The organism is Desulfovibrio sp. 86 (assembly GCF_902702915.1).
In the GTDB taxonomy this organism is placed as follows: Bacteria; Desulfobacterota; Desulfovibrionia; order Desulfovibrionales; family Desulfovibrionaceae; genus Desulfovibrio.
Map to the genome: position 1 here is coordinate 2793015 of NZ_LR738849.1, position 57671 is coordinate 2850685.

The window sequence follows — 57671 nt, forward strand, 5'->3', positions numbered from 1 at the left end:
CGCCACTGCTTCTTCGGCCGGGGCGGGCAGGCGTGTGGCCAGGGCGCGAATACCCGTGACCAGCTCATGGGCGCGTTCTTCCCTGCCCAGGATGTTCCCGGCAAGGAGGATGGACTCAAAAAAAATCTTACTGTCAAAGGCTGGCTGTCCCTGACTCAGGGCAATGACCGGTACGCGCAGCTTGCGCTGGAGCATGTCCGGCTCTGACGGATCAGTGGAGACGATAAAGACCACATCCGGATTGAGGCCCACAATGCGTTCATAATTGGGCACGCGCACGGCCCCGGCCTTGCCGACCACGGGCAGGTCCTTGAAGCGCTCGCGGTTGCAGAGCACATAGGGCTTGGCAATGACGCTCTTGTCGATGTCCTCCACGCCCACGATCCTGTCCTGCTCGCCAAGGTAGGTCACAAAGGCCATGCTGCTGCCAAGGGCGATAACGCGCCGCACGTTTTGCGGTTCCGGCACTTCCACAACGCGGCCCATGGCATCGGTGACGGGGCGCGCCCCGGCAGGAGCCGCGCCCGTCAGCAGCGCCAGAGCCAGCAGGAGCAGACTCAGCGTTTTTGCCATATGATCATCTCGATGACATAGTCTGTGCGCTCCACATACTGGCCTTGTTCATCCTTGAAGGCCTCCACGTGCGCTTCCACAAAGCGCGGGTCGGGTTCCGCGCCGTATTCACGCAGGGTGGTGAGGCAGACGTCCACCAGATCCTCACGGCTTTTTGCCACCACCCACTGGCCCTTGACCGGTATGGCCGTGTAGGGCACGCCATTGTGGTCAAGCCAGGCGCGCATGTCCTGGGCATTGTTGAAAATTTTTGGGGCAATGTTGTAATGCTCGTGCAGGCCCTGCATGACGTTGGAAAGCATGCGGTCTGAAAAGCCCATAAAAACCACCTTGTCGGCGGCATACTGCATGAGCTTTTCTCTGCTTGCGTCGCTTTCAATGGCTGGCGTCATTGAGGCGAAAACAACGTCAAAGCGCTCATGGGCAGAAAAGTCATCCCAGCCGGAGCATACGGTGGTGATGTTGGTGATGTTCATGGCGGCGGCGTCTTCGCGCAGCAGGCGCAGCATCTCGTCGGAAACGTCCACCGCCGTGACGTGCTCGGCCATGCGCGCCAGGCGCAGGGTGTACATGCCGCTGCCGCAGCCCACGTCCAGAATGCGTTTCTTGGTGAAATCCACGCCATTTTCCATGGCGTGGCGTAGCATCTTGGCCTCGTAGGTATGGTCGCCTTCCTCAAAACGCGGGAAGGTGCGCGAGCGGGCATTCCAGAATTCACGCTGCTTTTGCTGTTTTTCGTCTACAGTTCCCATTTGATGCTGACTCCTGCGTTGATTCCCAGTGCCGGGTATCCCCAGGCTTCTTCATACTGGGTGTTGGTGATGTTGTCTGCATAGGCTTCAAGAGTAAGGTATTCGTCCACCCTGTAGCTGAGGCTTGCGCCAAGGGTAGCGTAGTCGTGCAGCGTGCCCTTACGCAACTGCGCCGTATTGACGTAGTAGTTGCGCTGCCCCACATAGGTCAGCACGGCGTCAAGGGTGAACTGCTCGTTGATTTTCCAGGTGGTTCCAAGGGTTCCCTTCCAGTCCGGGATATATTCCAGCCTGTCCATCACGCCGTCGGGGTCGGCAGGATCGTTGGTTTTTTTACTGTCCTGCCTGGTGACGGCGGCGTTGACCGTCACAGTGTCCAGCAAGTCATAGCTGCCGCTCAGCGTGGCCCCGTATATTTCGGCGTCGATATTATAGGCGGCCCAGGCCTGATAGCCCGGCGACCGGTTCACATAGACGGGTTTGTGAACGATGTAGTCCTGAACGGTGTAGTAAAAGCCGGAAAGCTTGAGAAAGCCCTTGCCTCCGAAGCTGTACTTGTAGGCAGCGTCAATGCCGCGCGCGGTTTCGGGCTTGATGTCCTTGCCCACCAGATAGGGCACGTTGACCGTGGCGTCCCGCGATGCTGCCTGCGAGTTCCAGTACAGCTCCGGGATGGTGGGTGTTCTGTAATTCTGGTACAGCGCAAGGGAGGCGGACTGGTGTTCGGTAAAATCATACGTGAGCATGATCTTTGGGGAAAGCTGCGAGTTTAAAAGATGTTTGTCCTGCCCTTCAGGGCTGTAGCTGAAACTGTCGTAGCGCAGGCCCACATCAAGACGCAGGCTGTCGGTGACGGAAAATTTGTCGGCCAGAAAGGCCCCCGTAACCGTGGCGGGCCTGCCCGCCTCCGAGGAGTCCATCTTGCCGGTCCACTTGTTGGCCCCGGCCTTGTTGTAGTTTTCATCCACATATTCAACGGTGATGGGACCGGGAGTCAGCCTTTTGTACTCAACGCCCGTCATGAGCTCATGGCCGAGAACGGTGACGCCCGTTTTGAACTTGAAGCCGTAGGTATTGTCCACGATGACGTTACGGTCCAGCACGAGGTCGCCGTTTCTTGTTTGGGAGGGATTGAAGGTATCGGGTTTTTGCGTCTTTAACTGCATGCGGGCGTCAACGTCCGCATAGTTTTTTTCACGGCGGCTTTCGCTGTTCTTGAAACCGGAAACTTCAAAGTAGGCGGTTTCAAGAAACTCCTGCCGATAGGTGAAGTCCATAAGGTGGCGGTACTTGGTCCAGTGCGCGCCGTCGCCGATAACCGTCATGGAAGGCGTGGGCGATCCGCCGGCAAAGCTTTCGCCGCTGGCCGTGGGGTAGTTGGAGTCAATGGCGGTATTGTAGCCGGGCACATCCGGATTGGCGTCGCTGGCGGGGTTGCCGTCGTTTCTGTTGCTGCGGATGAGCCCGCGCCGGGTCTGGCTGTAGTTGTACCCCAGGGCGAGTTCTGCCCGCCACGGCAGATCCACATAGAGCTTGGGGTTGAAGTGGAAGGAGTCGTAGTCGTTGTTGCGCAGAAAGGGGTCGGCGTGCTGATGGCTCAGGCCCACGCTGAGGCCGACGGCGTTGAACTTCTGGGCATAGCTGCCGCGCACATTGTGAAAATCGTAAAAGTCCTTCCAGCCGCCCATGGTGGCGTAGGTGCTGAAATGGGGCTGCTCCGTGGGCCGACGGGTATAGGCGTTGATGACCCCGCCGAGGGCGCTGTTGCCGTATTCAACCGAGCTGCCGCCCTTGATGACCTCAATCTTTTCGATATTGTCCAGCGGGATGGTGCCAAAGTCAATATAGTTGCCGCCGGACATGCCCGTGGAACTGATGTTGCGGCCATCAAGGTTGAGCATGATTCTTTTGGACTCCATGCCGCGTATGGAAATGATGTCGCTGCTGTCTCCCATGGCGGCCTTGCGTTTGAAGGATATTTCAGGGTCGCGCACAAGATAGTCGGCCACGTTGTTGCTGCGGTTTTTTTCCACAACAATGGCGGTGGTTCTGTCCAGTGTGTCTTCTTCCATACGTCCGGTAACCTTTATGGGGTCCAGAACAAAGACATCCTGCATGAGGTTGTCGGACCCGGCCGCGATCCCCGCCTGGGGAAGGGACACGACTGCCAGCAAGCACAGACTGAGGGGAAGTTTCATGCATACTCCGAGCCGCGCCTGTGCTGAAGGTTGGTGTCAGTCCTGCGCATGTGATGTTTTTTAAAAAAGTGCTACCGACACATGGAAAAAAGGCTGCGCTCGGCAGCCTGTCCACCCCATATTTTTGCTACCAGCGCCGGTGGTACTGATGCTGGCAGTCCAGGCAGACCTTTTTGCCGTCCTCAAGGCGCAGCATGGGCTCGGCCACGCCCTCGCCGCAGACTTCGCAGGCTATGGTTGCAAAAATGCGGGGAGCTTCCGGGATTTCATAGTCCGGGGCGGCCGCGCTGAACATTTTTTCAAGGGGCATGTCCATAAGGGTTTGCTGCCATTCATCCCGGCTGGCCTGCTCGCTTTTGTTGGCTTGCAGGCACAGGCGCAAGGAAGCGCCGTTTTCACGGTCAAAAAAGGAATAGGCGTGTTTGCCGCGTGGGCGCGCCACAAGATTGCCCTTGCCCGCCGAACAGCCGAGCAGGCATTGGATGGCGTCCACGCCGCAGGCGTCGTTTTCCGTAACGCAAATAAGCTTGCCGTATGCGGCCTTGCCAAGCACGGGGTGGGCCATCACAGCCTCCACAGCGCGTAAACCGATGACAAGGCCGGGGCAAAGATGCCCGTGAAAGCTCACGGCCCTGTTGAGCCTGTCCGAAGCTGATTGATCCATGTTGCCTCCTTGTATGCAGCCCCTGCATGACAGTTTCTGCCTGCAGTTTGCCTTTGCATGGCAGTTTTGCCCACGCCTTTCCCTCTTGCTCGCGCACCCGGCCATTCCCGCTGCAGCGGCTTTGTGGCTGTGTGGATACGGCGGTACGGGCCTTGAGCAATTCCTAGTAACACAATTTGAATTATCGTAACACGTAAGACAAAGCTTGGCAAGAAGTCTGAGCTTCTTTGCCATGCATGCTGGCGGCCCACTCGGGCGGCAGGATTTGGCGGTGGCAGCGGCGGAAATGTCGCCAAAGGGGCGTGTGCGGGGGGGGGCTTGGCACGAGGACGAAAAAAAGCCCGGAGGAGGCCTCCGGGCTTGTGCGTTGCGCATGAAGAAGAATCAGCAGCAGGTCTGGGAAACGCAGATTTATTCCGCTTGGCGGCGTTGCTTCACTTTTTTTGAAACAGTCGAGGACGGAAGAGTCCACTCCTGCTTCAAAAAAAGATCGCGCCTTGCCAAACGAAACAACTGCGCGTTTCCAAAAAGGCTCTTTAGTTGGTGTTTTCCTTGAGCTCTTGCATGAAACCTTCGGGCACTTCAAAGCCGAGCTTTTGGGCCGTTTCTGCCGCTTCCTTGGCCTTGGCATGCTCGCCCTGGTCAAAATAGGCCAGCGCAAGGTTGTTCCAGGCAGGGGCAAAGGCGGGTTCTTTTTTGATGATGGCCAGGCACTGTTCTTCGCAGGCCTTGAAGTTGCCCTTCATGAAATAGGCCGTGGCCAGGGCGTTTTGCGCCTGCACAAAGTTGGGGTCCCACTTGAGGGCCTTGTTCAGGGCGGTGATGGCTTTGTCGGGCTCGCCGCGCTGCAGGTGCACAAAGGCGATGTTGCCCCACGGCACGGGGAACTTGGCGCGGCAGTTGGCGGCTTCTTCATTGTAGCGCAGGCAGCCGTCAAGGTCGCCGCGTTCAAGGCAGATGCCGCCAAGCTGCACGTAAGCCTCGGCCAGGTGCGGCGAATTGCGCACGGCCTCCAGAAAGGATTCTTCAGCGGCCACAAAGTCGCGCTTGCTCAAAAGGGCCAGGCCCAGATTATAGTGATGGTTGGCGCATTGCTCGTTTCCGGCAATTTCCGCCTTGAGGTCTGCGATATACTCGTCCAGATCGTCGTAGCGAGCTTTCATTGGATGTGTCCTTCTTTTTTCAAAAGATCATGGTACCAGCGGCAAAAGTCGAAAATGCCCATGTATTTTTCGTCTTTATTGATGACGCCCAAGGCGCATTCCATAGCGCCCTTGCTGTAAGCCTTGCCGTACGGGCCATTTTTGGCCGCATCACGCAGAAATTCGTTGATAAGCTGTTGCGTCGTGCGCTTTGAGATGTCCGTGCGCAGGTCTAGAGGATCATTGGGCTTCTGGAAAGGATCCCAGTTTTCATAGCCCAAACGGTCCACAAATTTGCGGCGGCGCGGATTCATGCGGTCATAAATCTCGCGCTTGAGCTTTTCCTGCTCTTCGTTCAGTTCTTGCGGCGTGCCGTCCCGAAAGACGGTGGCGGGTATGCTGCCGTACATGCCGTACTCCTTGCTGTGCGCCAAAAACGTCAGTGGGCGTGCAGTTCCGGTTTGCGCCGGATTGGCCGCAGCCACGCCCGCGCGCACGGCGGTTGCGGCTGTGCTTGCCAGCGACTGCTTAATCTTCTTTTTTGGCGGGGCCTATGCCAAGATACGCCTCGTCATAGCGGGTCAGCAGCGCCATGGACAGCGGCACATAGACTTCATGCAGTTCCTTGAAGCGCGACTTCGCGGCAGTGGCGATTTCCTTGCTCAGAGCTTCAAGTCTGGCCTGCATCTTGTCCATATGCACCGTGGGGTAGGAACGGCCCTTTTCAAACGCCGAGAACCCGCATACGTGCCCCTGACCGCCAATGGCCGTGGGCACGCCGTAAAGCCGACAGGTTATGGGCCTGGCTTCATACAAAAGGCAGCGGTCTTCATCGTCCAGCAGCGGACAGCGCATCTTGACTTTGGCGGCTACGGACATGATGGCTTCGGGGCTTTCGCCGTCCTTCTCAGCGCGGTACAGGTCGCGCTTGAGGCGGGTGATGTGGCGGTCCAGTTCAGAAGCGCGCTCAAGAATGGCCGAGCGTTCGGGACCGTAATTGAAAGCTTTTTCAAAGGCCCTGTGAATATACATGGCCTCCACCAGCGAAAGGTCGAACATGGCGTGGCAGCAGTCGCTACAGCCTTCCTTGCAGGTCACGCACTGCGGACATGCCTCCCGTACCCGGTCAAAGAGGGTGTCGGCCTCAGCCCGCAGGTTTTCATAACGGGCGAAAATGTCGGTCAGATCAGGGATCATGGTCATCCTGTGGCTGTGCGGAAGGCGCGTACGGGCCGTCCGGCAGGTGTGCGGCAGGGCGCAGGCGGAAGATTTGCCCCTTGTTTTTGCAGGCGTTCTGGCCAGGCCTGAACACAAAGCCCACAAGGCGTATCCGGTGGCGCCCGGCGAAGTGTACGGGATTTCAAGGCTGGCTGTGACCCGCAGGGAAAAATCCCGCGTTTCGCCTTGTATGTAAGTGCCGCCTGGCGCGCGTGCGTCGGGCGGCACAACACTCAGTCTGTGACTGGGTCAGCAATGGAATGCCGAACGGCCTTCCACCAGTACCTTAGTTTTCTTCAATGGTAATGGCGCTGACTTCACAGACTTCGACACAGGATTCACAGCCGAGGCATTCTTCAGCGTTCACCGGTTCGGACTTACCGTCCTTGATTTCATAAACTTCAACGGGGCAAACATCCACGCATTCGCCACAGCCGATGCACTTGTCCACGTCAACATTCACATTGTAACCCATGATGTCCTCCCAATAGGTTGTCTTGCTTGATTTCACAAGCGGGTAAAATTAGCTTGTGCAATTGGATAGCTTTAGCCTACCCCCCTGTCAAGTGCCCTTTGTCCTGCGCCTGAAAAGCCTCGCCATGCGCTGGTTTTCAGGCGTATGGGCTGTAAGGGGCTCAAAATGGTGAAGCATCGCCATACCCCGCAGGAATATGGCCAAAGGGGCGTAATCCGGCCTCTCAGGGCATTATTCTGGCGTAATAGCCCTTGCCGTTGCGCATGACCTGCAAAAGCACCTGCCCGGCCATGCGTTCGCGCCGGAATGCCTGCAACAGGTCGTCCATCTCGCGCACAGGGTTGGCCCCCACAGCGGTGATAGCATCGCCCTTGCGCAAGAAATTTGAAGGCCCCTGCTTGTTGACGCTGTTCACCACAACGCCGCCGGATGTCTGCACCGCACTGAAACCCCAGCGTTTTTCCATGAGGGCGCGGGCGTTTTCGTCCGTAAAGGGCGCGGGAACAACCTCGGCAGTCACGGCCCGGCCGTCCCGGCGCAGGCCCAGGCGCAGCTTTGCGTCTGGGGTCTGGTTGCGCAAAATATCAAGATAGTCGCGCCGGTCACGCACGGGCGTCGCATTGATGGTGTCCAGGATGTCGCCTGGGCGTATCTGGGCCTTGTCGGCAGGAGTGCCGGGAAAAACCATATTGACCAGCACGCCGCGCGCGTTCTTGAGCCCCAACGCCATGGCGGTTTGCACGTCCACATCCTGCACGTCAAGCCCGAGCCACAGGGGAGCGACCTTGCCGCTGTCCACAAGGTCGGCCATAACCCGGCGGGCCTTGTTGACGGGAATGGCAAAGCCTATGCCTTCGGCCCTGGCGTCCACGGCGGTGTTGATGCCGATAAGCACGCCCTCCAGATTGAGCAGGGGGCCGCCGCTGTTGCCGGGATTGATGGCCGCATCGGTCTGTATGAGGTCGGTGAAGGCGCTGTTGCGGTTGCGTATGGTGCGCCCCAGCGCGGAAACCACGCCCGTCGTGACCGTATGGCTGAAGCCGAAGGGGTTGCCGATGGCAATGACGGTCTCGCCCGGCAGCACGTCGTCAGAATCTCCAAGCTTCACGGCCGGAAGATTTTGCGGGGCCCTGATCTCCAGTACGGCTATGTCGAAATCCGGGTCAGCCCCCCGCACGATGGCGGGGAACTCACGCCCGTCAAGCAGGCGTACCATGACTTCGTCGCCGCCCGCGATAACGTGGGCATTGGTGAGCACGAGCCCCTTTTTTCCGTCAACAATGACGCCTGTTCCCAGGCTTTCACGCTTCTGGTTGCGGGGGTAGGGGTTGCCGAAATCCGGGCTCAATCCAAAGCCCGGGCCGAAAAACTGTTCCAGGGGCGAAAGATATTGCCCCTGAACCATATGGGTGCTGGTGATATTGACCACAGCCGGAGCAACGGCCTGCACAGCGCGGACCACAGGGGTCATGCGCGGGCTGTTTTCCTGAGGGGCCGCGCCTGCCTGGGCAGGGGCAAGGGTAAGCAGTCCGCCGGAAAGAAGCGTCAGCAAGGTCCAGTAGAGTGCCCAGGACAAGGTGCGGTGGATGCCGCAAAAATGTCGCTGCCCGCACATGGAGCGGACCTTGGAGGGAACGTGAGCATATAAGGTTGCGAGAGTTTGAGTCATTGGCGAGAGTCCTCGGTTTCGTATGGCCTTACAATAAGCACCCACTGGCGATGGTAAAGGGCGTCCAGGCATATTCTCTCTGTTTGCCGTCTCCCGCCCTTGCGCACGGAAAGGGGAAAGGCTAGATAAAAATCATGAACGACACCACTTCACAGCTTTTTTCATCCCCACCGGCACTTGAGCGTATTTTCCCCGACCTGCATATTGAACCTTTGCGCCAGCAGGACCTGGATGCGGCCCAAGCGCACCTTGACGACCTCACCAAACCCAGAGGCAGCCTCGGCAGGCTTGAAGACCTGGCCCGCAGGCTCTACGCCATGCGCAGGGGGCAGTTGCCGCTGCGGGTACATCCTGCACTCATGCTTACCGTTGCGGGCGACCACGGCGTGGCGGCCCAGGGCGTCTCGCCCTTTCCTCAGGCCGTGACGCGTCAGATGGTGCAGAATTTTTTTGGCGGCGGCGCGGCCATCAACGTGCTGTGCCGCAGCATGGGCATGGAACTGCGCGTTGTGGACGCCGGTTGCGCTGGCGGCCCGTTTGCGCCGAATCCCATGCTGCTGGACTGCCGCCTCGGTGACGGCACGGCGGACATGACGCTTGGCCCGGCCATGAGTGTGGAAACCTGCCTCAAGGGGTTGCGCGCGGGCGTCAAACTGGCTCATGACGCCGCGGACAAAGGGTATCAGTGTCTTGGCGTGGGGGAAATGGGCATTGCCAACTCCACTTCGGGCACGGCCCTTTACTGCGCGCTGCTGCACCTTGAACCGGAGGTCATGGCAGGGCCGGGGGCGGGGGCCGATGCGGCCATGGTGCAACACAAGGCCAAGATAGTGCGCAAGGCCCTGGACGTTAACGGAAAAGCGGTGCGCAGCGGCGATCCTGTGGAAATTCTGGCCGCCCTTGGGGGCCATGAGATTGTGGTAATGAGCGGCATCATGCTGGGCGCGGCCTCGCGGCGCTTGCCCGTGCTGGTGGACGGCTTTATTTGCAGCGCGGCCTATGTGGCGGCTTTGCACATCTGTCCGGTTCTGGCCGAGTACGCTGTGCTGTCTCATGCCTCGGCAGAGCAGGGGCACGGGCGGGCGCTGGCCCGGCTGGAAGAGGCCGCGCCCGAGCACCGGCCCTTGCTGCACCTCGACATGCGGCTGGGCGAGGGCACCGGGGGAGCCGTGGCCTATGGCCTGTTACGCTGCGCCGCCGATATCTATAATGATATGGCTACATTCAGCGCTGCCGGTGTGGCGGAGCAGACATGCTGACCATGACAGACGGCGCCAGGGGGGACTTGGGCTCGCCACGCGAGGACGGCGTGACGACAAATTCCGTTGCGTGCACCACCATAGACCCCCCCGAGGGCCTCGCCGCAGACGCTACTGCGGACTCTACCGCGGGCCTCACCGCAGACGCTGTCACAGCCCCCACCGATGGTTCCGCCGCTGTCCCCGGCGCAGTTCCTCTGCTTGAACTGCGCGAAGTTTCACGGCATTTCGCCGTCAGACGGGGTTTTTTTGCCGAACAGCGCCTTCTTACGGCCGTGGACGCCGTGAGTCTTCGTCTTTATCCTGGTGAAAGTCTGGGGCTTGTGGGCGAATCGGGCTGCGGCAAATCGACTCTGGGGCGGCTTGCCTGCGGTCTGCTTGCACCTTCAAAGGGGCAGGCGCTGCTTGGCGGCAGGGATTTGCCCCCGGCCGGGGCCAACAGTTGGGCTGCCGGGCAGATTCAGATGGTTTTTCAGGATCCCTTTTCTTCGCTTAACCCACGGCTTTCCGCCAGGGCCTCCATTGCCGAACCTCTGGCCGCACGCAATATCCCTAGGGCCGAACGCCTCCGGCTGGCTGACGAAATGCTTGCCACCGTGGGGCTTGAAGGTATGGGGGGAAGGTACCCTCACGAATTTTCGGGCGGCCAGCGTCAGCGCATAGCCGTGGCACGCGCGCTTATCACCCGACCCCAGGTGGTGGTGTGCGATGAGCCCGTGTCCGCTCTGGACGCCTCGGTGCAGGCGCAGATACTCAACTTGCTGCGCGACGTGCAGGAACACTTTGGCCCGGCCTACCTTTTCATTTCGCACGACCTTTCCGTGGTGGGCTTTTTGTGCAGGCGTATCGTGGTCATGTATCTGGGGCAGGTGGTGGAGGAAGCTTCAGCGGAGCAGCTTTTTTCCGGCGCGGCCCACCCCTACACGCAAGCGCTCATGGCCGCCATGCCCACGGGCGAAGGCGGGGGCTATCTTGCCCCGCCGCTGGAAGGCGAACTGCCAAGCCCTCTGGACCCGCCGACTGGCTGCCGCTTTCACCCCCGTTGCCCAAAGGCGCAGGATATTTGCCGCCGTGAGGCTCCGGCCTGGAAGGAGCGCGCCCCGGATTGGCGGGCACGCTGCTGGTTTGCCTGACACGCGCCGGGCAGGGCGCTCGAAGCGCGGGCTGAAAAAACCGTTTTTCCTGTTTTTTCACCGAATGAAAAGTCGGCTTTCAGACATGCCTGAAAGCCGACGTTATTTTTACCGCGCCGGATTGGCCACGGGCTTTAAAGCAGATAAAATTTACGCTGGTATGATGCCCGGCGAATACTGCCTCTGGCCCCTTCAAATCAGAAAACCTTTTGTGTCATACGTAACCACAATAAGAGTTTTAGGGGGTGGGGGTGTGGGGGAGGAGACCCTTTTGCAAAAGGGTCCCTCCCCCACAAAGTATTTCTAACCTAACCGCCTAACCACCCTTGCGTTCCATTTCCGCACCGCGCGCGTCAGCGGCCAGTACGGCGTCAACCAGAAGGCCGGTGAGGCCCGCGCGGTCCAGCACGTTCACTCCGGCAATGGTCAGGCCGCCGGGCGAGCAGACGTTGTCCCGCAGCTGTCCGAGGGGAGAGGCGTCCTGCTCCGCCATGCGGGCCGATCCGGCAAAAAGGGCCGTGACCATCTGCCGTGACTGGGCGTGGGTAAAGCCCAGCGTCACCCCGGCCTGCACGAGCCCCTGCATCATGGCAAACACATAGGCCGGGCCCGCGCCAATGAGCGCGGAAAAGGCCGTGAACTTTTCTTCAGCCAGTTCAACGCACTGCCCCAGAGTGCCGAAAACCTGCAAAAGGCTTTGCTTGCTGCTTTGGGAGAGTTTGGGGTCTTCAAAGCACAGGGCGAATACGCCCATGCCCACCAAGGCGGGAGTATTGGGCATGCAGCGCACCACGGGGCAGGCGTTTTCGGCCCATTGGGCAAGGCTGCCGCTGGTGATGCCAGCAGCCACGGACACAAGAACCTTGTTTGCGTCAAGCGCGGGGCGCAGTTGCCCCACCACTTCGCGCATCTGGTAGGGCTTGACCGCCAGAATGATGATGTCCGCATTTTCGGCCACAGCGAGGGGGCTTGTCATGACCTGCACCCCTGCTTGTTCAAGGGGACGCATGCGCGAGGCTGTGCGGTTGTAGCCACACAAAGCGTAAGCGTCCGTCTGGTCCTGGTTATGGCCCGCGCTGCGGGCCAGCCCGGCCAGAATGGCTCCACCCATATTGCCGCAACCCACACAGCCTATGCGCATTGTCATGATTTACTCCGAAATTTCCAGGCCACTGAAGAAATAGCCAATTTCAAAGGCGGCGGTTTCCTGAGCGTCCGAGCCATGCACGGCGTTGGCCTCAATGCTCTGGCCGTACTTGGCGCGGATGGTTCCGGGTTCGGCCTGGGCGGGGTTGGTAGCGCCCATGAGGGCCCGCCAACGGGGCACAGCGTCTTCACCGCGCAGCACCACGCAAACCAGGGGACCGGAGGACATATAGTCCGTCAGGCTGTCGAAAAAGGGACGTTCGCGGTGGACGGCGTAAAAACCGGCGGCCTGGGTCTTGGAAAGATGCAACCTTTTGAGGGCCACGATCTTGAGCCCGGACGCCTCCATAGCCGCCAGTATTTCACCGGTGAACTGGCTTGAAACGGCATCGGGTTTGATAATGGCAAAGGTGGATTGCATCATGACACACTCCTTAATCTGATAGGTAGAAGGCGGGACGCCGCATACGCCCCGGCGCGCCCCTTGCGGCGCGCTGCCCGTCCGGTGCGGCTCCCCATTGGAGCCAGCGACGGGCAAAGTTGTTTGCATGGCGCTTGGGGGCATCCTCATGATGAGGATGCCCGGCGGCTACACGGGCAAAAGCCCGGAATGCGCTGCGCCTGATACTGAAAAATTGTCCTTGCCTGTGGCGCGGCTACTTTTAGCGCGGCTACTTTTAGCGCGGCCACTGTGGCGCGGCTACCGTGCTGGCGTCTCGGCCGTACCGGCAGCCTTTTCCTGCGCAAGGTGCCAGACCAGCCGCCGCAGGGGCACAAGGGCCACTTGCGCCTTGTCCTGCCAGGTTCGCAGGGCGCGCAGGGTTTCTTCATACGGGTGACCGATGGCCACCGCGTAGCCTCTGGCGCGGGCCTTTGCCGCCGCCTGATCCAGGGCGGACAGGATGGCGGGCGTCTGGCGGCGCGTATCAAGAAAAACGTCCCGCACGGCGCTTACCATGCCCAAGGCCCGCGTCTGCACACCCAACTGTGAATCCGGGGTGGTGAGGCTGTCCAGCACAAAAAAACCTCTGCCCTCAAGCCAGACGCACAGGTGGCGGCAGGAGGCCGCGCTGCTTGTGAAGGCCGATCCCATATGGTTGTTCAGGCCCATGGCCGTGGGCAAGGCTGAAAGATTGTCCTTCAGGGTTGCCCTGATCTGGCCGGGTTCCATATCCGTACGCAAGGCTCCCGGCCCGGGCTGCGGGCGTTTGCCGTCCGCTCTGGCCAGCGGCTCCATAGGCACATGGGCCATGACGTCGAGCCGCCGCTGTGCGGCCACATCCGCCGTTACACGCGCGTGCGGCGCGTGCGGCCAAATGGCCAGGGTTACAGGATAGGGCAGGGCGGCCAGGGCTTCCGCAGCGCTCAGGCTTTGGCCCATATCGTCAATAACCAGTGCAAGGGCGGGCCGGGGCAGAGGTGTTGCCAGGTCAGCCAGTTGCGCCTCGCGTCCAGGAAAAAGAAAGCGGTGCGTGAGACGGCCATTATCAAATATGTCCAGGCTTCCCGCATCTGTCCAGGCGAGACGGATTGCGCCGTCAGCAAGGTCTGGGCCAGAACGGTCTGGATCCGGTCGGTCTGGATCAGGCCAGTCAGCTCCTCTGTGGGCCAGGGCCGCGCCGCTTTTGGCGTTGAAAGCGTTTTCGCCATGCGGGCCGCCGGGGGCGGCCTCTTGAGCCGCGAGCTTTTGTCTTTCCGCCCGAACAGTGGCGTCTGGCCGGGCCAGCTTGTCCAGCAACTCCAGGCCGAGGCGCAGCGGAGCGCACGGACCTGTCACTGTATAGACGCGAACCGCCGGAGCTTCCGGCCTGGCGGCAGCGGGAAACCCGGTTGCCTGCCCCGACGCGCCAGCGGGTGCGCCGGTGGGTGCGCCGGAGGAGGCGCTGCGTCGCGCGCTTCCTGTCATGCCCCTGAGGTCGGCAGTGCCGTCAGGGCCATCGCCAGAGCTGCCGCCATATCCGCTGTCGGGGCCGCCCGCAACAAGGGGGGGCACAAGTTCCCGCCGCCAGCGGGCGGCAGGCAGCGTTCGCGGCAAAACCTCTTCCACCATCTTGTCCAGAGCGTCCAGTCTGGCCTGCGGATCGGCGGCATCACTGCCTGCTTGCGGCCTCTGGTCCGGGAGGCCAGCCACGGGGGCGCTGGCGGCATCCGTCACCGGCTGGTTTTCGGCAAAGGGGTCGGGCGCGCCACGGCCCACCCACAGGGCAAGGGCCAGACTGGCGGCCAGCCAGAGCCCTCCGGCAAGGGCCATGCGCACAGACGCGGAAAGCCTCCCGCCCGACCACAAAGGGCCAGTCTGGAGGCTTTCCGTATTATTTTTATGCAGCATGTGCTGTCAGGCGACGCCCGGCGTCAATCGGCCTTGATTTCACGCATCTTGGGCAGGCTTTTGACCATTTGCAGGCCCATGCGCAGCTGATTGTCACGCGCAAGCTGTTCCTGCGCGTCATTGGCCGGATTTTTGCCCTTGGCCGCCTTCTTGTCCGGTTTGGTTTCAAGGTGGCGGTTCAGGTCCTGCTCGCGCAGCATCATGCGCGGGTTATCCTTGTCGTCGTTGCGGGGCGCTTCAAAGGGAATTTCCAGATCAGGCACGATGCCTTCGGCCTGAATGGAACTGCCGTTGGGCGTGTAGTAAAGGGCCACCGTGAGCTTGAGGCCGGAGCCGTCAGCCAGGGGAATGATGTTCTGCACAGAACCCTTGCCAAAGGAGCGTTCGCCCACGATGAGGGCGCGCTTCTGGTCACGCAGAGCGCCAGCCACAATTTCAGAGGCGGAGGCGGAACCCGCGTTGATGAGAACAACCATGGGCACGCGCACGTCGTCGCCCTGCTTTTTGGCCGTGTACACACGCTCAGTGTTCTCGCGGCGGCCCTTGATGGAAACGATGGTTCCCTTGTCAAGGAAGGCGTCAGACACGCTTACGGCCTGATCCAGCAGCCCGCCGGGGTTGTTGCGCAGGTCGAGCACGATGCCCTTGATGCCGCCAGTGGCCTTGCTTTCTTTTTCAGCGGCCTTGAGGGCCTCTTTCAGTTCGTCAGTGGTGCGCTCGGAGAAGCGCGTGAGCCGCAGCCAGTAGTAGCCGTCTTCCAGCTTTTTGGACTTGACGCTGATGAGGGGGATGGCGTCACGCGTGATCCGCACGGTTTGCGGATTTTTGGATTCGTGGTGCAGAATGACCAGCTCAACTTCCGAACCCTTGGGGCCACGGATGCGCGACACCACTTCCTGGAGGGACAGTTCCTGAGTCGGCTGGCCGTTGATGGACAGAATGATGTCGCCCGGTTGCAGGCCGGCACGGAAGGCCGGGGTGTCCTCAATGGGAGTCACCACGGTAATCTGGCCGTTTTCCTGTGATATTTCTATGCCCACGCCAAAGAATTCGCCGGAGGTGGTCTCCTGCATTTCTTTGTATTCATCGGTGTTCATGAAGGTGGAGTGGGGGTCAAGCCCTTGCAGCATACCCTTGACAGCACCGTTGATCAGGTCACCCTGCGACACATCGCGAACATAATAACGCTCCACCAGATCAAGAACCTGGCTGAAGCGCTTGAGGGCATCGAATTTACTGGGAGCATCCTTGGTCTGCTCTTTGGCCGGCTCCTTGGCCGGTTCCTTGGCTTCGGCGCTGTGCGCCATGCCCTGGCACGCCAGAGCGACACCGAGGAACAGTGTAAAACTAAGTACAAATGAACGGAAAAGAAGACGCATATTGACGTTCTCCACACAGACTGAATGGACGTAAGGGGCACCGCAACATGGCGGTCCACGGCGCTGAAAAATGGGCGCGCGCCCCGTGACGCCAGAGCAGGACACTTGTGCCCAAACCAGCGTGCATCAGTCCATACTGAACTTTTTTGATGAAAAAGGCAAACCAAAAGGCTGGCATTACCGCATGGCTGGCCTGCCCGCGCCCGAACCGACAAGAGCGGAAGAACCTTGCGCGCAAATTGAAAGAGGGCCGCCGGCATCTGCCAGCAGCCCCCGCCCCCTTTGAGACTCTTTAACACATCGGATTTACTCGTGGCGGTCAGCGGGCGCATGGCCCGGATTTTCGCCTGAAATCTTGTGTGGTTGCTCCCTCTCGGCCAAGCGCCGCTTACGTGGTTGGGCCCGCTTGGGCGCGCCCTTTGTCAGCGTATCGCTGCCTGGAGCAAATCCTGCTTGAACGTCTTACTTGCAGCACTCGCTGGCGTTGAAAAAGGCAGCCGTGCCAGCGCCGCACACGGGGCAGGCGTCACAGGGGCCTTCGTGGGTGTAGCCGCAGACCTTACAGATGTAGTAGTCGGTCGCGGGCAGACCAGCGGGGTTTTCAAGGGCCTTTTTGTACAGGGTGGCGTGCACTTCTTCGACAGTGTTCACAAAGTCGAAATACTTGGCGATGGCGGTCTTGCCTTCTTCTTGCGCGTCCTTGATCATTTCGGGATACATCTTGGTGAATTCGTAGGTTTCACCTTCAATGGCCGACTTGAGGTTGGCCACAGTGTCGCCGATTTTGCCCGCGTTGCGCAGATGCGCGTGGGCGTGGATGGTTTCGGCGGCGGCAGCGGCGCGGAACAGCTTGGCAACCTGGGGCATGCCTTCTTTGTCGGCAGCCTGGGCAAAGGCAAGATATTTACGGTTGGCCTGGGATTCACCGGCAAAAGCCGTCATGAGATTTTCCTGAGTCTTGCTCATTTTTCACTCCTTACAGTGTAAATGTATTGTTGTTTGGTTTTATCGAGAACGATTCCTGTTTAACCAATAGCCCTGTGCTTGTAAAGCTTTTTTGCAACAATTTTACGTGTACTGGCTGTAACTACTGATATCTATATAAAATAATTATTTATTAATGGCAATTTTACGTTAGGGCAGTTTACGAATGAAATGAGTTGCCTACTCTGTAAGGATTTTCCTGAAAATCCTTGCCACGAAACGCGGACAGGCAGGCTTTTGCCTGCCGTCGCAAGCATTTCAAGTGGTAAAAGCTCCAAGGGGGCTCTGGCCATTGTGGGCCCAGGCGCGCACTTGTCTGTCAAACCCTCACGCGTGCGGCCCTGCGGTGACGCGGCATTTGCTGCCGTGCGGCTGCCGCGCCAGCCGCCCTGCGGCAGACCTGCGTCGGGCACAGCCATGGCGTTGCCGCCGTTGCCTAAGCCTCCGGCTGCGGTTACACTGCCCGCATGGACGCCCGTAATATTATTGAAAAGCTTGCTCTCGCCCCCCATCCAGAGGGGGGATATTACCGCCGTACCTATCAGTGCGGGCAGGTGCTGACGCCCAAGGGCATGCCCTGCGGGTTCGAGCAGCCCCGGCCCGTATCGACAGCCATACTTTTTCTGCTGCGGGCAGGGCAATACTCGCGCCTGCACCGCATACGCCAGGATGAGTTGTGGCATTTCCACCTTGGCGGGCCGTTGCGGCTGGTCTGGATAGACAAGGTGGGCCGCGCCCGCGAGGTCATTTTGGGGCCGGATATTTTTAACGGGCAGACCCTGCAGTTTGCCGTGCCCGGCGGCCAGTGGTTCGGGGCCACGCCAGCGCCCGGTTCCGGGTTTTCACTGGTGGGGTGTACGGTTGCTCCCGGCTTTGACTTCACCGATCTGCACCTGGCCCGGCGTCACGAACTGGAACGGCGCTTTCCTCTGGCGCTCGACTGTATTCGAGAATTCTGCCCGCCAGACGCCCCGACAAACACCCCGCCAGAGATTTTGTCAGAGATTTCGCCACACCCTTCAGCAAGCGCCTCGCAAAACACCCCGCCAGTCGCGCCCACACGCGCCCCGGCTCTGGACTTGCCGCAGCATGGGCACGATGACGCACGCAACCAGGAAGATGCGCCTTTGTGGCGCTGCAAGGGGCGGGCATGAGCCGTTACGCCGTTCCTGCCGCCAGCCCGGATCAGCCGCACTGCACGGAAATAGTCATCCGCCGCAGCCGCTTTCTCACCCTTTGCGCCCACACGCCAGGGCCGGTTGCCGCCCGCGCTTTTGTGGAAGAAATCCGCAGGCGTCACGCGGACGCCACCCATAATTGCTGGGCGTACGCGGCGGGAGCGCCGGGGCATACGGCCCAGATAGGCTCTTCCGACGATGGCGAACCCCACGGCACAGCCGGTCGGCCCATGTTGCAGGTAATGCTGCACAGCGGCGTGGGCGAGTTGTGCGTGGTGGTGAGCCGCTGGTTCGGCGGGGTCAAACTCGGCACTGGCGGCCTTGTGCGCGCCTATCAGGATAGCGTGCGCGAAAATCTGTCTTCCCTTCCTCTGGTGGAACGTGTGCCGAAGGCCCGCCTGGCCCTTACGGTGGAATACGCCCATGTGGACGCCCTGCGCCGTTTGCTGCCGACCTTTGAGGCGCAGACAGCTACCGAGGATTATGCGGCCCAGGCCCACTTGACGCTGCTGCTGCCTGAAGAGCATCTGGCGCAGTTCGAGCTTGCCCTGGCAGGACTGAGCAATGGTTCGGCCCTTTGCCAGCGCATGGAAGAAGACGTCTGAGCCGCATTGGCGGCCCGGCCCGGCGATACTACGCTGTGGCAATGCGCTGCGGCAATGCGCGGAAATAATATGCCGCGCGTGGTTGGCATGGCGCATGAGGGCGAAGGCTGCCGCGTATCTTGCAAAACGGAACGCACTGTTTTTACAAGCAGACCAGTTTGTTGCTTTGTGATTGCCCCGGCGGCCGCGTTCAACGACGCCCGCCGTGAAGGTGCGCGTCGTTTCAGCCGTTGCCGCAGGATCTGCGACTATGTTTTAAGCCTTGCGACAAAGAAACTGCGCAAAAGAACCGGGATGCGTAGCGACACGGCCTTTTTCGCGCAATGGCAGTCGCCATGCAAAGGTCGCAGGTTTGCCACAATTGCATAACGTAAGCACTGCTAGAGCAGTTTACGAATGAAATGAGTTAAATGCTCTAGACAGTTGCGTGCAACTGCCGTGAAAGTCAGCATTGCTGCGTGGCTGCGCGCAACGAGCCGCAACGCCCGGCGTTGTCGAGAACTGCGCGCAACGAGCCGCAACCGCCAGCGCCGCAACGGGCCTGCCAGGGAGGGAGTCTGCCCGCAATGGCCGTCCGCGCAGTCGTCGCGTTTATTCCACCACTTTCACAGGCAGGCCAGGGGCAAGGCGCACCTGGCCGTCAATGACCACCAGCTCGCCTTCGCCCAATGTCCCTTCCACTACGGTGATTCCTTTGTGCTCAAACAGGGCCTTCACTGTGCGGTAGGCGGCGCGGTTGTCCTTGTCCACTACATACACATAGGATTCATCCCGGCCGGACTGCACCGCGCGCGAGGGCACGGTGAGCACCTGTTCCCCCATGCCAAGGGGCAGTTCCACCTGCACGAACTGGCCTGGCCACAAGTGGCGGTCGGCGTTTTCAAAGGTGGCCCGCAGGCGGATGGTGCCGGTGCGCGTGTCCACGGTATTGTCGATGAGGGTCAGCAGCCCGTGTTCCGGCTGCGCGCCTGTGGGCGTGGCGGTCACGGGGACGCTTTCGGTGGCCATGCGGTCAAGTATGACGGGCAGATGGGCCTCCGGCACGGAAAAACCCACATAGATGGGCGAAAGGGTGTCGATGCTCACAATGGGCGTTGCGTCAGTGGACTTAATCATGTTGCCCTTGTCCACATTGAGCGCCCCAACCCGTCCGCTTATGGGGGCCACCACTGTGCAGTAGGCAAGGTCAAGGGCCGCGCTTTCCTCGGCAGCCTTGTCGGACTGTACCGTGGCGCGCAACGCTGCGGCCTGGGTGGCGGTTTGTTCGTAGGCTTCGCGGCTCACATAGCCGCCGCCCACCAGCTTTCCGTAGCGCGCCATGTCATCCAGGGCCTTGTTGAGTTGGGCCTGCGATTTGGCCAGCATGCCGCGCTTTTCACGCAGGACAGCCTCGAAAGGGCGCGGGTCTATGGTGACAAGGGGTTGCCCTTCTTGCACGTCCTGCCCTTCGGTAAAGTGAACCTGCTGTATTTCGCCCGCCACGCGCGGTCTGACGCCCACAGAGGCCGATGCCCGCACGTTGCCCACCACATGCAGCAGGCGCGGCACATCGGCACGGGCCACAGTGGCCGTGCGCACAGGAGCCGCAGGCGGGCCGGAAGTTTTCTGGCTATCGCCAAAGCAGCCGTTCAGGGCTGGAAGCAACGCAAGGCTCAGGGCCAGCAGCAGCGCCCGCGGGAAGGGGGCGCGCCGTAGCTGCCCCGTAAGGCTGGTACAGGAAAAAAATGGCGTCGGCGGGCGGTTGTCAAAGGGCGTCATGGATATATCCTTAAAAGAAGCATGGGCAAGCGAATATGCGGACAGCGCAACGCTGGGCGTCCACAGGCGGCCTGAACCAAAAGCGGGTATGACCATGCGGACAGGGTGAAGCAAGGGCCGTCCGGCGTCAAGCGAATAGAGGCCCGGGGGCGGCCTATTTGGGGCTGTTTGCCAACATTGACTTTCACCCCCTTCCCGGCATAATTACGCCTCTTTTTTTGCAGAAGGATTTTAACCCTCGCCCATAGGGCGATACAAGGAGTGCGAGTTGGCAAAAAACCGCGCATTGCAGCAGTGGCGGGTGGAGGATTCCATCGAACTGTACGGTATCCGCAATTGGGGTGCCGGATATTTTGACGTTTCCGACGCGGGCGAAGTGGTTATTTGCCCGCAGGGTCCCAAGGGGCCGCAGGTTTCAATACCGGAGATCATCTCCGGCCTGCGGGACAGGGGCCACGACATGCCCGTGCTTTTGCGCGTGGAAAATATTTTGGACTCGCGCATAGCGAATATTCACGAGAGTTTCCGTAAGGCCATCAAGAATCTCGGCTATACCGGGGCCTATCGTGGCGTTTTTCCCATCAAGGTAAACCAGCAGCAGCAGGTGGTGGAAAAAATCGCCCAGTTCGGGGCGCAGTACCACCACGGGCTTGAGGTCGGCTCCAAGGCCGAACTTATCGCCGCCGTGTCGCTGATGCTGGACCGCGAGGCCTGCATTATCTGCAACGGTTACAAGGATGAGGAATTCATGGATCTGGGGCTTCAGGCTCTGCGCCTGGGCTTCAACGTCTTTTTCGTGCTCGAGATGCCCAGCGAACTCGGCGTGCTGCTTGAGCGCAGCAAGGTTCTTGGCGTGCGGCCCAACATCGGCGTGCGCGCCAAGCTGGCTGTAAAGGCTGGCGGGCACTGGACGGACTCCGGCGGCGAGCGCTCCACCTTCGGGCTTTCTCCTGCCCAGATCGTGGACGTGGTGGATACGCTCAAGGCGCACGACATGCTTGATTGCTTCAAGCTGCTGCACTATCACCTGGGTTCGCAGGTTTCCAACATCCGTGACATCCGTACAGGGGTTATGGAAGGCACGCGTCTTTACGCGGGCCTTATGGAAGAGGGCGCGCCCATGGGCTACCTTGACCTTGGCGGCGGCCTTGCCGTTGACTATGACGGCTCGCATACCAACTATATTTCTTCGCGCAACTACAGTCTGGACGAATACTGCACAGACGTGGTGGAAGCCATCATGAGCACCCTGGATGAGGCCAATGTGCCCCATCCGCATATTATCACCGAATCGGGACGCGCCACCGTGGCCTATTATTCGGTGCTGCTGTTCAACGTACTGGACGTGAGCATTGTCGAAGAGGTGCAACTGCCTGATGTTCTGCCCGAAGGCACGCCGGAACCCGTACAAAACCTGCGCGAAACGCTGGCCAACATCAGCCTGCGCAACTTGCAGGAGTGCTATAACGACGCCATCTACTATCGTGACGAGATGCGGCAGCTTTTCTCCATGGGCCGCGCGAACCTGCGTGAGCGGACGCTGGCCGAACGGTTTTTCTGGGCCATCATCATGCGTATCGCCCAGGAAAAAACCCGGCTCAAGAACGTGCCCCGCGATCTGGCCGATATTGACGTGAGCCTGGCCGACATCTACTACGGCAACTTCAGCGTGTTCCAGTCCTTGCCCGACACCTGGGCCATTGACCAGCTTTTCCCGGTCATGCCCATCCACAGGCTCAAGGAATTTCCGGCGCGGCACGCCATTATTTCGGACATTACCTGCGATTCGGACGGCCGCATCGATCAGTTCATTGACCCTCAGGGCATGAAGCCCACGCTGGAGCTGCACCCCCTGCGTGACGGCGAGGAATACTATCTTGGCGTGTTTCTTGTGGGCGCATATCAGGAAACCCTCGGCGACCTGCATAACCTCATGGGAGACACCAACGTCGTGTCCATCCGTGTGGCCGATGACGGAAGCTATGAGTATGTGCGCGAAATTCGTGGCGACTCTGTGGCGGACATTCTGAGCTATGTGGAATATGACCCGCGCCGCATCCTTGAGGACCTGCGCGACACTGCCGAGCAGGCCGTGCGCCAGGGCCGTATCTCGCCCAGCGACAGGTTCTCCATCATGCAGGCATTTGAAGACGGTTTGCGCGGCTATACCTATTTTGAAAGGTAGGCCGCTGCAAAAATGCGCTTCAGAAAAGTGGAGTGCCGCCAATAGGCGCTCTCCGGGAACATGCGTCTGTTACAGCAGGTAACAGGGCAGGCGAACGTACAGCGAAACAAAACCGGCGGCGGGCATTGGCCCGCCGCCGGTTTTCGCGTGTTTTGCCGTTGAAAAAAGCCTGCCCTCCCATGCCGCACGCGAGAGTCAGCATGCCGCACCATGGCGTGAACGTGCCGAAAATCGCATTTTCGGCAACATGCCAAGGGTGAGCTGTGCAGCAGCGCCGCGCTGGCGCGCTGATTTAACATGGCTGCTGCGTTGTTTACGCCTGCTATCCACGGGGCGTATTGCGCACGCTGCCGTGTGACTGCTTGTCCCTGTACATGGCCTGGTCAGCCTGTGAAAGCAGCGCGTCCATATCCGTTCCCTGGTCGGGGTAAACGGCCGTGCCCACGCTGAAGGTAATGGCGACGGGAATGCCCTCGGAGGGCAATCCTTTTGCCAGTTCACGGCGCGCATTTTCCAGGGCCTCCCGTGTCCGGGCCACGTTATTTTCTCCCGGCAGTATGAGAATGAATTCGTCACCGCCTATGCGGGCCAGAGCGTGGGGCTTGGGAGCGTATTTGCGCATGGTGGCCGTAAAATGCTGCAACACCCTATCCCCGGCCTTGTGTCCGTACGTGTCGTTGATGGGCTTGAATTTGTTCAGATCCAGATAGTACAGGCTGAATTTCTCTTCAGGGTCGGTTTCGATCCGCTGCCCAAGATCGTTAAAGAGCCCGCGCCTGTTGAGACAGCCTGTCAGGGCGTCGATATATACAATCTCTTCCAAACGGCGATGCGCCAGCGCCATGTCATGTCTGCGCTGCACCAGCATGGAAAACAGCACGCTGAGCAGCAGGCTGAAGCCAATGTAAAGCCATGTTTCCGGGAGCTGGTACCAGGCCCTTTTTGCAGAAAGCTTGAAAAACCACTTGGCATTGAGTATGTGCACTGGCATTTCCAGGTAGGGAGCGCCCCTGGATTCACGGCTGGCGCCCGTGGCGAGTATCTGGCGCTTTCCGTCGTAGGGGCTGTTGCGCCAGATTTCATAGGGCAGCCCCAGTTCGTCAAGCAGTCGCAACTCCGCGGCCTTCAGCACTTCAGGAAAATTGAGAGCAATACAGACAATCCCCCAGAACTGTTTGGGTGCGTTCTTGCCGCCGGTGTAGACCGACAGACGGCCCACCAGACCCGTGCCGCCTGTTATGAGGGGTACAGGGCCCGCCATGACCATATGGCTGCTGTGTCTGGCCTGCCGTACCACTTCCCAACAGCCGAAAGAGTAGGACAGTATGTCCTTGCCCAGCAGAACCTCGTTGTCCCGTAGGGGATACACATGGCTTATGATGCCCTTAGGCGCCAGGGCAAGGGCCTGAATACATGGGTCGTCAAGAAGTGCGGCCGCTACCTGCTCAAAGCTGTCGATTTTTCCGTTGTTCGTAATGGCAATGGAAGCAAGTGACTGTGTTTTATACAAATATTTTGTCAGAGTGCTTGTCAGTTTATCTCTTTGCAACGTAAATACGCTCTTGAGCTCAGCTGTGCGCATCTGCGCGTTGCGCTGCACAAGAAACCCTGCTCCCAGCAAGGTCAGCGACAGTGAAATTGCAAGCGCCACGAAAAAGTGCCGACAGTCTTTCAAACATCTGCGCATGCAAGCCTCCATATGCTGCCGGAAGTGACTTCACGTTGCCCCCATGCAATCTTTGCCAAAGGTGATCTTTGACAGTAGAGGGTCGCTGTCGCGGTGATTGTGCCATGTGAGATACCTCAGTTCTCGTCGGACATGGCGTTTTTTCGCAGCGCTGTTTTTGCTGGCGCGTATTTGCAGCGTGCAGGTGATGACAGGGGCGCATGCGCTGCTGGCCAGCATGGGGCGCGTTGCGGCTGCCCGAATCATGGGCGCGTCAATATTTGGGTAAAAATTCGTATCCGTACGGGGTGCCAGTCACGGCGTAGGGAGTTTCCGGGCACGGCCTGTAGTGCATTCAGACGGTTGCGTGTTGAAGACAAAAGCCTTTGTTGTGCCGTCGCCACGCTGCAGTCTCCACCACATCTGCCTGCTGGCAAGATTGCCAAGAATCTGACTGCAGGCGCAATTTTTATTCCATTAAAGCAAAAGATCTGATGGCGTACCCTCGCAACGGGAATAAACCGTTTGTGTATAGAAGGTTAGAGTTGCTGTTGTGTAGTGAAAACAGCTATTGTAAACTTTACACAATACTGAATTGTTGGTTGTAAAATGTGCAGAACGCTAATTGTAATAGTATCTGTTGCATAATTTTATATCCAAGGTATCTAGTATATATTGCTGTGCTCTATAAAAAACTATTATCAATTCAAATTTATGATAGTGAGTACAATAAAAATTGAAATAAAATGCCATGAAAAACTATTTCGGCGTACAAACAAAAATTATAAAATGCAAAAATTTTATAAAATGTGTACTGCACCGCACAGTAAAGCAGCTATTCTGTGTAGTTGTTTTTATTAGTATTAAAACATATTGCATAGTTCTTCAATAATAAAATAATGCCTGCGTTACAGGGATGTTACGAATGCGCCCTCCATCCGCAAGGGCAAAAAGTAAGCCGGATCACGGGCATGGCTCTGGGGCAGGCTGGAAGCAGGCGGCGGGTAAATAGCGGAAGGATTCCTTTCGTAAAGGCCTTTTGATTTATGGGGGGCATTACACATTCCCTTTATGCCGGGCTGAACATGATTGCCTTCGCTGCTAAGAACCTGGGCGACTATGTGGAGCAATGCCAGAATGAGCTTGAGCGAGTCAAAAAATAGCCTACAATAGCCACCTGACGGCTTGAAACAAAAATCCCGACTCAGTACATGGGCCGGGATTATCTTTAAAAGGATCGTGTTGAGAAAATAAAGTGAGCCCCGACAATGCGGGGCTCATGGCGATGCTACTTATTTTGTGGTGCTGACTGTTAGCGGTTGAAGGAACGAAAGGCCTTTACACACAAGTAGCACGGTGACCCCAATGGCTATTAAGACCATTGCTGACGGGGGGAATTCCCCCTTCAGACTAATATTTGGTATTGAATTCATAGCTATTCTCCTCTCCACTAATATTGATAAATACCCACTATTAAACACCCTCACAACGAGACTGCTAAAGTGATGTAAATTCAAATAGTAGGATGTTGAGGTGTAGCTATGTTTGTTCAAATAATTTTTCTTGTTTCTGAACGGTAACTGCCCACAAATCTTCTGTCAACAAGTTATTACAGGATCCATTTGACACTCTCGGGGAAGGAACGAAGTGCGGCAGTTTAGGGATCCATGTTGCACTGATCTGTTTGTAAAGATTTCTAACCCAATATAGTAGCTGTAGATTTTTCTACGCACGGCTCTTTCACAAACCTCATCTCATTCCCCTGTACCACTTCAATCCTCTTCGCATTAGTGAGTTTCTATGCGGGGGGCTATTCTGTTCAACCCCCTTCTGCCGGGCGAGGTGTCGCTTACTGTTTTCGCCTGAACTCTGTTGAGAGAAGCAGGCAGGTATCGCCATATTTCTCAACAACACGTGATATGTTCCCGCAACTGTATTCAACTTCTTCATATACCTGTTTTTTAAACAAATTGAATCTGGACTGAGCCGTTTTTTGGTTTGAAAAAAAGATTGATGCCATAAGCATCTCATCCCCTAATTGAGCGAATTTCTGCTTTGTTTCTAGGTTCTTTTCGTCTTTTATACATTCTTCTACGACAATATAATACGCAGCATACATTGATGAATTTGAAGCTAATTCGTTTAAAGCGTTTTCATCTGCCGCGTAGACAGCGCCACTTATCCCTAGCGTTATGAGTATGGCGGGCAACATTTTTTTCATGCTGTGAACCTCCGGCCCCACCATGCCAGATTCACGACCTTTCACGAAGCAAAATATTTTTAAGTGGCACACAGGTGGCACAAATAGACAAAAGACACGAAAAAAGCGGTCAGCTTATTACAGCTAACCGCTTGATTTTCTTGTGGTGCGCCCGAAGAGATTCGAACTCCTGACCTACAGGTTCGTAGCCTGTTGCTCTATCCAGCTGAGCTACGAGCGCGCAACGAAGGGGAATCTATATTAAGTCGCAGTGGCCGTCAAGCTTTTTCCAAAATATTTTTTGAAAATCTGCGAGCTTAGTTGAAATTTTCAAAAAGCGTACACGCCATTGCGTGCACCGTCAGCGAGAGAGCGCTGTCAAAAACACAATAAACCGACGGCAGAAAAATCTGCCCGCAAAGGCACTAGGCTTCGATGCCGTTAACGGCGCGAGCCAGACGCGAAATCTTGCGCGCAGCCTTCTTCCAGTGCATGGCGCCCTTGCTGGCAGCCTTGGAAAGCACGGAAGTGGCGGCCACCAGAGCTTCATTGGCCTGAGCCTTGTCGGTGCCCGTGATGGCGGAGCGCACCTGTTTGATGGCGTTCTTCACGCGGGTACGGGCGGCGCGGTTACGACCGGCCCTCTGCAAGCTCTGCCTGTGACGCTTGATGGCTGACTTATGGTTGGCCACGGTATCCTCCACTATGTTGGGCTTGCGCTGGCAAGCCATGAGTCTGAATTCTGATGCGCTATCGCGAAGACGGGTTGTTAGCACAGCCCCGTATGCCTGTCAAGCTTTGCGCCGGAATTCCGGCGGCATTCTTTCTTTTTGTCAACCATTCCGGCTGTTCTGATCCCGCCGGCGGGCAGGCCGGAACAACCGGAATGGGAACATACCCAAACAGGGCTACATTTGCAAGGCCGCAAAATCGGCCAGACGGGCAAAACGCCCACCCAGGGCCTGCAGCATGGCCAGGCGGTTGCGCCGCAGGGCCGGGTCATCGCACATGACCATGACGCCGTCAAAAAAAGCGTCCACGGCAGGGCGCACTTCGCTGAGGCAGGCCAGTGCGCCAGCGTGATCCTGCGCAGTCCACATCTGGTCAAGCTTCGGCAGCAGTTGATCCAGCGTGGCGGCCAGGGCCTTTTCCGCATCTTCCTGCAAAAGATCCGCCGCCCATTGGGCGGGAATTTCCTCGGCCTGGCCCTGCTTGCGCAGGATGTTGGCCACGCGCTTGAAGGTCTGGGCAGCCTCGGCAAAGCCAGCCTCACGGCTGAAGGCCGCCAGGGCGGTCAGGCGCGCGCCGCATTCTTTTACCTGTGCGGAACCTGCGCCAAGCACGGCGTCAACCAGCAGGGTGTCCTGCCCCTGACTCATGAAATAGTTGCGCAGCCGGGCGGCGAAAAATTCCATCAGTTTGTCGAGCGCTTCGGCAGGGGGCAGTTTCCACTGCCTGTCGCCGTACAATTCCTGCGCTTTGGCGAAAACCTGGCGCATGTCCAGCGGCAGGCCGAAATCCAGCACAATGCGTATGATGCCCAAGGCGCAACGGCGAAGGCCGTTGGGGTCTGCCGCGCCGGTGGGTATCATGCCAAGGCCGAAGCAGCCCGCGAGGGTGTCGGCCTTGTCGGCCAGTGACAAAAGTGCTCCGCCCATGCTGCCCGGCAGGGGGGAATCCGGCCCGGCGGGCAGGTACTGCTCGGCAACGGCCTGGGCCACAGTGGCGTTTTCGCCTTTGCGCCCGGCGTAGATGCCGCCCATGATGCCCTGAAGCGTATCAAATTCGCCCACAAGCCCGCTGACCAGGTCGGCCTTGGAGAGCCGCCCGGCGCGCGCGGCGTCGGAAGCGAGGTCAGGGGCGCATTTTTCAGCCAGCCATTGGCACAGCGCTTCAAGACGGCGCGTCTTGTCGCCCATGCTGCCGAGGCCGCCGATGAAGATGACCGTATCAAGCTTTTGCAGCCAGTGGTCAAAGGTTTCGCGCAGGTCGGCGCGCCAGAAGAAACGGGCGTCGTCGAGGCGGGCGCGCAGCACTCTTTCCCACCCGCGTTTGACAATATCCATGTCCTCAGGGGTGATGTTGAGAACCGTCAGAAAATGCGGCAGCAACTGGCCCTGGGCGTCTTCAATGCCAAAGCTTTTCTGGTGGCTTTCCATGCTGGTCAGCAGCACCTCGCGCGGAACCTCAAGGTAGGCCGGATCAAAATCCGCCAGCAGGGGCACGGGATGCTCGGCAAGTCCCTGTACTTCGTCAAGGAGGCTGTCTTTCCACAGAACCTTGCCCTTGGCGGCCACGGCCTGGGCATTGCCGCCCTCGATGATGATCTTGCGGCGCTGCGCGGGGTCAAGGGTGATGGCGCAGGGCCCGGCCAGGGTTTTCAGAAAATCGTCGGCATGGGCCACGGCAAAGGGGCCGGGGCCGTGGATGCGGTGGCCGCAGGTTTCGCGCCCGGAGGTTATGGGGCCAACCTCGAAGGGGATGACCTCGCTGTCCAGCAGGGCCAGTATCCAGCGCAGGGGCCGGGCATAGGCAAAGGAGTAATTGCCCCAGCGCATGCGCTTGGCAAAGGGCAGGGCCGCGATGACGGCCGGGCATATGGCCGCCAGAAGACCGTTGGCGTGCGCGCCGCCGGTGTGCTTGCGCACGGCGACATAGACGCCTTTTTCGGTTTCCTGCTGAAAAACGTCGTCAAGGGTGCAGCCGTTGGTGCGCACAAAGCCTTCAAGGGCCTTGGTGGCCTTGCCGTTGGCGTCATAGGCCACGCGGACGGGCGGGCCGGCCACGATGTCCTCGCGTTCAACCTGCACGGGATTGAGATTTTCAATCATGACCACGGCGCGCCGCGGCGTGCTCATGACGCGCAGATCGCCATATTCCAGACCGGCTTCATCAAGGGCTGCGGCAAACCTTGCGGAGAGTTCCGCCTCTTCGGGAGCCAGAAAACGGGAGGGCAGTTCTTCGCTGCCAATTTCAAGCACAAAGGTGGCCACGGCTTTACCTCGCATCCTTTTTGAGCATGGGATAGCCCAGTTCTTCGCGCTGAGCCGCGTACAGGCGGGCCACGCCCGCCGCCAGGGCCCGCACCCGGCCGATGTAGCCGGTGCGTTCAGTGATGGATATGGCCCCGCGCGCATCCAGCAGGTTGAAGGTATGCGAACACTTCAGGCAGTAATCATAGGCGGGCCAGGGCAGGCCCAGTTCCAGCATGGCCTTGCACTGGCCTTCAAAATCACTGAAATGGCGCAGCAGCATTTGCGCGTCGCTGACTTCAAAATTGTGGCGTGACTGTTCCACTTCGTTCTGGTGGTAGATGTGGCCATAGGTCACATCCTTGTTCCAGGCCAGATCGTAAACGGATTCCACACCCTGAAGATACATGGTCAGGCGTTCAAGGCCGTAGGTCAGTTCAACGCTCACGGGCGAAAGGTCAATGCCGCCCACCTGCTGAAAGTAGGTGAACTGGCTTACTTCCATGCCGTTGAGCCATACTTCCCAGCCAAGCCCCCAGGCGCCGAGGGTGGGGGATTCCCAGTCGTCTTCCACAAAGCGTATGTCGTGCTGGGCGGGATTGATGCCCAGGGCATTGAGGCTTTGCAGATAGAGGTCCTGCACGTTGTCCGGCGAGGGCTTCATGATGACCTGAAACTGGAAATAGCGTTGCAGGCGGTTGGGATTTTCGCCGTAGCGGCCGTCCGTGGGACGCCGTGAAGGTTCCACGTAGGCCACGCTCCAGGGTTCGGGACCGATAACACGCAAAAAGGTATGGGGGTTGAAGGTGCCTGCCCCGCATTCCACACCGGAGGGCTGCTCAATGACGCAGCCCTGCCTGGCCCAGTAATCTTGTAGGGTGAGTATCACGTCCTGAAAATACATGTGCTGTCCTTTATAGCAGATTAACATTGAGAATGTACGTTCTCAACGTTTAAGACACGCTCGCTTCGGCGCTTAACCGCGCAAATTAATAGCGCTTGCGCCTTAGCAGCGGGCGACTGATCGCTCAGTCGCCAGAGCAATTTCAAAGTGAAAATGTTCTAAATGTCTGCCACTGTGCGCAGGGCAGCGGCATTGAAGGCAGAAAGCCGCCAGTCAATGGTTCCCTGTTATGCAGTGCCCCCGTGGTCTGGCAAAAAAATTCCCAGAACCAGACCCAAAAAACCGCAAACCACAAGCCCGGCGAACCGTTCTTGTCATACGCGGCGAAAAAAGCCCCCCTCCCACGCCAACCCCAGGTGGTATTGCACAAAACCGTCAATAACCCGCGAGCAGGCCCGCCGGTCCGCTGGAGGCAGTTCCTCCGCGTGCCAGGCGGATGGCAATTCTTGCTGCACATGGCGCAAAAGGTCAAGCCCGTCGGCGCTCAGTTCCACGCCATAGCGCACTGGCCCGGCCTCGGCACGGCAGGATGGGCAGCGCACGTGCCCTTCGTCCACCACAAACTGTCCGGGGCCGCTCAGTTCACAGCCGCAGTGACCGCACACGTCGAGGCTTGGCGCAAAGCCCAGAGCGCCCGCCAGGCGCAGGCGGAAGAAAAGGGGAAAAAGCGCGGGCAGGGATGCGGCTTCCTCAAGGGTTCGCCGCATGTCTTCCACCAGCACAAAGGCTTCGTCCGCCCCTTCGTCTCCCACACCAAGAGCCTCCACAAAGCGCAGGCAATTGGCGGCAAGGCCCATACGCCGCCAGTCGCGCCGCAGCGCCTGGGGGCCGTTCAGCAGCACGGCTTCTTCCAGGTTGAGAAACCCGCCGCGCGGCGAGGTTTTCACCCGGCAGTGCAGACTGTTGAGCACGTCAAGACAGCCGCAAAAGCGACGCCTGCTTCTGCTGCCGCCAAAGGCGAACAGCGTCAGCAGGCCGTGCTTGCGACAGAGGGTTTTCAGCCAGAGGTCCGACTCACGAAAGTGCCCCATCCGCAGCACAAGCGCGTGATCGGCCCATTCCGTCATGGGAGCGCCGGAGGGAAGGTCAGCGTGCGCACCTGACCGCTTGCGCCCACGGGGGGAAGCTCCTCGCCATCATAGCGCAGGCGCACGCCGCCCGCATTGCCGAGCTTCAGTTCCAGACTCTTGGTGAACGTAAGGGCAAAGGTGTCGCCCTTGCGCAGGGAAAACTGCCTCGTATCGGTATGATCGGCATTGGAATGCACCCAGCATTCCTCCGTGGCCGTAATGATGACCTTGTGGGGGCCAGTCACAGGCGTCTGCGGCGTTGTGGCTGCCGATGTGGCGGCTGACGCGGCGGCGGGGCCAGTGGTTGCGGCAGTGCCGGGCGTTGTGGCGGGGCCAGATGTTGCGGCGGTCGCCGCCGGTACGGGGGCCTGCGCGCCAGCGGTTTCGCTACGCTGCGCGCCGGAAGCGGCGGGCGCTGCGGAGCGGCCAGCCTGCGGCCCGCTGTCTGTGGCGGTTGCGGCGAGTTGTCCGGCAGCGCCGCTCTGGCGTGCCTCACGGCCAAGATTGCGGGCCTCAGTTCCCAGAGGCGGCGTTTCCGCGTTGTCCGGGCTTTGCATGGGGGCGGGCTGCGCCTGGCGGCGCGTCTGGCTGGTCAAAACATCCAGCGCGCCGTGCTGCCAGACCAGGTAAACGCCAATACCCAGCAGCAGCACGACAAAGACGGACAAAAAGGGTTTGAAATTGCGCCGTGGAGTCAGGGTGACGTCCGGCAGGGGCGTCTGCTGGATCAAAGCTTCTTCGTTTTCAGCCTCCAGAGCGGACAGGGCCGCGCTGATTTCTTCGGCTGAGAGTCCCACATATGCGGAGTAGGAACGAATGAAACCCTTGGTATACGCCAGATGGGGCAAAGAAGCGGAGTCACCCGCCTCGAGCGCGCGCAAAAGGCGTGCGCCTATCTTCAGATGGTTGGCCGCATCTTCAATGCTGAGGCCCCTTTTTTCGCGCTCCGCGCGAAGGACCGCGCCCAGTTCCTCTAAGGTCATGCAAAGCCTCGATAAAGGTCTTTGCCGCCCCGCGGGCGGCTGTTGCCGGTGGGCTGTCCCCGGCCTGAGGCCAAGGACGGTACGCCGCCGGAATGGCGCGGCGCGGCCGGGGCCACGCACACGCCTGAACGGTTATGCTACAACCGAATATCGATTACCGCTTTTTTGCGTAATTGTCCCGTATAATCGTCAAAGCGTTCCATGGCCTTGGGCTGGCGCAGGATGGCGTCGATCTGCGGTTTGGCCTCTTCAAGCGTGAGTATTTTCATCTCGCTGCTGCCGCCTGGGCGGAAAAGATGCACCTGCGCCTTGTGCCCCTGAAGGTCAAAGATTTCCGTTACATCGCCGGGCTTCATCTGGGTGAGCCGTGCTTCCCATTCGGGGTTCAGGCGGTCCCATTCCACCGGGCCCATATCGCCGCCCTTTTCCTTGTTGGGCGCGATGGAATACTTCAGCGCGGCTTCTTCAAAGGTCAGCGCTCCGGAGCGTATCTGGGCGGCAATGGAGGCGGCGTTGACCTTGGGCGAATAGACCAGAACCCCCATGTGCAGACCGCTGCGGTCGTACATGGTGGATTTGTGGGCCTCATAGTATGCCTGAATTTCCTCTGGCGTGACCACAACCTTGCGGCCCACTTCCATGCTCATGATCTTCTGGCGCAACAGCGTTTTTTCGATGTTGCCGCGCAATTCGGCCACGCTGCTCTTCTGACGCGCAAGCTGCTCTTCAAACTGCTGCTTGGTCATGTTGCGGCCCTGCATCACTTTGGCGATCTCATTGTCGATCTCCGAAGGGGAAACGCTGACTTTCAGTCTTTTGGCTTCCTGGGCGATGAGAATATCCATAATCATCAGATCCAGAACCTTGCGAAAAACCGTGTCCACCTGCTTGGCGTTGGCCGGATTTTCGGGGTTAAGCCCGGACCGGATTACGTCAGGCAACGCATTTTTTTGCAGGTCAAACATGGTAATGACTTGTCCGTTGACAACAGCAGCCACCTTATTAAGCTGTGCGGCCTGCACGCCGCATGCGGTTGTAAGCACGATCGCCAGCAGCAAAACAAGTATTTTCCTCACAGAGATTCTCCCTCGTGCAAAGCGCGGTGCGCCTGTTTATCTTTCGATTTTTAGCCCAAAACAGCACGACATGCAATGACCGCCTGACAGGCTTACAGACCCTGCCGGTCAAGCCTGTCGGCCCCCCCGTTTTTTATGGTCCGTCTGTTCCGCCCCCTCCCTCAGGGGCGTTCAATCCGTCTCCGCCGTCCGCCGGAGCGGAGCCGGCATCGCCGGAACCGTTGACGCTGCCGCGCACGGCCGGGCCTGCGGCATCGCCGGGAGCGTCATCGCCCATGGCCGGTCTGGCGGAGGGCGGCGTAAGCAGGTCGGCCATGAGATCCGGATTGACGCGAACCTTCGCCCGGCCCAGCGCCGTGGTCAGCCAGCTTTCGAAGGCGGCATCCTTGCGCTGCTGTTGCAAAATGTTTTCAATGAGCGGATAGGCCTCGGCCATGCCCATGGTATGGGCGGCGTTGCGCTCCTTCAGGGCCAGGCCGTACCAGCGCCCGTCTTCCTGAACAGGGGCGGCGCACTGTCCGGGCGCGAGTTTTTCAGCTTTTTTCTGCCAGGCAGGCGGCAACTGGGCCGCGCTGACTTCCTGGCACAGCACCAGGAGGTTTGCGGACGGCTCTTTCTCAGTCGGACGGCCGGAGGTGAAGGCGCTGCAAAAGGTCTGCACAGGCTGTGATTCTACGGAGGAAATCAGGCAAACGTCCAGAATTTCGGGCAAAGCGAACTCTGCTTCGTGTTCCTTGTAATAGGAGCGCACATCGCTCAGAGAAATGCGGATGCCGGGCAAAAGGATGCGCTTTTCAAAGCTCTGCATGGCCAGGTGGTCGCGCATGAGCACGCGCCATTCATTTTCGTCCAGTGATTCGTCGGCCAGAAACCGCGCCAGTCCGTCCTCGCCGCCGTAGTCCTCCCTGATGGCCGTCACTGCGGCTTCAAGGGCGGCGTCCGTCACGGGAATCTGCAAATCACGCAAATCCTGGCGCACCAGGGTGTAAATGATCAGCGTACCCAGCGCGTCGCCGTACTGGCGCTTCATGTTTTCAAGGGAAGGGCGCTGCAGGGTGCCCAGAGCGGCGGAGCGGCTGTCCAGCAGGGCCTGCACCGTGCGCAGGTAGATGGGCTCCCCGTTGACAGTGGCCACCACGCCTTCGGGCAGGCGGGCCTCAAAGCAGGCGCACAGCAGAAGGCAGCATGCCGTGAGCGCCAGACGCGCCGCCAGAAACACGCCCTTGCGTCCCGGCCCTGCGGCAGAAGCCCCCCCGTGCCCCGGACGCGACGACGCGCCTGAGGCGCAGCCGGAAACCGGGAGCGGCAGCCTGTCATGCTGACCGGGCGTGGCAGAAAAAATCAGGGGCATGGGCATCCTCTTTTGACGTCGGCCGGAGCGAAGCGCAGCCGGAACGAAACGCAGCCGGAACGAAACGCAGCCGGAGCGGGCTGGCCTTTGGCCAGGTCAGGCCGAAACCTTTGCCGCAACTGGTATGCGTATGTCTTCCAGCGCCTGACGCAATCTGTCAAGCCCCTGCGCCAGGGGAACGTCTTTTTCCAGCGTCAGCGCAAGGCCCGCCGGAGGGTGCACGCGCGCGCCCGGCAGGGACGCGGCAAGAGCCACAATGCGCTCCGGCTGCACGGCCGTCTGTCCGTCCGGCCAGGTCAGGCGCACGGATTCGCGGCGCACCTCGGCCTTCTGCACCTGAAGTTCCGTAAGAAACTGCTTGAAGTCCAGCACGGCCAGGAAGTTTGCCAGCTCTTCGGGGAATGGCCCGAAGCGGTCACGGATGGACAGGGCCGTTTCTTCACGCGCGGCCCCGCCGGAAGCCGAGGTGAGGGCCTTGTAGCAGCGCAGCCGTTCGCGTCCGTCGTCAATGTACGACGCGGGAATATGCGCCGGGAGGCCCAGCGTCAGTTCCGTTTCTGCCACGATGCTTTCGGGCATGCCCTTGAGGCGGCCCACGGCTTCCTCCAGCATTTCAAGGTACAGGTCAAGGCCCACGCGGCACATGTGGCCCGACTGGACTTCGCCTAGTATATTGCCCGCGCCGCGCAGGCGCAGGTCTTCCATGGCCACCTGAAAACCCGCGCCCAGGTAGTCCATGTCCATAATGATGCGCAGGCGCTCCTCGGCCACGGCAGTAAGGCGCTCGGCGTCGGGCACCACAAAAAAGGCGTATGCCTGCCTGTCGCTGCGGCCCACGCGGCCGCGCAACTGGTACAGTTGCCCCAGGCCGAACATCTGCGCCTGATCCACCACCAGGGTGTTGGCGCGGGGAAAGTCCAGGCCGGATTCCACTATGGACGTGCATACCAGCACATCCAGTTCGCCATGCCAGAACTTGTGCATGGTGTCTTCAAGCTCGGTTTCGGACATCTGGCCGTGGGCCATGCCCACGCGGGCCGCAGGAACAAGCCCGCGCACGTATTCCGCCACGCGCTCCAGCCCCTGCACACGGTTGTAGACCCAGAATATCTGTCCTTCACGCTCCATTTCGCGTTCCATCACCTTGCGCAGCACGTTGTCGTCCCTGCGCAGCACGGCGCTGGCCACGGGTTTGCGGTCCTGCGGCGCTGTTTCGATGATGGAAAGCTCGCGGATGCCCGACATGGAGAGCTGCAAGGTACGCGGAATGGGCGTGGCCGTGAGCGTCAGCACATCCACGTTTTTTTTGAGGGCCTTGAGCTTTTCTTTATGACGCACGCCAAACCGCTGTTCTTCGTCAAGGATGAGCAGGGTCAGATTGGGCAGTTTCACGTCGGTGGACAAAATGCGGTGGGTACCGATGAGGATGTCTACCTGCCCGGCGGCAGCGGCCTTGAGCACCTCTTTCTGTTTGGGGCGCGACACAAAACGGCTGAGCAGGCCCACATTGACGGGAAAGCCCGCCAGGCGCGCCCTGAAGGTCTGATAGTGCTGCTCGGCCAGCACGGTGGTGGGGCAGAGCATGGCCACCTGCCGCCCCTCGGAGGCGGCGCGGAAGGCGGCGCGCAGGGCCACCTCTGTTTTGCCGAAGCCCACGTCGCCGCACACAAGGCGATCCATGGGGCTCGACTTGTCCATATCGTCCAGCACGTCCTGGATGGCCTTGGCCTGATCCGGGGTTTCCTCAAAGCCGAAGGTGGCCTCAAATTCGTGATACAGCTCGCCGGGCGGGTCATAACGGAAGCCCTTGGTGACCTTGCGGTAGGCGTACATCTCCACCAGATCTGCGGCGATTTTTTCAATGGCCTTGCGGGCTTTTTCCTTGCCGACCACCCAGGCGGCGCCGCCCAGGCGGTCAAGGGCGGGCTCCACGCCTTCCGTGCCCTTGAAGCGCTGGATAAGCCCCAACCTGTCCGCAGGCACGTAAAGCTTGTCCTTGCCGGAATATTCCACCAGCAGAAAATCGTTGGCCGCCGCGTTGAGATCCAGGTGGTGCAGACCCGCAAAACGCCCTATGCCGTAATCGCGGTGTACCAGAAGATCGCCGGGCCTGAGGTCGTCAAAAGTGTCCAGCCCTTTGAATACGCGGGAAGAAACCCGGGGCGTTTTTTCGGCCTTGGGGTAGAGGATGTCCTCGCCGAGCACCAGGGTGTCGTCCCAGACAAGGTCCGCGCCCGACCTGAAGGGCGAAACAAGGGCAAAAATCCCCTTTTGTTCCGGCGCGTAACGCAGGGCGGGCACAATGCCGTCCTGCTCGGCCAGTTTCAGGAACTTTGCCCGGCTTCTGCCTGACGAAAAACTGAGAACCACCTGACGGCGGCTGTTGCGCCACTCCTTGAGCGCTGCGGAGAGGTGCTGCCAGGGGCGGTCTTGCGCTCCCGGCAGGGGAAAGAGATCGGTAAAGGAGTGCAGGTGACGTTCGGCCAGATCAAGGCCGCGCACTTCAACCCCCATGACCAGCGGTTCGGCGTAGATACGCTGAAAGCCGTTCCAGGGCGCGGGCTGCGAGCTTTTGCGCAATGTGAGCGTAGCGGGTTGCGGCAGGGGAGCGTCCGGGGCTTCCAGCCTTTCCTTGAGGCTCAGGCGGCCGTCGCGCAAAGCGTCGGCGCTGTCGGCCTCGCCGGGCAGCAGCCACAGACTGTCCTTGGGCAGCCAGTCTTCAATGAAACTTGTGGCTTCAAGCACGCTGCCGGGCAAAAGTCCCAGGCCGCCGCTGTCCAGCGATTTTTTAAAGGAATAGCATTCGTTTTCGCCGATGCGGCCTTCGGCGAACATGCGGTCGCAACGCTCGCGCGCCGTTGCCAGAGCTTTAGCGTCCAGGGCCAGCGGGCTGGCGGGAAGGAGCGTCAGTTCGTCGCAGCCCTGCAGGGAACGCTGGCTTTCAGCGTCAAAAACGCGCATCTCGTCCAGGGTGTCGCCAAAAAACTCCAGGCGCACGGGCTTGGCATAGCCAGCGGGAAAAATATCAAGAATATCGCCCCGGCGCGCCATTTCTCCGGGCCGGGTGACCATGGCCACGCGCTCGTAGCCCCATTCCACGGCCTGATCGAGCAGCAGTTCGGGCGCGTAATCGCTGCCCTTGCGCAGGTCAAGGTTGCGTGAGGCGAAGAAATTGAGGGGGACATGGCGCAGCAATAGGCTTTCAACGCTGCACACCAGGCAGCGTGGCTGCCCGAGGCCAAGCCCATACAGGGCGGCCAGGCGCGCCGCCCACGAAACTCTGTCCTGCCGCTGGCTCAAGGCGGGCAGGGCCAGGCAGGGGCTGCGCCACAGGGGTTCGGACAGGGGCTTTTCGCCAAAGGAAAGTTCCGGGGTAAAGAGCGTCAGCAGTGCGCGGGCAAGCGTATACTCTTCACGTTCGCGGGCCACCAGAACCACTGTGCGCCCACGGGCCATGGCCTCAACGGCGAGACGACAGCGCGTGGCCATGCCGCTGCGCTCGATATATATCTGATTTTCCTGACTTGTCAGTACTGCGTTAAAACTGTCCATTAACCCGTTCCATTGACCTGACCGTTGTTTTTGCACGGCCAGGGCGCGCGCGAACGATCCGCACAAAGTTTTATATGACGCGTGGTTATGAAACCCGAAAAAGAGGGCCGTCACAAAGTGACAAGGGGGCGGCCCTAAAGCCGCCCCCGGTCAACCGCATCTGTTTGCTTGCTAATGCGTGCCGCAGCCGCCGCCGCAGCCGGAGCAACCGCCCTCGCTCTGAGGCAGGGGCACGTTGGGCTCCACCATAAAGCCCATGGGGGTGAGGTCGATTTTCACGCCTTCCACCTGGGCCAGCAGATCCTTGTTGATGCAGAAGGTGAAGCCGCCCTGATCCTCGCTCTGGTCCTCATCTGTGGTGGCGTCGAGTGCCAGCGCAAGGCGCGGGCCGCTGCAACCGCCGGGGGCAAGGTAAATGCGAATGTCGCTTTTGTCCTTGCCTTCAAAGTAGGCTGCCAATTCTTTTTGAGCGCTTTCGGTAAGTTCGAGCATGGTTCCTCCATGATTTTTTCGGGTAGTATATATTCCGAAAAACAGGCTGAGATGCTTCATCGGCTGACGGGGAACCAGGCCCGTTTGGTTAGTGGCTTCCGCAGCTTGAGCAGCTGCTGCAACCATCGCCTTCTGAAGCAAAGGGCACGTCGGGGGTGAGCGTGAATCCCATATAGGTTAAATCAACGGAAACTCCCTTCACTTCATCCAGCAAAGACTTGCTCATGCAGAAGGTGTACCCAGCCTGTTTCTCGGTTGCATCCTGGTCATTCGGCTCGTCCAGAGCCAGAGCGAGGCGCGGGCCGCCTCAACCAGCCGAGAGGTAAATCCGAATCGGATCCTTTTTCTTGTCCGCGAAGAAGGTATCAAGCTCCTTGCGGGCAGTGTCGGTCAACTGAATCATGATGTCCTCCATATTTCTGGTGCCCATAGTAACTAAGGCCATGCTTCTGGCTTGTCAATTGTCGGGGGACTTTTCTTCAATCACAAAAAGCGGTAGGGTTTTGCCAGGCAGATGCCACGGGAGGAAACATGAACACAACCCTGCTGCTCGAGCAGCACGAAATGGCGCGCATGCTGGAACGCCTGGCGTCCCAGATTATGGAGCGCCACGCCAAGTGCGACCATGTCATGCTGGTGGGTATCGAACGGCGCGGCGCTGATATCGCCCGCCGCCTGTCCGCCCTGCTTGAGGAGCGCCTTGGGCATCCCGTGCTGCTGGGCACGCTGGACATAAACCTCTACCGTGACGACTGGACAAGCCTCGAAGGCAAACCCCACATCGGGCAGTCGCGCATACCGGCCAGCGTTGACGGGCGCGTCATTATTCTTGTTGATGACGTGCTGTACACCGGGCGCACCATACGTGCCGCCCTGGAAGCCCTGCTGGACTACGGACGCCCCATGGCTGTGGAATTGCTGGCCTTCATTGACAGGGGACACCGCGAGCTGCCCATTCACGCGGATTATGTGGGCCGCATGGTCAATACCAGCCGCCAGGAGCGCGTTGACGTGCTGCTGGCTGAACGGGACGGACAGGACGCCGTACACCTGACGGCAAGTCCCGTATAGTATGTGATGGCGACAGGCGGCCCGGCAAAAACGCCCCGCCTGCACGAATCATCCGGTCGCCGCGTGCGGCCTTCATCCTCCCCCCCCACGGATACAGTCCGTGCGGCGAAAATCAAGGAGCGCACATGCTCACGCGCAAGACCTGACGCAATCCCGGCAGCTTCACGGTGTGGAGTGTATGCGGGCGGCGGCGCGTTTTGCGGCAAGGAGCATGACGCGGCAAACCTGAGCACGAGGTAATCCTCCGTCCGCGTTCTGTCGGCCGTTATGGCCGTCAACGCAACGGGCGCAAGCCCATAAACAGGAGCAGGAGGATACCGATGAAACAATATTTCAACATCCTTTCCACCACTACGGGCATAGTTGTAGTGGGCCTCATCTTCGGCGTTTTGGCCGTATTGCTGCAACAGGCGGGCAATCCGGGCAATATGGGTATCTGCGTAGTCTGCTTTAACCGCGACATCGCCGGGGCTGTCGGTCTGCACAGGGCTGAAGTCGTGCAGTACCTGCGTCCTGAAATTCTGGGCATGGTACTGGGAGCCTTTGCGGCGGCCATGCTTTTTGGCGAATACAAGCCCCGTGGCGGTTCCGCCCCCATCACCCGGTTTTTCCTCGGAGCCATCGCCGGTATCGGCGCGCTGGTTTTTCTGGGCTGCCCCTGGCGCGTCATCCTGCGCCTGGCCGGCGGCGACGCCCATGCGATCTTCGGGCTTGTGGGCCTTATAGTGGGCGTGGGCATAGGCACCATCTTCTTCCGCATGGGTTTTTCACTGGGCCGCAGCCAGAATCAGGGCAAGATATCGGGCCTGCTGCTTCCCGCGCTCATGCTCGGCCTTTTGGTTTTGTATCTTGCTGATCCCCAGATCATAGGCGAACTCAAGAGCGGCGTGCTCTTTTACTCCATCAAGGGGCCGGGCTCGCAGCACGCGCCCTTTATCTTCTCCCTGTGCGCTGGCCTCGCCGTGGGCTTTCTGGCCCAGCGCAGCCGTTTCTGCACCATGGGCGCACTGCGCGACGTCATCCTTTTCAATCAATGGTATCTGGCCCTGGGCTTTATCGCCATGTTCGCGGCGGCTATTGTCATGAACCTCAGCCTGGGCTCCTTCCATTGGGGATTTGAAAACCAGCCCGTTGCCCAGCCCGACGACCTCTGGAACTTTATGGGCATGGTTACGGCGGGGCTTGCCTTTGCTCTTGCGGGCGGCTGCCCTGGCCGCCAGTTGTTCATGGCGGGAGAAGGCGACAATGACGCCGCCGTCTTTGCAGTGGGTCTTATCGTCGGCACGGCCATGGCCCACAACTTCGGCATGGCCTCCAGCACTGCTGGCATAGGCCCCCACGGTATGGCCGCCACCCTGGCCGGTCTTGGGATTTGTCTGTTCGTCGGATTTTTCAACTGCAAGCGAGGCGCGTAATGTCCGAACTCATTGATACCCGTGGCCTTTCCTGCCCGCAGCCGGTGCTGCTTTTTCTCAATGCCCTCAAGGGGGATGCCGCCAGCTCGTTCAGCGTGCTGGTGGACAATGACGCCAGCCTTGAAAACGTCAGCCGCGCAGCCCGCAACCGGGGCTTCAGTGTGACGACCTCTGACGAAGGGCAGGGCGTCACCCGGCTGGAAATAGAAAAGTCCTGACATACAATCCGCAGTTTTGCATGCGAATAACAGCCGGGCGGGCTTTGCCGCCCGCCCGGCAGGATACAGCAATGGACAACATGCCGAATACGAGCAACAAGCCTTCCGGCGGGCTGCTGGACAGGATGGGAAGCCTTTTGCGCGGATGGCGCGACAAAAAAGAGCCGTCCGTTCCGGACAAAACTCCTGGCACGGCAGGCGCTGGCAAGGCGCTCAGCGACAGGGGGCTGCTGGTCTTTTCCCATACGGGAGAGGTCATCAAGGCCGAGGGCCTGCTCCGTCAGGCGGGGCTTGCCGTTGAGGTCAAGGGGCCGCCGCCGCAATTGCGCACTGGCTGCGACATGGTGGTGGTTTTTGAACTGGTCAGTCAGACCGCCGTGCTGGAAGTTCTCCATAAGGCTGGCATCCGTCCGGAAAATGTCGTCACCGCCCATGACGTGCTGCTTGAGCCTGTGTCCCTGTATCAGGTCAAGCGTCTGGATCACTGGCTCATGGTGCGTGCCGCCAATATGAAGATCACCCTGGACACGCGCGACGGCCGCATTGTGAACATTTCCGGCGGCGGCTGCCCGGATGTGCCCTGGCTTGCGCATTGCCTGTGCGGCATGCGGCTGGATGAAGCGCCGGAACCCCGGAGCCTGGGGCAGACGCTCTGCTGCTACAGCCTGCAAAAGGCCTATGAAGAATTGCGGAGGCAGTATCCGTGTGGTATATAACGGGAACTTTACCGGATAAGGATATGGGATTTTGCGAGGCGGCAACGCAGGCGCCGTCGTCGGTGCGTGACGGCATGCTGCACCTGCCGGACGGGAGCGCCGTCCCTGTGCAGCGCGGCACAGCGGCCCTGGCGGCCACGGCCCTTCTGGCCTGCGAGGCATTGGGCTTTGAACCGCCCCGCCTTCTGCTGGCCGGTGACATCGGTTCCGGAGCGGGCAGCCGCGCCCTGTACACATGGCTCACGGAACATGCGGCAAGGCTGGCCCCCAGCGGGCTGACATTCCACTATCTTTTCCCGGATGTGGATTGGCACAACCGCGTGCTCATGGCCATACAGGCCTTGCCGTCGCCACCCCTGCTGGTGGCCGACGCGGGCTTCATGTATGTGGCCAAGATGAGCGGCTACGCCGATGCCTACGATCTTTTCACACCCGACCTGGGGGAAATGGCCTTTCTGGCTGACGAAAAAGCGCCGCATCCTTTTTACACCAGAGGATTTTTACTGACCGAGGAAGAGGATATTCCCGGGTTGCTGGCCCGCGCCCAGGCGCACGGCAACTGCCCGGCCAACCTCATCATCAAGGGGCGCGCCGATCATATCATCTGCGAAGGACGCCTTGCCGCGACCATCGAGGAGCCCTCGGAACCTGCCATGGAGTGCATCGGCGGTACGGGCGACCTTGTGACGGGCCTTGTGACGGCCCTGCTGGCGGGGGGGATTCCCCTGTGCAGGGCCAGCGTCGCCGCAGCGCGTCTGGCGCGGCTTCTGGCACGCTACTGTGCGCCCGACCCCGGCACGCAGGTGGCCCAATTGCTGGCCCGGCTGCCCGAGTTTTTGCAGGAACATGCCGAGGCTGTTCTTGCAATGGACTGAGGCTGTGGCAGCCACGCTGACGGCTCCCGCAAATCGTATTTTTCAGGTGAATGAAAACGCTGAAAAGTGAAGCAGTTCAAAGTTCATCTGCTCCAGGTCTGGCAGCAACATAAAAGAATAAAAGTTGCCATGGCTGGGCCTTGCGTCAGAATAAAAAAAGGCCGCCACGGCGAATGCCTGTGCGCGGCCATGAGCATTGCTTATCCAGAATTTGCGTTATTCTTCTTCCAGCACCTTGAGTTCAGCGGACAACTGGCCGGAATTATAGCGCAAAAGAACATAGCCCCCCTGCGCCAGAGCGCCGGGATTGACCACAATGGTACGGCCCACACGGTCTACGGCCCGTGCCTCGTGGATATGCCCGCACAGGCAGATGTCCGGCTGGGCTTCTTCAAGAAACTCGCGTACCGCAGTGGAGCCCACATGCACGTCGCCGGGTATGACGTCGCAGGCCGTGTCCTTGGGCGGATTGTGCGACACAAGCACGCTGTGCGGATAGGAGCGGGCCTTCTGCCAGCAGGCTTCAAGCCATGCGGCGAAAGCTGATTCGGGAAATTCGCTGGGCGTGCCAAAGGGCGTGAAGGTGGAAGCGCCAACCCCGAAGATGGCCGTGTCCGGCGTAAGCTCGCGCGTTACGGTGTGCAGGTTCCAGCCCTTTTCACTGAGCCACTGGTCCACTTCAGGGCGATCCATGTTGCCTATCTGCGCGAGAATCATAGGATTATAGCTACGTAGAACATCCATGACCTGCTCCGCCTGCTTGACGCCGCCTGTCACCGTGAGGTCGCCTGTGACGATGATGCCGTCGGCCTGGCTCAGTTCAGGAATCTTGGCAAAACGCTCGGTTTCATCATGTATATCGCCAACGGCGATCCAGAGGTAGTCCTGGGCGGTAGAGCTTGGCATGGTGGGGTGTCCTTTGTTATATTGACGCTGCAATAATGCTGCCATACTTCAGCATATAAGGAAAGGCCCGGCATGAGTGAAAATCCCCCTGTGAAGGCCGTGCGGCCGCTGCCGCCGGAAGCGGTGGCCACGCGCAAACAGGCTCTGCGCGAGCGCATGACCAGGCTTCGCCGTGAGCAGTCCCGGCACCTTGCTCGTGAGCGGGCAGTGGCGGCGCAGGAAAAACTGCTCCGGGCGGACTGCTGGCGTCAGGCTTCATCAGTGGCGCTTTACGTGGGCGTCAAGGACGAGCTTGGCACCGGCCTGTTGCTGGAAGCGGCATGGCGTGAAGGGCGCACCCTCTGGCTGCCGCGCGTCCGGCACGGACAACCCGGCTTTATGGATTTTGTGGCGTGCACCAGCCGCGAGCAACTGCGGCCCGGCCCTTTTGGTCTTGTTGAGCCGGAAGCGGACCTGCCGGGTTTTGGCCCTGAAGACGTGTCCGCTGGCGCTGGCAGGGCCTGCTCTCCGACGGGCGGCGCGGCCTTTGCCCCCTCGCTGATGGTGCTGCCCGGCCTGGCTTTTGATCTTGAAGGCGGCCGCCTCGGGTACGGCGGCGGGTATTATGACCGGTTTTTACAGGCCGGGCTTGAGTGTCCACGCGTGGGCTTCTGTTTCGATTTTCAGCTTGTCCCTCCCTTGCCCCTGGCCCCCTGGGATCAGCGGGTTCACCATCTATGCACCGAAGAGCGTCTGTTGTGCCTATAAGCTATATCCCCTTTGTGTTTCCCGGCCTGGATTCCGTGCGTTGCGCCTTTCAGACCCGCCCCGGCGGCGTGTGCCGTGGAGAGTACGGCGGCGGCAATATTTCCTTCAGCGTTGGGGACGACGCGGCCCTGGTGGCGGCCAACCGCGAGAGCCTGCTGGCGGACCTGCAATCCCAGGGCTTGCGCCGCTGGGCGGAATTGCAGCAGGTGCACGGCGATGTCATGGCCTTTGAGCCGACCCCTGTGGCCTGCGACGCGGTGGCGGTGGAAGAGGGGGACGGCATGGCCACGACCGAACCCGGCCTGGGCCTGCTCATCAAGACGGCGGACTGCCAGCCCATTTTGCTGGCGCATAAAAGCGGCAGGTACGTGGCGGCCATGCACGCTGGCTGGCGCGGCAACCGCTGCGACTTTCCTCTTTCAGGCGTGGTGCGCTTTTGCGAGCACTATGACCTCAGGCCGCAGGACGTCTTTGCCGTCCGGGGGCCGAGCCTTGGCCCTGGCAAGGCGGAATTCATCAATTTTGACAAGGAATGGGGGCCGCAGTTCGTGCCCTGGTTTGACGAAGAAAGCCGCACCATGGATCTTTGGGGATTGACCCGCCACCAGCTTGTGCAGGCGGGTATTCCGACACGCAATATCTTTGGTCTGGATATCTGCACCGCCAGCAACAACGACCAGTTTTTCTCCTACCGTTGCGCCAGAGCTTCGGGCCGCCAGGCCAGCATTATCTGGATTGAGAAAAACTGAAGAGTGTTGGGGCATCGGCGTGGACTGGCGGAATGTTTTGCAGCTTAGACGGCTGCCAGCCCGGTTGCAGGCCGCCCATGGCGCAGGGCCGCCTGCCCTGTGATTCTGGCCAGCCCGCCCGGCATTGACAGGCTTGCCGCCCCCGCCTACAGTAGGCGCGGCAATGGTAGCCGGGTTGCCCGGCTTGAAAAGGGAATCCCGTTAGAAGCGGGAGCGGACCCGCCGCCGTAAGGCTCGCCAACCTCGCACCACACAGCGCCACTGGAAACGGGAAGGCCGGTGAGAGGGAGCCAAGCCGGAAGACCTGCCTTGCCCCATGCCCCGCCTTTGGTAAGAGCCGTTAACGGATGAAATGAATTAACGGCTCTGTAGGGATTTTACTGAAAATCCCTGCAACGAAATGCGTGCAGACAGGCTTTTGCCTGCCATGCGCGAGTATTTCACGCGGTAAACAGGGTGTGCATGGCAGCGGCATGAGCCGCCACGGCAACGGGATTTTGTCGGCAGGATTGAGGAAATACGGGCCTCTTCCTTCATGAAGCAACAGATGTTTCATGCGGGAAGGGGCTTTTTTTATGCCCACGCGCTCTGCGCGGGGCCTTCAAAGGGCGGGCATGACCGCGACATCACATTCCTCTTCTCCCTCCGGGTTGTCATCCGTGCGCCTGTGGCCCGCATTCGCGGCCTTGGCGGCGCTGTGGCTTGTTTCCCTGCCGCTGGCCTGCCTGCCCGGGCCGGTTCCGCTGGCGGCGGGCCAGGTTTTTCACGCCCTGGCGGCGCAACTGGGGCTGGCCGCGCCGCCGCAGGATACGTCGCTCATGCTGGTGGTGGGGCAGATACGCCTTGCCCGCGTGTGCCTTGCGACCCTGTGCGGCGGCGCTTTGGCCGTGGCGGGCGTGGCCCTGCAAGGGGTTTTGCGCAACCCTCTTGCCGACCCCTTTACCCTGGGGATTTCGGCGGGCGCGGCCTGCGGCGCAAGCATCGCCATCGCCCTTGGCGGCGTTGCGGGCAGAGCCCTGAGCGGCCTTTTGTCGGCAGTGCATATTTCCCTGCCGGGGCCTGCGGCCCTGGTGGCTCCGGCGGCCCTGGCGGGCGCGCTGCTGGCCCTGGCCGGAGCCCTGTGGCTCGGCAGGGGCGACGGCGGCTTCAGGCGTGAGAGCGTCATACTTGCGGGCATTGCCGTGGCGGCCTTTCTGGGCGCGCTGGTGGCATTGATCAAGGCGCTCAATGAGGAATCCGTAACCAGCATTGTTTTCTGGATTATGGGGTCATTTCAGGGGCGCGGATGGGACAGTCTGCCCCTGTTGCTGGCGACGTTCGTGCCTGGCCTGCTGGCTGTGGCCTTGGGCTGGCGCGCGCTGGACGTTCTGACCATGGGCGACGAGCAGGCCGCCCAGCTTGGGCTGAATGTGGGCCGCGCGCGGCTTTGGCTGCTGGCCGGGGCAAGCTGCATGACGGCTGGCTGCGTGGCGGTGGCCGGGGTCATCGGCTTTGTGGGCCTGGTGGTGCCGCACGTGCTGCGCCTTGTGTTGGGCTGCGGTCACGGCCCCCTGCTGGCCGGAGCGTTTTTTGGCGGCGGCGTGCTGCTGGTCTGGGCCGACGTGCTGGCCCGCAGTGTGCTGGACGGCGGACAGGAACTGCCCGTGGGCGTGGTTACCGCGCTTCTTGGCGGGCCATTTTTTGCCCTGCTGGTGCGGAGGCGGACATGACGCAGAGAGCGCCCGCGCCCGATGCCACGCCCGCTGGCCTTGCGTCAAGCCAGGACACAGGCCAGGGCACAAGCCAGGCCGCCAGCCCATTCGAGGCCAGGCCCGCCAGCGGCGGCCCGTCCGCTACGGCGACCCCGCCCATGCTTGAGGTGCGCAACCTGCGCTCCGGCTACAGGGGGCGGCCAGTATTGCAGGGCGTGAGTTTTGCGGCGCGGGGCGGTGAATGCCTGGCCCTGCTTGGCCCCAACGGCAGCGGCAAGACCACGCTGTTACGCAGCCTTTCCGGCGTGCTGCACGCGCAGGAAGGGGAGGTTTTTCTTCAGGGCAGGTCCCTCGTGGACATGAAGCCGCGCCAGCGCGCGCGGCTGGCGGCTGTGGTGCCGCAGGGCGGCGAGTACCCGCGTGAGCTTACGGCGCGGCAGATGGCCCTGCTTGGGCGGTATCCGCACCTTTCGTGGTTGGGCTGTTACGGCCGCAAAGATTACGCGGCGGTGGACGAGGCCCTGGAAGCCTGCGGCGCTGCCGCGCTGGCCCCGCGCCGTCTTGCGGAACTGTCGGGCGGCGAACTGCAACGGGTGCTGCTGGCCCGCGCCCTGGCGCAGGAAAGCCCGCTCCTGCTGCTGGACGAATTGGCCTCAGGGCTGGACATGGCCCGCATGGCCGGACTTTTTGATTTGCTGGAACGCCGTCGCGCCGCCGGGGCCTGCGTGCTCATGGCTGTGCACGACTGTAATCTGGCGGCCATCTATGCCACGAGGCTGTTGGGCCTCAAGGCCGGAAAACTTGTTTTTGACGGTCCGGTGGACGCGGTTTTTACCGAGGAGAAGCTCAGTGCCCTTTATGATATCCCTATCGGCGTTTTGCCGCACCCGCTTTGGGGCCTGCCGCAGGCCTTGCTGGCGCGGGCGCATGGCCCCCGCAGTCATGACAGCTTTGCCGCATGCCCAGGCGACGCATGTTTTGGCGACGCTGGCGCTGGCCCTGGTTTTGACGCTGTCGTCAGCTTTGGCCCTGCCGCTGGTTTCACCAACCGCGACGCTGGCCGCTGAACCAGCGCAACTATCCACTCCGGCCGTTACTGCCCCTGCGTCGGCGTCTGCGTCCGCCGTTGTTCCGGTCAGCGTGCGTGACGATACGGGGCATGAGGCGCGTCTGGAGGCTCCGGCAAAGCGCATCATAGCCCTGTACGGAGCCTTCAACGAGCTTTTGCTGGCGCTGGGCGCTGGCGACAGTCTTGCGGCCCGCACCGTGGCTGACGCGAATATTCCCGGTCTGGAGCATCTGCCCGCCATAGGCACCCATATGCGCCCCAATGCCGAACTTATCGTGCAGCAGTCGCCCGACCTCGTCATCCAGCTTGCCGGGCGCAACGAAGCGCTGTTGCAGACCGAGGCCTTGCGCGCCCTCGGCCTGAACGTGCTTGTTTTTGAAATGAATTCCTTTGAGCAGATGTTTGGCGTGCTGCAAAAGCTCGGCCAGCTCACCGGACGCGAGGCTGAAGCCGCCCGGCTGACTGACGCGTGGCAGGCGCGGCTCGCTGACCTTGAGGCCCGCTACAAGAACCAGAAACCGGTACGTGTTTTTTATGAGGTGCGGTACCCCAATCTGCTGGCGGCGGGGCGGGGCGGCATTGTGGATGACATCATATCCCGCGCTGGCGGCCGGAATGTGGTCACGGACGAAAAAAAGCTGGTGCGCTTCAATGAAGAAGCCCTGCTGGCCGCTGACCCGGATGCGTACATCATCCAGAGCGGTCCTATGAACCCCGACCCTCAGCCCCTGGATCAGCGTCTGCATTACAAGGACCTGCGCGCGGTGCGCGAGGGCAGGGTGCTCACGGTGGATGAAGAGCTTTTTGCCCGCCCTGGGCCACGCTCTGTGGACGCCGCCGAAGAGCTTGGGCGTTTTTTGCATCCCGAGGCGGCACGCTGATTTTCTGTGATTTCCCTTGATTTCCCCTTAACCTGACATTCTGACCACAGGACAAGAGAGCTGAGCATGACAGGAGTTTTGTACGGCGTGGGCGTCGGGCCCGGCGCTTCAGACCTGCTGACGCTGCGGGCGGTGAACGCCCTCGGCAAGGTGGACGTGATTCTGGCGGCGGCTTCGCCCAAAAATGACTATTCCGCCGCGCTGGAAACCGCCCGGCCACACTTGCGGTCTGACGCGCGCATGCTGCGTCTGGAATTCCCCATGACGCGGGATCGCGCCGTGCTGCGCGACGCCTGGCGCGTGGCCGCCGAAAAAACGCAGCAAGTCCTGGAAGACGGCGAAAATGCGGCCTTTCTGACCATTGGCGACCCGCTTGTCTACAGCACCTTTGGCTACCTCATACAGACGCTCAGGGAACGCGCGCCCCACCTGCCCATTGAGATCATCCCCGGCATTACCTCCATTCAGGCGGCAGCCGCGCGCGCGGGCGTCATTTTGTGCGAAAACAGCGAAACCCTGCGCGTCATTCCCGGCATCAACAGCCGCGACGAGCTTGAAAAAGCTCTCGATGGGGCTGATACCGCCGTTATCCTCAAGGCGTACCGCAACCTTCCGGCCATTGCGGACGCCCTGCGCGCCACAGGACGGCTGGACTCCTGTATTCTGGCCAGCCATGTGGAGCAGCCCGCCGAAAAGCTGCGCCGTGGGCTGGACCCGGAACAAGGCACCCCGCCCTATATGTCGCTGATCATCAGCAGAAAACCCGTGAGCAACGACTAGTACCGTTTCACTTCGAAATATTTTGTGGTGGGAAATGCTCTGTGGGGGAGGGACCCTTTTGAAAAAGGGTCCCTCCCCCACGCCCCCACCCCTTGGGCGAAACAGCATATATAAAGCGAAAGCCAGCAATTCCCTCATGATCGGGAACTGCTGGCTTTTGCAGTTGTGGAGGCGGGTTTGCGTAAGCGGCGCAGCCGCGTAATCAGCAGATGCGCGGCAATTGCGCCCCTTCAAGCATGCCCAGCAGACGGCGGCCGCCGATGCGGGTTTGCAGGCTCACCTGCGCCTTGCCCTCCGTGACCGTGCCCACGCGCGCGGCCTCCTTGCCATAGGGCGAGCGGCGCATGGCCTCAAGCGCGGCCTCGGCCCTGTCCTCAGGCACGATGCAGATGCATTTGCCCTCATTGGCCAGGTACAGGGGGTCCAGCCCCAAAAACGAACAGCCGTTCCGCACGGCCTCGTGCACGGGAATGGCCGTTTCGTCCAGAAGAATGCCCATTTGCGACTGTTCGGCAATCTCGTTCAGCGTGGTGGCAAGGCCGCCGCGCGTGGGATCGCGCAGCACATGCACTTCACCGGCGGCTTCGAAAATGTCCGCGATCATATGGTTGAGGGGCGCGGAATCCGAAGCCACGTCCGTGAGAAAGGACAGCCCTTCGCGGCTGCCCATAACCGTAAGGCCGTGGTCGCCCATGGCTCCGCTCACCAGCACCGCGTCACCGGGGCGCGCGCTGTGCCCGGACGGGGCCGGGTTGGCAAAAACTTCACCTATGCCAGTGGTATTGATAAATATTTTGTCGCAGGCCCCTCTGGGAACCACCTTGGTGTCGCCAGTGACGATGAGCACCCCGGCTTCGCGGGCCGCCGCCGCCATGTCGGCAGTGACGCGTTCAAGCGTTTCCAGCGCAAGGCCTTCTTCAAGGATGAAGGCGCAACTGAGGTAGCGGGGGCGAGCGCCCAGCATGGCCACGTCATTGACGGTTCCGTGCACGGCGAGGCTGCCTATGCTGCCGCCGGGAAAAAACAGGGGCGTCACGGTGTAGGAGTCCGTGCTCATGGCCAGAGGGCCGCGAATGTCGGTCAGCAGGGCCGCGTCATCCATGCGCTCCAGCAGGGGGTTGGCGAAGTGGCGGAAAAAGCACTGGGACACAAGACGCTGCGAGGCGCGGCCACCGCTGCCCGCATCCAGAAGAAGACAGTCTTCCATTATCTCTCCGAATATTTGAAGTAGGCGGCGCAACTGCCCTCGGTTGACACCATGCACGGCCCCACAGGCGTGGCGGGGGTGCACTTTTTACCGAACAGGGGGCAGTCCGGCGGCGCCATGCGCCCCTTGAGCACGTCCCCGCAACGACAGCCGGGCAGGGGGGGCACATCGGGCAGTTTGAGGTCAAGGCGCACCATGGCGTCCAGGTCCTGGTATTCCGGCCTCAGGGTGAGGCCGCTCAGTGGAATGCTGCCAATGCCGCGCCAGAGGGCGTCCGCAGGGGTGAAAAACTGATCCAGCAGCGCGCGGGCGCGGGGATTGCCCGTATCGCCCACAGCCCGGGGATAGGCATTGACCACAGCCGGGGCATTGTCGCGTATCTGCTCGGCCATCATGCACAGGGCAAGAAGGATGTCGGCGGGCTGAAAGCCCCCCACCACGCCGGGCACACGGTACTGTTCCGCCAGAAAGGCGTAAGGCTCCAGCCCAAGGATGGTGGACACGTGGCCTGGCAGCAAAAAGGCCTCCACAGCGCACTGGCTGTCGTCCAGCAGGGCGCGCAGCGCGGGGGGAACCAGTTTGTGCAGGGAAAGCACGCAGAAATTTTCGAGCTTTCGCTGGCGGGCCGTCAGCAGGGTGGCGGCAACGGTGGGGGCCGTGGTTTCAAACCCGATGCCCAGAAAGACCACAGTATCGCCGGGGTTCTGCTCCGCCAGGGTCAGGGCGTCCAGAGGGGAATAGACGATCTCCACGCGCGCGCCTTGGGCCTGCGCGTGTTTGAGGCTGCGCCCGCCGGGGCCGGGAACGCGCAAAAGATCCCCAAAGGTGGCTATAATGACCCTGTCGCGCTCCGCCAGATCAAGAAAGGCGGCCACTTCAGCGTCATGGGTGACACAGACGGGACAGCCCGGCCCGGAAAGATGGGCCACCGTATCGGGGAGCAGAGAGCGCAGGCCGCTCTGAAAAATGGCTACCGTATGGGTGCCGCACACTTCCATAAAACGCATGGAGCGTCCGTCCAACGCCCGGTTGAGGCGGTCCAGCAGGCCGCGGCAGAGCTGGGGGTCCTGAAAGGCTTGTTCCAGTTGCATGATGCTCCCTTTGTGGCTGTGTACGTTAGAGCAGTTTACGAATGAAATGAGTTAACTGCTCTGCAAGGATTTTTTTGAAAATCCTTGCCACGAAATGCGAGTAGGTTGGCTTTTGCCTGCCGTACGCGAGCATTTCAAGTGTTAAATGCTCTAGGGCCTGTGGATTCAGCTGGATCAGATCAATGTTGAAATGGTTCACAGTTCAGTTTGTCATTCAGCCGAAATGCGGTTTTCAGTTGAATCCACGCCACGTTGCGGCGCGTTGATCGCTCGTGCGGCGTTAGAGCATTTACCCTTTTTTTCAAGGATAAATGCTCGAAACAAACTGTATGACCATGAAATTCGTGTTTTCCGGCAGGGAGAAGCTGTTACGCAAGACGTGCCGTCACCTCTGTCAGCGCATAAGGTTTTATGCGGTGTGGGTAGAGCCGCACCCGTCGGGCGTACAATTGTGCTCCCTGCCGGAGCGCAAAAAATTTCTGTACCTGCCCCGGCCTCAGGGCAGGGGAGCCAGCATGTCCAGGCCGGTGCCCACGGGCAGGCCGCACATGAGGTTGGCGTTGGCCAGGGCCTGCCCCGAAGCGCCACGGCACAGATTGTCGATGGCCGACAAAATGGTGAGCCTGCCCGTGCGCGGATCTACCACAAGACCAAGGTCGCAGAACATGCTGCCGCGCACAAAGCGGGTTTCTGGCAGTGAGCCCTTGGGCAGCACGCGTATCCAGGGGCTGTGCGCCCAGGTGCTCATGAAGGCCTCGCGCACCTGATCCAGCGTGGTGGCGGGGTCTTTCAGCCTCGTATAGATGGTGGACAAAATGCCCCGATTGAGCGGCAGGATGTGGGTATTGAACGAGAGGCGCACGTCATGCCCGGCCAGCAGGGAAACTTCCTGCTCAATTTCCGGGGTATGCCTGTGGGTGGGCAGGCCATAGGCGCGGAAATTGTCCGACACCTCGCAAAAGAGCGTGCCGACGGCGGCCTTGCGCCCTGCGCCCGTGGCGCCGGACTTGGCGTCCACCACAATGTCGTCTGTATGCACAAGACCGTTCTTGATTGCCGCGTACAGGCCCAGAATCACCGAGGTCGGGTAGCAACCGGGGTTGGCGATAAGGCTGGCGCGGGATATCTCGGCCGCATACAGTTCGGGCAGGCCGTACACGGCTTTGTGCAGGATGTCCTTGTGGGTGTGTTCCTGCCTGTACCAGGCGGTGTAGATTTCGGGGTCGCGCAGGCGAAAGTCGGCCGAAAGATCCACGACCCTGGTTCCGGCCTTGATCAACGGCGCGGCCATGCCCATGGCTGTGCCCGCAGGCACGGCAAGAAAGACCACGTCGCATTCACTGGCGGCCTGATCCGGGTCAAAAACGCTTATGACAACATCCGAACCGGGCATATGCTCCAGAAAAGGATAGTATTCACCAAGACGTTTGCCAGCCTCGGCCCGCGAGCAGGCCATACTGAGGCGCATGGACGGATGACTCGCCAGAAGCCGTGCCAGTTCCATGCCCGCATATCCCGTAATGCCCACCAGACCCGCGTTGAATGTCTTCATGCCCAATCCTTATAAGAAAACGCTGATTAAAGAGCCTCTTGGAAACGCGCAGTTATTTTGTTTGGCAAGGCGCGATCTTTTTTTGAAGCAGGAGTGGACTCTTCTGTCCTCGACTGTTTCAAAAAAAGTGAAGCAACGCCGCCAAACGGAATAAATCAGCGTTTCCATAACACGCCGCAAAGGCATCTGAAAAAGTACATAGAACGCCCGCCGCCCTGGGCAGGCGCGCCCCGTGGTCATAGCACCGCTTGCAAGCGCCAAAAGGGCGTTCACGCGGGCGTTACGCGGGCTTTCGCTCTTTGCCGGACAGGCATTCGCAGTTGGGCCCGCACTTTATGACAAACTTCAAGCGCAGTTCGTAGAGGATGCCTTCAAGCAGCTTTCGCTCCTGGTCGTCAAGGCTGTTCTGCGTTTTGGCGTGCAGCATGTCAAGCACGTCGATGCTGTGCTTGGCCAGGGGCAGATTGACCTCCGTGGTTCCGGTGTCAGGGCTGGGAACTTCACCCAGGTGCACCAGCGCTGATGAGGCCAGCGAAAGTATAAAGGTAGAAAACGTCACTTCAGGCATGGGCCCGGATGAGCATCCACAGGGTTTCTGGCTCATGGCGACCTCGTGGCGCGCTGCGCCCGGCTTGGCAGGCGCGGCAACTAGCGCCGTGGTACTCGGTTGGGGGGCAAATTCCAGGGCGATTTCACTTTGAAACGGCTCTGGCGGCATGCGCGTGCTCGCGCTGTGGCGGCGATGACGCGGGTTTTCGCGCTGACAAGCGCCTCACGTCGTGCCGCACCTTTTATACCTGTACATACATCTGGGCATGCGCATTCTCAAGGGTAATCTGCTCTAAGGAAGTCTGTAAAGAGCCTCCTGAAAACGCGCTGGTATTTCGCTTGGCAAGGCGCGATCTTTTTTTGAAGCAGGAGTGGACTCTTCCGTCCTTGACTGTTTCAAAAAAAGTGAAGCAATGCCGCCAAACGAAATAAATCAGCGTTGCCCTAGCTGTTGTACACCAGGGGCAAGGGTTCGCCCGGTTCTCCCGCCAGAGCGGTCCGGTACGCGGCCAGCCCCTGTTCCAGGTAGTCGCGCGAACCGCAGTAGCCGCCCACGGCGCACAGGCAGTCGTTGAGGGCGTAAACGCCCGCGATAACATCGGCCCAGTCCACCCATCCCATATGTCCGACGCGGGCCATACGTCCCTTGAAATGGTCCTGCCCGCCAGCCATGGACACGCCGTGCTTTTCCTGCGCCATGCGCAGAACCTCGACGCCATCGACGCCTTCGGGCAGCAGCACGCTGGTAATGCCCCAGGCAAAGTGTTTCTTGGCAAAAAGTTCCAGACCCATGGCCGTAAGGCTGGCGCGGGTCAGCATGGTCAGCGCCCACTGCTTGGCGTACAGGGCCTTGAGGCCGTTTTCCAGCAGCATGTCCAGGCTTTCCTTGAGACCAAGGATAAGCCCCACGGGCGAGGTAAAGAGGGTCTGCCCCTTGTGGACGTATTCCCGCTCTTTTATCAGGTTGAAGTAGAAGCAGCCCGGAGTCAGCTTTTCAGCACAGGCCCAGGCGCGTTCGGACAGGGCAAGCAGGGCCAGGCCGGGCGGCAGCATAAGGCCTTTTTGCGAACCCGTGAGCAGGCAGTCCACACCCCATGCATCCATGGGGCAGGGGGAAAGGCCCACTGCGGAGATGCCGTCCACCAGCAGCAGGGCCTGACTGTCGCGCGTGATGCGGGCCACTTCTTCCACCGGGTGCAAAACGCCCGTGGACGTTTCGGAAAGCTGTATGAGCACGCCTGCAATGGACGGATCGGCGTCAAGGGCGGCTTGCACGGCCTCTGCCGTGACCGCCTCGCCCCAGGGCACGATGATGGACTGTACCTCAAGGCCATGCGAAAGGGCGATTTCGCGCCAGCGCTGGCCGAATTTGCCGCCTTCGACCACCAGAACCTTCTGGCCGGGGGCAAAGAGGTTGTATACGGCGGCAGTCATGGCTCCCGTGCCGGAACAGGACAGGGGCAGCACTGTGCTGGTTGTGCCGAAAAGCGTCTTGAGGCCGACCTGCACCTGCGCCATGATTTCTTTGAATTCGCCCTTGCGGTGGTGGATCATATCCCTGGCCAGAACAAGGCGCACGCGCTCCGGCAGAGGCGTGGGGCCGGGGGTGAGCAGGCGAAACTTGTTGAGCATGTGGCTGTTCCTCGTGGTTTATGCGCCGGATGATGCGTGTTCCTGTTGCGCCGTAGATATACGGTTGCCGTTCCGTCCGTCGGAGAGCGACAGCATGAAGTATTGCAGGTCAGCAGTTTGCGCCCGCGAGCCTCCGGCGTCAAGCTTTTGCGGCCTATGCGGCAAGGCGGCCCCGGTGTTTTTCGGCGGGTTTTCCGGATTGCGGGCCCGTTGCCAGCCGGGTTGCCTGCATGGGTGCTGCCGGATATCAGCCAGGCAGCGCCATGTCGTCAGCTGGGCGCAGTGTGCGCCCGGCGCGCCTGCGCAACTGTTTTGCCTTGCAACTGGGGAACCTTGCAACTGGAGAGCCTTGTTACGCAAAACTTTTATTGCTGCTGTTGCTGCTGCTGCTGCGCGTTCATGGCCCGTATGGTCTCAAATGTCAGGCGCAGCGTCTCCATCTGCTCCACAAGGGCGTGATCCCCTGGGCTGGCCGCTATGGTAAGCAGCATGCCGGGATTGTCCAGCATGGCAATGAGGTCAAGCACAAGCACCGTGCGCCCGGGAGTGGTCTTGATGTCAAGGCTGCCGGGCCTGGCGGCGAAGGCCTGCAGGTTTTGGCGTATGATCGCGTTCTGCGGGGTGTCCCTGATGCCGGGCAAAGCGGCGAGGGCTTGAATGGTGGCCGCCGCCTGCGGCGCGTTCGGAAAAAGGTTCAGCCCCGTCCATGCGACAGCGCCGTCATCCTTGTAGCTCAGCGTGAAATCACTGAAGCTCTGGGTGAAAAGTTCCTCAACCACGCGGGAGCCAGGTTTGTCGTTCATGTTCAGCGAGCAGACGACCTGCCCCAGCCCAGGGGCGCGTACTTCGGCTGTTTTATGGCTGACGGTCCCCGTGGTGCGGGATTCAAAGACCATATCCATGTTCAGGGGGGGCAGGGTCATGTCCAGTATCGCGTAAAGCAGGCCGGAAGACGCGGTAAAGCCGGTGATGCTGCTTTTGGTGTGCGTGGGCGTGTTTGAAAACCACTCGAACTGGCTTTCCTTGACCTGCACGGTGCTCGTATCCACGGCAAAGGTCATGTCACTGGCCTGAAATTTGCGCAGCAGGGGCGGATCATAGTTAAGGATGGTTTCCATGAGCGGGATCAGCTGCTCCTGGGTTTCCTTTGCTTCAGGATTTTCACTGAGGGCCACAAGCTGGCGCATCATGTCCTCTTCAGGCAGGGCTATTCCTTCCTGAAGCAGGCGTCCGGCGGCCATGGTCTGCGCCCCGCCGATGCGGACTTCCATATCGTCAATGGCAAGGCTTGCTATGGAGCGTCCCTTCCAGCCGGACATGCGCATTTCCTTGAAGCTCACCCTGACGGAGCCATTGGCGTCGATGATGTCCGCGCTGACAAAGTGGGCGCTGGTATTGTCCGCCCCCATCTCGTAGGTGGCGGTGATCATGTCGATGGGCTCGTGTCCTTCAAGGGCCTGGCCTATGACAAAGGGGGTGGCGCGGATGACGTCCATCTCCTCACGCTGCACCAGAACCCTGCTGTAGGGGGTTGTCATGGCGATATTGCGCACCACCACATTTTCGGCGACATCCAGAGGTTCATTGCCTTTGAGGATCATGAACCGCA

50 protein-coding genes, 1 tRNA gene and 1 riboswitch (2 of these 52 cut by a window edge) are annotated in these 57671 nt (G+C 60.3%); of the genes, 16 read left to right on the forward strand and 35 right to left on the reverse strand.

Annotated features, from left to right (window positions below):
* The 9 genes from DESU86_RS11425 to DESU86_RS11465 form a co-directional block, all read right to left on the reverse strand.
* Positions 1 to 573, reverse strand: the 5' portion of a protein-coding gene (locus tag DESU86_RS11425) for an ABC transporter substrate-binding protein (RefSeq protein ID WP_179981158.1). Its footprint begins 507 nt before the window's first position; the window shows 573 of its 1080 coding nt (coding positions 1-573); its start codon is at positions 571 to 573; its stop codon lies off the left edge, out of view.
* On the reverse strand, positions 558 to 1325 hold the full coding sequence (locus DESU86_RS11430) for a class I SAM-dependent methyltransferase (RefSeq protein WP_179981159.1): 768 nt from the start codon (positions 1323 to 1325) through the stop codon (positions 558 to 560). Before DESU86_RS11430 ends, DESU86_RS11425 begins: the two co-directional genes overlap by 16 nt.
* On the reverse strand, positions 1313 to 3523 hold the full coding sequence (locus DESU86_RS11435; RefSeq protein WP_179981160.1) for a TonB-dependent receptor plug domain-containing protein: 2211 nt from the start codon (positions 3521 to 3523) through the stop codon (positions 1313 to 1315). Before DESU86_RS11435 ends, DESU86_RS11430 begins: the two co-directional genes overlap by 13 nt.
* 127 nt (positions 3524 to 3650) lie before the next feature.
* Positions 3651 to 4187, reverse strand: a complete 537-nt coding sequence (locus DESU86_RS11440) for an FmdE family protein (RefSeq protein WP_179981161.1) — start codon at positions 4185 to 4187, stop codon at positions 3651 to 3653.
* 536 nt (positions 4188 to 4723) lie between these two features.
* A complete protein-coding gene (locus DESU86_RS11445; RefSeq protein WP_179981162.1) occupies positions 4724 to 5350 on the reverse strand; it encodes a tetratricopeptide repeat protein in 627 nt (208 codons plus the stop codon).
* Entirely contained in the window at positions 5347 to 5739 is a 393-nt protein-coding gene (locus tag DESU86_RS11450) for a hypothetical protein (protein ID WP_179981163.1), read from the reverse strand. Before DESU86_RS11450 ends, DESU86_RS11445 begins: the two co-directional genes overlap by 4 nt.
* A 118-nt stretch (positions 5740 to 5857) precedes the next feature.
* A complete protein-coding gene (locus DESU86_RS11455; protein ID WP_179981164.1) occupies positions 5858 to 6526 on the reverse strand; it encodes a YkgJ family cysteine cluster protein in 669 nt (222 codons plus the stop codon).
* Positions 6527 to 6833: 307 nt separating this feature from the next.
* Positions 6834 to 7022: a ferredoxin gene (locus DESU86_RS11460; protein ID WP_179981165.1), complete on the reverse strand. Its 189-nt coding sequence runs from the start codon at positions 7020 to 7022 to the stop codon at positions 6834 to 6836.
* A 223-nt stretch (positions 7023 to 7245) separates the two neighbouring features.
* Positions 7246 to 8691: a trypsin-like peptidase domain-containing protein gene (locus DESU86_RS11465; protein WP_179981166.1), complete on the reverse strand. Its 1446-nt coding sequence runs from the start codon at positions 8689 to 8691 to the stop codon at positions 7246 to 7248.
* 134 nt (positions 8692 to 8825) lie between these two features.
* Here DESU86_RS11465 and cobT point away from each other — a divergent pair, with 134 nt between their 5' ends.
* Positions 8826 to 9950, forward strand: a complete 1125-nt coding sequence (gene cobT, locus DESU86_RS11470) for a nicotinate-nucleotide--dimethylbenzimidazole phosphoribosyltransferase (protein ID WP_179981167.1) — start codon at positions 8826 to 8828, stop codon at positions 9948 to 9950.
* Entirely contained in the window at positions 9944 to 11083 is a 1140-nt protein-coding gene (locus DESU86_RS11475) for an ABC transporter ATP-binding protein (RefSeq protein WP_332068190.1), read from the forward strand. The genes cobT and DESU86_RS11475 overlap by 7 nt, the downstream gene beginning before the upstream one ends.
* Positions 11084 to 11399: 316 nt before the next feature.
* Here DESU86_RS11475 and proC read toward each other — a convergent pair whose 3' ends face one another.
* From proC to DESU86_RS11500, 5 genes are all read right to left on the reverse strand, one after another.
* Positions 11400 to 12230 carry a pyrroline-5-carboxylate reductase gene (proC, locus tag DESU86_RS11480; RefSeq protein ID WP_179981168.1) on the reverse strand — a complete coding sequence of 277 codons (831 nt, stop codon included), beginning with the start codon at positions 12228 to 12230 and terminating at the stop codon, positions 11400 to 11402.
* A gap of 3 nt (positions 12231 to 12233) precedes the next feature.
* Positions 12234 to 12653, reverse strand: coding sequence for a nucleoside-diphosphate kinase (gene ndk / locus DESU86_RS11485; protein ID WP_179981169.1), 420 nt, complete (start codon positions 12651 to 12653; stop codon positions 12234 to 12236).
* A 276-nt stretch (positions 12654 to 12929) separates the two neighbouring features.
* A complete protein-coding gene (locus DESU86_RS11490; RefSeq protein WP_232088349.1) occupies positions 12930 to 14558 on the reverse strand; it encodes a divergent polysaccharide deacetylase family protein in 1629 nt (542 codons plus the stop codon).
* A 23-nt stretch (positions 14559 to 14581) separates the two neighbouring features.
* On the reverse strand, positions 14582 to 15937 hold the full coding sequence (locus tag DESU86_RS11495; protein ID WP_179981170.1) for a S41 family peptidase: 1356 nt from the start codon (positions 15935 to 15937) through the stop codon (positions 14582 to 14584).
* Between the two features lie 462 nt (positions 15938 to 16399).
* Positions 16400 to 16903 carry a rubrerythrin family protein gene (locus tag DESU86_RS11500; RefSeq protein WP_179981171.1) on the reverse strand — a complete coding sequence of 168 codons (504 nt, stop codon included), beginning with the start codon at positions 16901 to 16903 and terminating at the stop codon, positions 16400 to 16402.
* A 485-nt stretch (positions 16904 to 17388) separates the two neighbouring features.
* Between DESU86_RS11500 and DESU86_RS11505 the strand changes: the two genes are divergently transcribed.
* Together DESU86_RS11505 and DESU86_RS11510 are read left to right on the forward strand one after the other, a co-directional pair.
* Complete coding sequence (locus DESU86_RS11505; protein ID WP_179981172.1) at positions 17389 to 18075, forward strand: cupin domain-containing protein; 687 nt, start codon at positions 17389 to 17391, stop codon at positions 18073 to 18075.
* Complete coding sequence (locus tag DESU86_RS11510; protein WP_179981173.1) at positions 18072 to 18704, forward strand: YigZ family protein; 633 nt, start codon at positions 18072 to 18074, stop codon at positions 18702 to 18704. The genes DESU86_RS11505 and DESU86_RS11510 overlap by 4 nt, the downstream gene beginning before the upstream one ends.
* 591 nt (positions 18705 to 19295) lie before the next feature.
* Here DESU86_RS11510 and DESU86_RS11515 read toward each other — a convergent pair.
* Positions 19296 to 20462 carry an efflux RND transporter periplasmic adaptor subunit gene (locus DESU86_RS11515; protein WP_179981174.1) on the reverse strand — a complete coding sequence of 389 codons (1167 nt, stop codon included), beginning with the start codon at positions 20460 to 20462 and terminating at the stop codon, positions 19296 to 19298.
* Between the two features lie 268 nt (positions 20463 to 20730).
* Here DESU86_RS11515 and speA point away from each other — a divergent pair, with 268 nt between their 5' ends.
* Positions 20731 to 22647 (forward strand): biosynthetic arginine decarboxylase, encoded by a 1917-nt coding sequence (gene speA / locus DESU86_RS11520; protein WP_179981175.1) that lies wholly within the window; start codon positions 20731 to 20733, stop codon positions 22645 to 22647.
* Between the two features lie 322 nt (positions 22648 to 22969).
* On the opposite strand, the gene DESU86_RS11525 is transcribed toward speA, so the two are convergent.
* The 13 genes from DESU86_RS11525 to DESU86_RS14710 all read right to left on the reverse strand — a co-directional run bounded on the left by DESU86_RS11525 (position 22970) and on the right by DESU86_RS14710 (position 39316).
* Positions 22970 to 24334, reverse strand: a complete 1365-nt coding sequence (locus DESU86_RS11525) for a sensor domain-containing diguanylate cyclase (RefSeq protein WP_179981176.1) — start codon at positions 24332 to 24334, stop codon at positions 22970 to 22972.
* Positions 24335 to 26162: 1828 nt separating this feature from the next.
* Entirely contained in the window at positions 26163 to 26534 is a 372-nt protein-coding gene (locus DESU86_RS11530; RefSeq protein ID WP_179981177.1) for a hypothetical protein, read from the reverse strand.
* 143 nt (positions 26535 to 26677) lie between these two features.
* Positions 26678 to 26754: transfer RNA gene (locus DESU86_RS11535), tRNA-Arg, on the reverse strand.
* Positions 26755 to 26938: 184 nt separating this feature from the next.
* On the reverse strand, positions 26939 to 27205 hold the full coding sequence (rpsT, locus tag DESU86_RS11540) for a 30S ribosomal protein S20 (RefSeq protein WP_179981178.1): 267 nt from the start codon (positions 27203 to 27205) through the stop codon (positions 26939 to 26941).
* 216 nt (positions 27206 to 27421) lie between these two features.
* On the reverse strand, positions 27422 to 29506 hold the full coding sequence (gene glyS, locus DESU86_RS11545; RefSeq protein WP_179981179.1) for a glycine--tRNA ligase subunit beta: 2085 nt from the start codon (positions 29504 to 29506) through the stop codon (positions 27422 to 27424).
* A gap of 4 nt (positions 29507 to 29510) precedes the next feature.
* Positions 29511 to 30389: a glycine--tRNA ligase subunit alpha gene (glyQ, locus tag DESU86_RS11550; protein WP_179981180.1), complete on the reverse strand. Its 879-nt coding sequence runs from the start codon at positions 30387 to 30389 to the stop codon at positions 29511 to 29513.
* A 314-nt stretch (positions 30390 to 30703) separates the two neighbouring features.
* Complete coding sequence (gene recO / locus DESU86_RS11555; protein ID WP_179981181.1) at positions 30704 to 31456, reverse strand: DNA repair protein RecO; 753 nt, start codon at positions 31454 to 31456, stop codon at positions 30704 to 30706.
* Entirely contained in the window at positions 31453 to 32442 is a 990-nt protein-coding gene (locus DESU86_RS11560; protein ID WP_179981182.1) for a RodZ domain-containing protein, read from the reverse strand. Before DESU86_RS11560 ends, recO begins: the two co-directional genes overlap by 4 nt.
* A 137-nt stretch (positions 32443 to 32579) precedes the next feature.
* The gene (locus DESU86_RS11565) at positions 32580 to 33518 is read right to left on the reverse strand and encodes a SurA N-terminal domain-containing protein (protein WP_179981183.1); all 939 of its coding nucleotides are present in this window, start codon (positions 33516 to 33518) and stop codon (positions 32580 to 32582) included.
* Positions 33519 to 33651: 133 nt separating this feature from the next.
* Positions 33652 to 34869, reverse strand: coding sequence for a peptidylprolyl isomerase (locus DESU86_RS11570; RefSeq protein ID WP_179981184.1), 1218 nt, complete (start codon positions 34867 to 34869; stop codon positions 33652 to 33654).
* A 96-nt stretch (positions 34870 to 34965) separates the two neighbouring features.
* A complete protein-coding gene (gene mfd, locus DESU86_RS11575; RefSeq protein WP_179981185.1) occupies positions 34966 to 38421 on the reverse strand; it encodes a transcription-repair coupling factor in 3456 nt (1151 codons plus the stop codon).
* A gap of 171 nt (positions 38422 to 38592) precedes the next feature.
* Positions 38593 to 38913: an IscA/HesB family protein gene (locus DESU86_RS11580; RefSeq protein ID WP_179981186.1), complete on the reverse strand. Its 321-nt coding sequence runs from the start codon at positions 38911 to 38913 to the stop codon at positions 38593 to 38595.
* Positions 38914 to 39001: 88 nt separating this feature from the next.
* Entirely contained in the window at positions 39002 to 39316 is a 315-nt protein-coding gene (locus DESU86_RS14710) for an IscA/HesB family protein (RefSeq protein ID WP_179981187.1), read from the reverse strand.
* Between the two features lie 128 nt (positions 39317 to 39444).
* Here DESU86_RS14710 and pyrR point away from each other — a divergent pair, with 128 nt between their 5' ends.
* The 5 genes from pyrR to DESU86_RS11610 all read left to right on the forward strand — a co-directional run bounded on the left by pyrR (position 39445) and on the right by DESU86_RS11610 (position 43208).
* Positions 39445 to 39984, forward strand: a complete 540-nt coding sequence (gene pyrR / locus DESU86_RS11590) for a bifunctional pyr operon transcriptional regulator/uracil phosphoribosyltransferase PyrR (RefSeq protein WP_179981188.1) — start codon at positions 39445 to 39447, stop codon at positions 39982 to 39984.
* A gap of 320 nt (positions 39985 to 40304) precedes the next feature.
* The gene (gene yedE, locus DESU86_RS11595) at positions 40305 to 41399 is read left to right on the forward strand and encodes a YedE family putative selenium transporter (protein ID WP_179981189.1); all 1095 of its coding nucleotides are present in this window, start codon (positions 40305 to 40307) and stop codon (positions 41397 to 41399) included.
* Complete coding sequence (locus tag DESU86_RS11600; protein ID WP_179981190.1) at positions 41399 to 41617, forward strand: sulfurtransferase TusA family protein; 219 nt, start codon at positions 41399 to 41401, stop codon at positions 41615 to 41617. Before yedE ends, DESU86_RS11600 begins: the two co-directional genes overlap by 1 nt.
* A 71-nt stretch (positions 41618 to 41688) precedes the next feature.
* The gene (locus DESU86_RS11605) at positions 41689 to 42333 is read left to right on the forward strand and encodes a DUF3343 domain-containing protein (RefSeq protein WP_232088350.1); all 645 of its coding nucleotides are present in this window, start codon (positions 41689 to 41691) and stop codon (positions 42331 to 42333) included.
* A gap of 23 nt (positions 42334 to 42356) precedes the next feature.
* The gene (locus DESU86_RS11610; protein WP_179981191.1) at positions 42357 to 43208 is read left to right on the forward strand and encodes an NAD(P)H-hydrate dehydratase; all 852 of its coding nucleotides are present in this window, start codon (positions 42357 to 42359) and stop codon (positions 43206 to 43208) included.
* 216 nt (positions 43209 to 43424) lie between these two features.
* On the opposite strand, the gene DESU86_RS11615 is transcribed toward DESU86_RS11610, so the two are convergent.
* Complete coding sequence (locus DESU86_RS11615) at positions 43425 to 44114, reverse strand: metallophosphoesterase family protein (protein ID WP_179981192.1); 690 nt, start codon at positions 44112 to 44114, stop codon at positions 43425 to 43427.
* A 72-nt stretch (positions 44115 to 44186) separates the two neighbouring features.
* Here DESU86_RS11615 and DESU86_RS11620 point away from each other — a divergent pair, with 72 nt between their 5' ends.
* The 6 genes from DESU86_RS11620 to cobI all read left to right on the forward strand — a co-directional run bounded on the left by DESU86_RS11620 (position 44187) and on the right by cobI (position 50031).
* Positions 44187 to 44861 (forward strand): 5-formyltetrahydrofolate cyclo-ligase, encoded by a 675-nt coding sequence (locus tag DESU86_RS11620; protein ID WP_179981193.1) that lies wholly within the window; start codon positions 44187 to 44189, stop codon positions 44859 to 44861.
* Positions 44852 to 45610, forward strand: coding sequence for a polyphenol oxidase family protein (locus tag DESU86_RS11625; RefSeq protein ID WP_179981194.1), 759 nt, complete (start codon positions 44852 to 44854; stop codon positions 45608 to 45610). The genes DESU86_RS11620 and DESU86_RS11625 overlap by 10 nt, the downstream gene beginning before the upstream one ends.
* Positions 45611 to 45756: 146 nt before the next feature.
* A riboswitch (cobalamin riboswitch) is annotated at positions 45757 to 45936 on the forward strand.
* Between the two features lie 288 nt (positions 45937 to 46224).
* Entirely contained in the window at positions 46225 to 47319 is a 1095-nt protein-coding gene (locus DESU86_RS11630; protein WP_232088351.1) for a FecCD family ABC transporter permease, read from the forward strand.
* A 140-nt stretch (positions 47320 to 47459) separates the two neighbouring features.
* Positions 47460 to 48368, forward strand: coding sequence for an ABC transporter ATP-binding protein (locus tag DESU86_RS11635; RefSeq protein ID WP_179981814.1), 909 nt, complete (start codon positions 47460 to 47462; stop codon positions 48366 to 48368).
* Between the two features lie 73 nt (positions 48369 to 48441).
* Positions 48442 to 49251, forward strand: coding sequence for an ABC transporter substrate-binding protein (locus tag DESU86_RS11640; protein ID WP_232088427.1), 810 nt, complete (start codon positions 48442 to 48444; stop codon positions 49249 to 49251).
* Positions 49252 to 49317: 66 nt separating this feature from the next.
* Complete coding sequence (cobI, locus tag DESU86_RS11645; protein ID WP_179981195.1) at positions 49318 to 50031, forward strand: precorrin-2 C(20)-methyltransferase; 714 nt, start codon at positions 49318 to 49320, stop codon at positions 50029 to 50031.
* 202 nt (positions 50032 to 50233) lie between these two features.
* On the opposite strand, the gene hypE is transcribed toward cobI, so the two are convergent.
* The 6 genes from hypE to DESU86_RS11675 all read right to left on the reverse strand — a co-directional run.
* Positions 50234 to 51238: a hydrogenase expression/formation protein HypE gene (hypE, locus tag DESU86_RS11650; protein ID WP_179981196.1), complete on the reverse strand. Its 1005-nt coding sequence runs from the start codon at positions 51236 to 51238 to the stop codon at positions 50234 to 50236.
* Positions 51238 to 52329, reverse strand: a complete 1092-nt coding sequence (hypD, locus tag DESU86_RS11655) for a hydrogenase formation protein HypD (RefSeq protein WP_179981197.1) — start codon at positions 52327 to 52329, stop codon at positions 51238 to 51240. Before hypD ends, hypE begins: the two co-directional genes overlap by 1 nt.
* A gap of 496 nt (positions 52330 to 52825) precedes the next feature.
* Complete coding sequence (argC, locus tag DESU86_RS11660; RefSeq protein ID WP_179981198.1) at positions 52826 to 53881, reverse strand: N-acetyl-gamma-glutamyl-phosphate reductase; 1056 nt, start codon at positions 53879 to 53881, stop codon at positions 52826 to 52828.
* 280 nt (positions 53882 to 54161) lie between these two features.
* A complete protein-coding gene (locus DESU86_RS11665) occupies positions 54162 to 54485 on the reverse strand; it encodes a DUF1844 domain-containing protein (RefSeq protein ID WP_179981199.1) in 324 nt (107 codons plus the stop codon).
* Positions 54486 to 54874: 389 nt separating this feature from the next.
* Positions 54875 to 56062, reverse strand: a complete 1188-nt coding sequence (locus DESU86_RS11670) for a pyridoxal-phosphate-dependent aminotransferase family protein (protein WP_179981200.1) — start codon at positions 56060 to 56062, stop codon at positions 54875 to 54877.
* A 365-nt stretch (positions 56063 to 56427) separates the two neighbouring features.
* Positions 56428 to 57671 carry the 3' portion of a hypothetical protein gene (locus DESU86_RS11675; RefSeq protein ID WP_179981201.1) on the reverse strand. Its footprint extends 310 nt past the window's final position, so only the last 1244 of its 1554 coding nucleotides appear in the window; the start codon falls outside the window, past its right edge — the gene reads right to left on this strand; it ends in the stop codon at positions 56428 to 56430.

Coding starts and splice junctions, on each gene's coding strand:
- cobT (WP_179981167.1), top strand. CDS start 8,826: ATGAACGACACCACTTCACAGCTTTTTTCATCCCCACCGGCACTTGAG.
- mfd (WP_179981185.1), bottom strand. CDS start 38,421: ATGGACAGTTTTAACGCAGTACTGACAAGTCAGGAAAATCAGATATAT.
- DESU86_RS11495 (WP_179981170.1), bottom strand. CDS start 15,937: ATGCGTCTTCTTTTCCGTTCATTTGTACTTAGTTTTACACTGTTCCTC.
- DESU86_RS11465 (WP_179981166.1), bottom strand. CDS start 8,691: ATGACTCAAACTCTCGCAACCTTATATGCTCACGTTCCCTCCAAGGTC.
- DESU86_RS11510 (WP_179981173.1), top strand. CDS start 18,072: ATGAGCCGTTACGCCGTTCCTGCCGCCAGCCCGGATCAGCCGCACTGC.
- cobI (WP_179981195.1), top strand. CDS start 49,318: ATGACAGGAGTTTTGTACGGCGTGGGCGTCGGGCCCGGCGCTTCAGAC.
- DESU86_RS11615 (WP_179981192.1), bottom strand. CDS start 44,114: ATGCCAAGCTCTACCGCCCAGGACTACCTCTGGATCGCCGTTGGCGAT.
- DESU86_RS11440 (WP_179981161.1), bottom strand. CDS start 4,187: ATGGATCAATCAGCTTCGGACAGGCTCAACAGGGCCGTGAGCTTTCAC.
- hypE (WP_179981196.1), bottom strand. CDS start 51,238: ATGGAAGACTGTCTTCTTCTGGATGCGGGCAGCGGTGGCCGCGCCTCG.
- DESU86_RS11435 (WP_179981160.1), bottom strand. CDS start 3,523: ATGAAACTTCCCCTCAGTCTGTGCTTGCTGGCAGTCGTGTCCCTTCCC.
- DESU86_RS11500 (WP_179981171.1), bottom strand. CDS start 16,903: ATGAGCAAGACTCAGGAAAATCTCATGACGGCTTTTGCCGGTGAATCC.
- DESU86_RS11580 (WP_179981186.1), bottom strand. CDS start 38,913: ATGCTCGAACTTACCGAAAGCGCTCAAAAAGAATTGGCAGCCTACTTT.
- ndk (WP_179981169.1), bottom strand. CDS start 12,653: ATGATGCAATCCACCTTTGCCATTATCAAACCCGATGCCGTTTCAAGC.
- DESU86_RS11670 (WP_179981200.1), bottom strand. CDS start 56,062: ATGCTCAACAAGTTTCGCCTGCTCACCCCCGGCCCCACGCCTCTGCCG.
- DESU86_RS11560 (WP_179981182.1), bottom strand. CDS start 32,442: ATGACCTTAGAGGAACTGGGCGCGGTCCTTCGCGCGGAGCGCGAAAAA.
- DESU86_RS11505 (WP_179981172.1), top strand. CDS start 17,389: ATGGACGCCCGTAATATTATTGAAAAGCTTGCTCTCGCCCCCCATCCA.
- DESU86_RS11450 (WP_179981163.1), bottom strand. CDS start 5,739: ATGTACGGCAGCATACCCGCCACCGTCTTTCGGGACGGCACGCCGCAA.
- recO (WP_179981181.1), bottom strand. CDS start 31,456: ATGACGGAATGGGCCGATCACGCGCTTGTGCTGCGGATGGGGCACTTT.
- DESU86_RS11455 (WP_179981164.1), bottom strand. CDS start 6,526: ATGATCCCTGATCTGACCGACATTTTCGCCCGTTATGAAAACCTGCGG.
- DESU86_RS11620 (WP_179981193.1), top strand. CDS start 44,187: ATGAGTGAAAATCCCCCTGTGAAGGCCGTGCGGCCGCTGCCGCCGGAA.
- DESU86_RS11600 (WP_179981190.1), top strand. CDS start 41,399: ATGTCCGAACTCATTGATACCCGTGGCCTTTCCTGCCCGCAGCCGGTG.
- DESU86_RS11475 (WP_332068190.1), top strand. CDS start 9,944: ATGCTGACCATGACAGACGGCGCCAGGGGGGACTTGGGCTCGCCACGC.
- DESU86_RS11605 (WP_232088350.1), top strand. CDS start 41,689: ATGGACAACATGCCGAATACGAGCAACAAGCCTTCCGGCGGGCTGCTG.
- DESU86_RS11525 (WP_179981176.1), bottom strand. CDS start 24,334: ATGCGCAGATGTTTGAAAGACTGTCGGCACTTTTTCGTGGCGCTTGCA.
- DESU86_RS11515 (WP_179981174.1), bottom strand. CDS start 20,462: ATGACGCCCTTTGACAACCGCCCGCCGACGCCATTTTTTTCCTGTACC.
- DESU86_RS11610 (WP_179981191.1), top strand. CDS start 42,357: ATGGGATTTTGCGAGGCGGCAACGCAGGCGCCGTCGTCGGTGCGTGAC.
- hypD (WP_179981197.1), bottom strand. CDS start 52,329: ATGCAACTGGAACAAGCCTTTCAGGACCCCCAGCTCTGCCGCGGCCTG.
- proC (WP_179981168.1), bottom strand. CDS start 12,230: ATGACAATGCGCATAGGCTGTGTGGGTTGCGGCAATATGGGTGGAGCC.
- DESU86_RS11445 (WP_179981162.1), bottom strand. CDS start 5,350: ATGAAAGCTCGCTACGACGATCTGGACGAGTATATCGCAGACCTCAAG.
- DESU86_RS11570 (WP_179981184.1), bottom strand. CDS start 34,869: ATGCCCCTGATTTTTTCTGCCACGCCCGGTCAGCATGACAGGCTGCCG.
- DESU86_RS11665 (WP_179981199.1), bottom strand. CDS start 54,485: ATGAGCCAGAAACCCTGTGGATGCTCATCCGGGCCCATGCCTGAAGTG.
- argC (WP_179981198.1), bottom strand. CDS start 53,881: ATGAAGACATTCAACGCGGGTCTGGTGGGCATTACGGGATATGCGGGC.
- yedE (WP_179981189.1), top strand. CDS start 40,305: ATGAAACAATATTTCAACATCCTTTCCACCACTACGGGCATAGTTGTA.
- pyrR (WP_179981188.1), top strand. CDS start 39,445: ATGAACACAACCCTGCTGCTCGAGCAGCACGAAATGGCGCGCATGCTG.
- glyQ (WP_179981180.1), bottom strand. CDS start 30,389: ATGTATTTTCAGGACGTGATACTCACCCTACAAGATTACTGGGCCAGG.
- DESU86_RS11490 (WP_232088349.1), bottom strand. CDS start 14,558: ATGCTGCATAAAAATAATACGGAAAGCCTCCAGACTGGCCCTTTGTGG.
- DESU86_RS11630 (WP_232088351.1), top strand. CDS start 46,225: ATGACCGCGACATCACATTCCTCTTCTCCCTCCGGGTTGTCATCCGTG.
- DESU86_RS11460 (WP_179981165.1), bottom strand. CDS start 7,022: ATGGGTTACAATGTGAATGTTGACGTGGACAAGTGCATCGGCTGTGGC.
- DESU86_RS11530 (WP_179981177.1), bottom strand. CDS start 26,534: ATGAAAAAAATGTTGCCCGCCATACTCATAACGCTAGGGATAAGTGGC.
- DESU86_RS11635 (WP_179981814.1), top strand. CDS start 47,460: ATGCTTGAGGTGCGCAACCTGCGCTCCGGCTACAGGGGGCGGCCAGTA.
- DESU86_RS11430 (WP_179981159.1), bottom strand. CDS start 1,325: ATGGGAACTGTAGACGAAAAACAGCAAAAGCAGCGTGAATTCTGGAAT.